Source organism: Flavobacterium sp. ov086 (assembly GCF_900187965.1).
Taxonomy (GTDB): Bacteria; Bacteroidota; Bacteroidia; order Flavobacteriales; family Flavobacteriaceae; genus Flavobacterium.
This window is the reverse complement of the sequence record NZ_FZNL01000025.1, coordinates 1-57,671: the sequence shown is the minus strand read 5'-3', so window position 1 is coordinate 57,671 and position 57,671 is coordinate 1. Positions and strand designations below refer to the sequence as shown.

Here is a 57,671-nt window from a genome sequence, read left to right as displayed (position 1 = left end):
GACCAATAAAGCCATTTCAACTTTATATTCCGTTGAATTAAATCCTGATGGAAGTGTTGGAAAACCAATGTTCTTTCACAAAGAAAATTTAAAAGTCAATTTCAATCAGTCGACTCCCGTTTTTACAAAAGACGGAAGAACAATGTACTTCACCAGAAATAATTCTGTGGATGGAAAAAGAAGGCAGAATGAAAATAAAATTACATTCTTAAAACTCTATAAAGCCACATTAATTGGTGAAGAATGGAAAGAAGTTCAAGAACTTCCTTTTAATAGTGATGAATACAGTGTTGCGCATCCGGTTTTGAGTGTTGATGAAAAAACATTGTATTTTGCATCAGATATGCCTGGAACGTTTGGGGCATCAGATATTTTTAAAGTAAGCATAGAGGCCGATGGGACTTTTGGTAAACCTGAAAATTTAGGCCCGGAAATCAATACAGAATCAAGAGAAACCTTCCCTTTTATTTCAGATGAAAATGAACTTTATTTTGCCAGCGACGGAAGACCCGGTTTAGGTGGGCTTGATATTTATGTTTCGAAAATAAATAAAGACGGTTCTTTTGATGAGGTTCAGAATATTGGAGAACCTATTAATAGTAAACAAGACGATTTTGCTCTTATAATTAACAGCAAAAACAGAAATGGTTTTTTCTCTTCAAACAGAGTAAACGGTCAAGGACTGGACGATGTTTATCGATTTACAGAAAACCGCAGATTAATTTGCGAACAACTGATATCAGGAACAATTACAGATCAGGAAACAAACGAAACACTTTCAAATGTAAGTTTAATTTTGTTTGACGAGGCAGGTAAATCTGCTGTTGAAACAAAATCTGATGCTAACGGAAATTATAGCTTTTCGAATGTAAAATGCGGAAAAAAATACTTTATCAAAACCTCAAAAGAAGAGTATTTGTTTAAAGAAGTTTCTTTGACCCTAAAAAAAGCAACAGGCTCCGTTTCTATGCCAATAGCTTTAGAAAAGAAACCAAAACCAATAACAGCAATTCCGGTGGTAATAAAAGCAAATAATTCTATTAAAGCAGTTAAGGTTTCGATTACCGTTGGAACCGATTTAGGGAAATTATTGCAAATCCCGATGAACTTTTTTGATTTAGGAAAAGCTACGATCAAAAAAACATCTGAGCCTCAATTGCAGAAATTAGTTAACATGTTAAAGCAATATCCTACAATAAAAGTAGATATACGTTCACATACAGACAGTCGTTCATCATCTGAAAGCAATCAGATTTTATCAAACAAAAGAGCAGAATCGACTAAAAATTGGCTGATACAAAAAGGAATTGATGCCAACCGATTAACAGCAAAAGGATACGGAGAAACACAATTAGTAAACAAATGTGCCGATGGCGTAAAATGCACCGAGAAGGAACATCAGCAAAACAGACGAAGCGAATTTATAATTGTAAGTCTGTAATTTGATAAATAAAAAAAAGACCTTTTCTAATCTGGAAAAGGTTTTTTTTATATGAAATTTTCATCCTAGCATTGTAAACCTATATTTTTAGCTGGACTCAAGTCCAGCCCTACAATATAAATCAAACCGATGGCTTTTTTGGGTTTACAAACGGCAAAATATTTTATAAAACTAAACTAGAATTACAACATCTATAAGAGTAATTACTCTTTATAAAGTTTCGAAGAAACAAATTATATTGTAGGGCTGGACTTTAGTCCAGTTTACTTCAATCATTATGCATTGTGGTTTAATTGTTTCCAACAAACATTTGGTTAATTTCGTCTAGTACATCAAATTCATTCGTAGGAATTAATTCAAGCACCATTTCTAAAATGAGCGCCACATTAATGGGTGAAGTTTTAATGGTATCCGAAGTTTTATGTGCGTTTTCATTTAGCGCTACAATGCATAATTTTAAGGTTTCGGTAATAATACAATCAAGTTCAGAATAATTTGATAGTTTAATTTGAGCGACATTAGTTTTTGATTTGCCATCAGATGATCTTATAGTACTGAAATATTGAGCGGATAATTTCTTTATGCGGTCTAAATTTTTAGTTTCATATGTTTCCATGATATATTTTTTTAATGTAAATAGTTATAGATTTAATTTTTTTTTAATTCTTCTGAAAGTGTTGTTTTAATTTTATGCAAGTTGCGTTTTATGATTTTTATTTTCAACATACGACAATATGTTAATTAATTATTTTCTTACATTTTTAGAAAAAACCAAAGATATTGAAACGTGAAAAAACATAGGTAGACATATATGTCGTGTTGATAACTTTTTTAGTTAGCAATCTTATCATTTTGAACGAGAGATCTCCGTAAGTAGCTCGACAAAGATTGGCTACTTTACGGAGTTTCCTCGTTCCTCGGAAATGACAAATAGTGATGAAGACAAATCGTTCTGTTGCAAGCTAAACGAAAAAGATTCTTATGAAAACCATTGCCCTAGCCCCGATAGAAGCGGAAATTCTTTTGCGTCCGCCGCCGCGGACATAAAAAGATTGAAGCGGATTGCTTCGCCAGTTCGCACTTTCAGGCTCGGGTTCGGGATTAGCTCCTTATTAAAATTATTCTTTTATATCTCCCTACGGGATATTATTTTTGGGTGTAATGATATTGTTTTCTACCAATCCATAGCTCCTAACAGAGTTTCTGCTATAACTTAATTTCTACAAAAAAACACTCCGTTAGGAGCATATGGTTGGTAGCACCCAAAATAATAACGACGTGTGATTTGTCCTGTAAGGACAATTGGATTCAAACAAATTGCAATGAATACAAATCGTTTCCAAGCCCGACAGGTTTTTAAAACCTATTGGGTTTGTTGCAGAAAGTAGAATAATTCTATGAAAAAGTTCCGGAGGAACGAAACATATTGTAGAGATGTCCCGATCCCGAAACGTCGGGACGGGATCAATCCATCATTCGCAATGTAACCGCAATCTTTGTCGAGTTTCTTACGGAGATCCCTCGTTCGGGATGACAAAATCAATGTGTTTTTCGCAAAAAAGCGCTAAAATTCGTTCATTTTTTTAAATAAAAATTTCTTTATAATGAATTTTAACGTATTATATTAAAAATGAATGCGTTAGGTTTTAAAAAATCGTTTTCGTTGTTTTTTATATTCATTTTTTTCTAACTTTATAGATCTAAAATTTTTCAGATATGACTGTAAATCAAATACTAAACGCAAAAGGGAAAAATGTTTACTCCGTACTTTCAACAACAACAGTTTATGAAGCGTTGAAAGTCATGGGAGAAAAAAACATTGGGGCAATTCTGGTTATCGACGGAACCGATTTAAAAGGAATATTGTCTGAGAGGGATTATGCCCGAAAAATTGTTTTGAAAGACAAGTCATCAAAAGAAACTTTTGTGCATGAAATCATGGAAACCAATGTTTTCTCGGTAAATCTTTCAAATAATATCGAAGACTGCATGGAGTTGATGAGTACCAAAAGAATCAGACATTTACCAGTTTTGGAAGATGAAATTGTGGTAGGAATAATTTCGATCAGCGACGTTGTAAAAGCGATTATAGAAATTCAAAAAGATACTATAAATCATTTAAACTCTTATATTTCACAGTAAAATAAATTCAAAAAACGAACTTTATTAAATAGTCCAAATTACAAAGGACTATTTTTTTTGGTTTAGCGAAAACGTTTTTTTAAGAAAAGAAAAATATAAAAAGACGCCATTTTAAACCAAGACTTATATCTTTGTAAGCTAGAATAAAAGCTAAATATAATGAACAAAGAGAGTAAAAGAAGAGAAGCGTTACTGTATCATTCAGAACCAACTCCAGGAAAAATTCAGGTAGTTCCAACAAAAAAATATGCAACCCAAAGAGACTTATCTTTGGCTTATTCGCCGGGTGTTGCTGAGCCATGTTTAGAAATTGCAGCAAACGTAGACGACGTTTATAAATACACGGCAAAAGGAAATCTGGTTGCCGTTATTTCAAACGGTACAGCAGTTTTAGGCCTTGGAGATATTGGCCCTGAAGCTTCTAAACCGGTTATGGAAGGAAAAGGTTTGTTGTTTAAGATTTTCTCAGATATTGACGTTTTTGATATTGAAATCGGAACTAAAGATATCGAAGAATTTATTCAGACCGTAAAAAACATTGCTCCAACTTTTGGAGGAATAAATCTTGAAGATATTAAAGCGCCTGAATCTTTTGAAATCGAAAGAAGACTGGTAGAAGAATTAGATATTCCGGTAATGCACGACGATCAGCATGGTACGGCAATTATCTCTTCGGCAGCTTTAATCAATGCACTTGAATTAGCAGGAAAAAAAGCAGAAGATGTAAAAGTAGTAGTTTCCGGAGCAGGTTCTGCAGCGATTGCTTGTACAGATTTATATGTTTTGTTAGGTGTTAAAGTTGAGAATATCAAAATGTATAATAGTAAAGGACTTTTAACAAAAGACAATCCTTCACTATCAGAATTGCAATTGAAATATGCTGTTGATGGACCTAAAATTGAATTAGCAGAAGCAGTAAAAGGAGCAGATGTTTTCATTGGACTGTCTTCGGGAGGTATTTTATCGGCCGAAATGTTGTTGACAATGAAAGACAATCCAATTGTTTTTGCGATGGCAAATCCAAATCCGGAAATCGATTATAATTTAGCTACAGAAACTCGTAAAGATGTTATTATGGCTACAGGACGTTCAGATTTTCCTAATCAGGTAAACAACGTATTAGGTTTTCCATATATTTTTAGAGGAGCACTAGATGTTAGAGCGACTAAAATTAATGAAGCTATGAAAATGGCTGCCGTAAAAGCCTTGGCTATCTTGGCCAAAGAACCAGTTCCTGAACAGGTAAATGTGGCATACGGTGCAACAAAACTAGGATTTGGTAACGATTATATTATTCCTAAACCATTTGATCCAAGATTGATTACTGTTGTAGCGCCAGCAGTTGCAAGAGCGGCTATGGAATCTGGTGTTGCAAAAAATCCTATTACAGACTGGGCAGCTTATGAAGATGCACTTCGTGAACGTATGGGTAATGATAATAAAATGGTTCGTTTGATGACAAACCGTGCTAAAATGGACCCTAAAAGAATTGTTTTTGCCGAAGCAGATCAGTTAAATGTATTAAAAGCAGCACAAATTGTTCACGAAGACGGAATTGGACACCCAATTTTATTAGGAAACAAAGAAGTGATTTTAGAGCTTAAAGCCGAGTTAGGTTTTGATGCTGAACTAGAAATCATTGACCCTAAAACAAATGAAGAAGAAGCAAGACGTAATAGATTTGCAACTTCATATTGGGAAACAAGAGAAAGAAGAGGCGTTTCGTTATTGGATGCTCAGAAATTCATGCGCGAAAGAAACTATTTCGCTGCAATGATGGTTAATGAAGGAGAAGCAGATGCTTTAGTTACTGGACATACTAGAAGTTATCCTACGGTTGTAAAACCAATGTTGCAATTGATTGAAAAAGCACATGGAGCTTCACTTGTTGCAACTGCAAACATGATGTTGACTTCGCGCGGACCTATGTTCTTGTCTGACACTGCAATCAATATTAATCCTTCAGCCGAAGATTTGATTAATATTGCTATTATGACAGCAAAAACAGCAAAAATGTTTGGTGTTGAACCTGTTATTGCAATGGTTTCGTATTCAAATTTTGGATCGTCAACAAGTCAAAGTGCTTCAAAAGTAAGAGAAGCAGTGGCTTATTTGCATAAAAACCATCCTGATATGATTGTTGATGGAGAAATTCAGGCAGATTTTGCTTTGAATCAGGAAATGCTTGCCGAGAAATTTCCTTTCTCTAAATTAGCAGGTAAGAAGGTAAATACATTAATTTTTCCTAACTTAGAGTCAGCAAATATAACTTATAAATTATTGAAAGAATTATATAAAGTAAATTCTATTGGTCCAATCATGATGGGAATGGGTAAACCGGTTCACATTTTTCAATTAGGAGCAAGCGTTGAAGAAATGGTAAATATGGCTGCGATTGCAGTTATTGATGCTCAGGAAAAAGAGAGTAAAAAAAATAAATTAGCTAAATAGTAGAAATAATAAGGGTCGAAGTAATATTGTCGTATTTTTATTGCATTTTTATTATATTTGACCCTATATAAATTATACTATGATAGCACATTTGCAAGGCAGGCTAGTCGAGAAAAACCCTACAGATGTCGTAATTGATTGTGGTGGTGTTGGATATCAGGTTCATATATCCTTACATACCTTCTCGTTAATTCCTAATGCAGAGAATATAAAATTGTATACGCATCTTCAAATCAAAGAAGATGCGCATACTTTATTTGGTTTTGCAGAGAAATCAGAGCGGGAAATTTTTAGAATGTTGTTGTCTGTTTCCGGTATTGGGGCAAATATTGCAAGAACAATGTTGTCTTCTATAGAACCCAGACAAATAATAAACGCTATTGCCTCTGGCGATGTGGGAATTATACAGTCTATTAAAGGAATTGGGAACAAAACTGCACAAAGAGTTATACTTGATTTAAAAGAAAAAGTGTTAAAGTTGTACGATTTAGATGAAGTTTCTGTAGTACAAAACAATACAAATAGAGATGAAGCGTTATCTGCATTGGAAGTTTTAGGATTTGTTAGAAAAACTTCTGAAAAAGTAGTCGAAAAGATCGTAAAAGAAGATCCGGAAGCTACTGTTGAAACAATCATCAAAAAAGCTTTAAAAAGCTTATAAACTCATTTTAAATAAAGGATTGATATGCGTAAAATTTGTATTTTTTTGCTGGTTTTATTTTGCGGTAATGTTTTGCGTGCGCAAGTAAATAAACCAATACAAGATACAACAAAGACGCAATTTTCTGTAGGTAAAGTAGAACTTGAAGATCCACCAAGTATACTTTCTGCTTATAAATATGATCCGGTTATGGATCGATATGTTTATACCAATTCGGTTGATGGTATTTCTATCAATTACCCAATTATTTTAACGCCTAAAGAATATGAAGATTTAGTTTTGAAAGAATCCAGAAGAGATTATTTCAAAAAGAAATTAGATGCTATTGATGGTAAAAAAGTGGGCAGCGAAGCTGATAAAAAGAATTTATTACCGAGGTATTATATCAATTCGAGTCTTTTCGAAAGCATTTTTGGAAGTAATACAATTGACGTAAAGCCTACAGGATCAGTTGAAATGGATTTGGGTATTAGATATACTAAGCAAGACAATCCTTCATTCTCACCTAGAAACAGATCAAGTTTTACTTTTGATTTTGATCAGAGAATCAGCATGAGTTTAATGGGGAAAGTAGGAACCAGATTAGACGTTAATGCCAATTATGATACGCAATCTACATTTGCATTTCAAAACTTATTTAAATTAGCGTATTCCCCTTCTGAAGATGATATTATTCAAAAAGTAGAGGTTGGTAACGTTAGTATGCCATTAAACAGCACGCTTATTCGTGGAGCTCAAAGTTTGTTTGGGGTCAAAACACAGCTGCAATTTGGTAAAACAACAGTAACCGGAGTTTTCTCAGAACAAAAGTCACAAACAAAGAGTATAGTTGCAGAAGGTGGCGGGACAGTTCAAAATTTTGATTTGTATGCTTTGGACTATGATAATGACAGACACTTCTTCCTGTCACAATATTTTAGAAATAAATATGATGCTTCTCTAGTAGGATATCCATTTATTGAAAGCCGTGTGCAGGTAACCAGAATTGAGGTTTGGGTAACCAATAAACAAAACAGAGTAAACACAACAGGGAATAATTTACGTAACGTTATTGCACTTCAGGATTTAGGAGAATCACAAGCAACTGGAATTCCTGATAATCAGGTTGTGGTTGTAACTCCAACAACCGGATTTTTCAACAATGGCCCTGATTCACCGGCAGAGAACGAGAATAATAAATATGATCCTGCAGCTATTGGTCAGCCGGGTTCGTTTTTAAATTCAAATATTAGAGAAATTGTTACGGCAAAATCAGGATTCAATAATGCAAACGTAAGTGAAGGTACAGATTACTCGGTATTAGAAAATGCCAGAAAATTAAATGCAAACGAGTTTACATTCAATCCGCAATTAGGATATATCTCTTTACAGCAACGTCTGGCAAATGATGAGATTTTGGCTGTTGCTTACGAGTATACTATGGGGGGCACAGTGTATCAGGTGGGAGAGTTTGGTAGTGATGGAGTTGATGGTACAATAGTTACTGGAAACAATACTCAAAATCAGGCTATTATTACCCAAAGTTTAATTCTAAAAATGCTTAAAAGCAGTTTGACAAACGTGCAAAATCCAGTTTGGAACCTGATGATGAAAAACGTTTATCAAATTCCTCAGGCTTATCAAATTAAGCAAGACGATTTTAGATTAAATATTCTTTATACAGATCCGTCTCCTATAAATTATATTACACCGGTACAAGGAAGTACTTTTCCTCTAAACCCAACACCGGGTAATAAGGTTGATCAGACACCATTATTAAATGTCTTTAATCTGGACCGATTAAATTATAATAACGATCCGCAAACGGGAGGAGATGGTTTCTTCGATTACATTCCGGGAGTGACAGTAGACGTTCAAAATGGCCGAATTATTTTTACTACAAAAGAGCCTTTTGGAGAGCTTTTGTTTAAAAAATTACAAAATTCAGGCACAGGAGAAAATTACAATGATCCAAGTACTTACAATGTCAATCAACAGAAATACGTGTTTAGAAACATGTATCGAAACACACAGTCCGGAGCACTACAAGACAGTGATAAAAATAAATTCTTATTAAGAGGAAAATATAAATCATCCGGAAGCAACGGGATTCCAATTGGAGCATTCAACGTACCGCAAGGTTCAGTTGTGGTAATGGCCGCAGGGAGAAGGTTGGTAGAAGGAATAGATTATAGTGTCGACTATCAATTAGGAAGAGTGCAAATTTTAGATCCTTCACTTCAGGCTTCAAATACACCAATTGAGGTTTCGTTGGAAAACAATTCAATTTTTGGGCAGCAAACCCGAAGATTTATGGGATTCAATATCGAGCATAAAATTTCGGATAATTTTGTTGTTGGAGGAACTTATCTAAAAATGACAGAAAGACCATTTACTCAAAAATCGAGTTATGGGCAGGAATCTGTAAATAATACTATTTTTGGTTTTAACGGAAACTATTCAACAGAAGTTCCTTTCTTCACCAGATTAGTAAACAAATTACCAAATATTGACACTGATATTCCGTCGAATCTTTCGATTCGTGGAGAGGTTGCTTTCTTAAGACCAGACGCTCCAAAAGCAAGTGATTTTGAAGGAGAAGCAACAATTTATGTAGACGATTTTGAAGGATCGCAATCTACAATAGACATGCGTTCAGCATATGCATGGAGCTTAGCTTCAACGCCATTTATTACCAACGATGGTGATGCAACTTTTAATGCTAATTTTGAAGATTTAAGATATGGTTATAAAAGAGCAAAATTAGCTTGGTATACCATTGATCCTATATTTTATACTTCAAAACCATCGGGTATTTCAAATGATGATTTATCATTAAATACAACCAGAAGAATTTATAGCCGTGAATTATATCCAAATACAGATATTGCTCAGGGACAAATTCAGGTTATCAATACACTCGATTTAAGTTATTATCCATCAGAAAGAGGTCCATATAATAACAATCCAAGTTTTAATTCAGATCCTGCATCTTCAAATTTTGGGGGAATTATGCGTGCTTTAAATTCTACAAATTTTGAGCAGGGAAATGTTGAATATATTCAGTTTTGGGTACTTGATCCATATGTGGGAAATGGAGAAGCGCCAACGAACAATACAGGAAAGATTTATTTCAATTTAGGGGAAGTTTCAGAAGACGTTTTAAAAGACGGAAGAAAACAATATGAAAACGGATTAGGCCCTGGTCAGATAATGGTAAATCCACAGCCAATTTGGGGAGATGTTCCGGCATCACAATCTTTAATTTACGCATTCGATACCAATGCAGATAATCGTAGAAATCAGGATGTTGGTTTAGACGGTTTGCCAGATTCAAGAGAAGGTTCGATTTATACAAATTATGCAGGTGATGAGGATCCTGCGGCAGATAACTATACTTATTATTTAAATACAACCGGTGGAGTTCTTGATCGGTATAAAAAATACAACGGAGTAGAGGGAAACTCGGCTGTAAGTATAGACGATCCTAATCGTGGCTCTACAACATTGCCGGATGTCGAGGATATTAATCGTGATAATACAATGAGTACTATAAACGCTTATTACGAATATAGTATCGACATTAAGCCTGGAATGCAGATAGGGCAAAACTTTATTACGGATATTCGTGAGCCGGGAGATGTTGGTCCTGTTGAATTGCCAAACGGAGGAACAACATCTGCAAGATGGATTCAGTTTAAGATTCCTGTTTCTCAGCCTCAACACACTATTGGTAATATTACAGACTTTAGATCTATTCGTTTTATGCGTATGTTTATGACTGGTTTTAGCAATCAGATGACTGTGCGTTTTGGAGCTTTAGACTTAGTTAGGGGAGAATGGAGAAGATATACAGGGACTTTGGATGCAAATGATACAGACCCAACTAATGACGGAACTGAATTTGATGTTTCTGCAGTAAATATTCAGGAAAACAGTACAAAATGTCCGGTAAACTATGTAGTTCCACCTGGAGTACAAAGAGAGCAATTGTACAATAATAATACAATCATCAATCAAAACGAGCAAGCGTTAGCATTAAGAGTTGGAGGATCAGGTTTGCAGCCTTTAGATTCAAGAGCTGTATTTAAAAATGTAAGCGTAGACATGCGTCAATACAAAAAACTGAAAATGTTTTTGCACGCGGAATCTTTACCAAGCGAGGCAACGTTGCAAGATGATGAATTGGTTGGATTTATTCGTTTTGGAAATGACTTTACACAAAACTTCTATCAGGTCGAAATTCCATTAAAAGTAACCAGAACAGGTGGCTCCTGTACCATAAGTCCTGATTTAGTTTGGATGGAAGAGAATAATATCGATCTGGCACTAGAATTATTGACAAGGATGAAAATTAAGGCCATGAGTCTTGATCCTAATTCTCCTAAAAGAGATATTAACGGTATTTATTATCCTGATAATGATCCGGATGCTCAAGGCGGGGATGGAGATAGCAGATTGACCCTGGGTATAAAGGGAAATCCTAACTTTGGTTTAGTTCGAAACTTAATGGTCGGAGTAAAAAGTAAGGCAGTCCATAAAGATCTTAAAGGGGAAGTATGGTTTAATGAGCTTCGTCTGGCCGATTTAGAGAATAAAGGCGGTATGGCAGCGATATTAAATATTGACACCAACATGGCTGATTTTGCTACCGTTTCTGCAACAGGTAAAAAGAGTACAATTGGTTTTGGATCTTTAGAGCAAGGAGCTAATGAACGAAGCCGTGAAGATATTCAGCAATATAATATTGTTACTAATCTAAATCTAGGTCAGTTATTGCCACGTAAATGGGGAATCAATTTACCGTTTAACTATGCAATTGGAGAAGAAGTAATTACACCTGAGTATGATCCTTTTAATCAGGATATAAAACTAGATCAGCTGATTAGAGAAACTACAGATCCTGCTCAAAAAGATAATATTAGAACTCGTGCTGTTGATTATACAAAACGAAGAAGTATTAATTTTATTGGAGTGAAAAAGGACAGAGCTCCTGAGCAAAAACCACACATTTATGATGTTGAGAATTTAACTTTCTCACAATCCTATAATGAGGTTAACCGTCATGATTATGAAGTAGAATCTTATCAGGACCAACAATCTAATACAGCTGTAAATTATGCTTATACTTTTCAGCCAAAAGAAGTTGTTCCGTTTAAAACAACCAAATTCATGAAAACAAGTGAATATTGGAAAGTTTTAAGTGATTTTAATTTTAATTATTTACCGTCTAATATCACATTTAATACTAATATTTTAAGACAAAGCAATCGTCAGCAGTTTAGAGATGTTGAAACACAAGGGATTCCAGTTTCCCCACTTTATAGAAGAAATTTTGCATTTAATTATCAATATGGGTTTGGTTTCAATTTGACAAAATCATTAAAATTAAATTATACGGCTGCATCAAATAATATTGTTAGAAATTTCTTGAATGATGATAATACGCCTAAACAGGATTTTAATATTTGGGATGATTATTTGGATATTGGAACGCCAAATCAGCACGTTCAGCAATTAGTACTGAATTATGAAATACCAATTAATAAAATACCCGTTTTTAGTTTTGTAAAAGCGAGTTATTCATATACTGCCGATTATAACTGGCAGCGCTCTTCGACAGCTTTTTCTGAGCATCAGGTAGAAAATGCAGATGGATCATTTACAACATATGATCTGGGGAATACGATTCAGAATGCAAATTCTAATACATTGACTACAACTTTTAATATGAATATGTTGTATAAGTATTTAGGTTTGACACCAGGAGCTAAAACTAAATCCGGAGCAAAAGCCAAGACAGCGGCACCACCAAAACCGGGAGAAAAAATTGTAAATACAGCAAAACCTGTTGTAAGCAACAGCCCGTTTTATGATGGTTTGATTGGAGTCTTGACCAGTGTGAAAAATATTCAGGTAAATTATACCAAAAATAGCGGAACTGTTTTACCGGGATATACACCAAGTGTAGGGTTTTTTGGAACCTCAAGACCTACATTAGGTTTTGTTTTTGGTAGTCAGGATGATGTACGTTACGAAGCAGCGAAAAACGGATGGTTGACTGATTATCAGGATTTCAACCAAAGTTTTACGCAGGTAACGAATAAACTTTTGAAGATAACAGCAAACATTGATTTATTACCAGATTTAAAAATTGATTTGGCAATGGATCGTGCTTATTCTGAAAATACATCTGAGCAATTTAGTGTGGATCCTACTGATAATAGATATATGCCTTTGTCGCCATATACTTACGGAATGTTTTCTATTTCGACAGTGTTGATAAAAACAGCTTTCTCTAAGAGTGATGAAACACAATCAGCAGCATTTGATGATTTTAGAAACAATCGTTTAATTATCGCAAACCGTTTGGCGGAGGATAGATATGGAGATGTAATTCCAAGATATGATGCCTCAACGCTTCCGCCAGAAGATAGTTCTCAACCAATCGAAAATTTGGCAAACCCTAATAATACTCAAAGAAAGCAAATAATGTCAAATGATGGATATCCAGTTGGATATGGTAAGAGTAATCAGGCTGTCTTACTGCCATCCTTTTTAGCGGCTTATACAGGAAGCGATGCATCGAATGTATCAACGGGAATATTTAGAAATTTCCCTATTCCAAACTGGAGTATTAAGTACAATGGTTTAATGCGTTATAAGTTTTTCAAAGATAAATTCAAGCGATTCTCATTGCAAAATAATTATAGAGCTTCTTATACCATAAATCAGTTTAGATCTAATTTTGATTATGCAGAAAATCCAAATGGTCAGGATATAAATACAAATTTCTTCAATAAGACTATTATGTCAAATGTCAATTTAGTAGAGCAGTTTAGTCCGCTTATCAGAGTTGATTTTGAGCTGAAGAGTTCTTTGCGTATTCTTACCGAAATTAAGAAAGACAGGGCATTGTCTATGAGTTTTGATAATAATTTATTGACAGAAGTAAAAGGAATTGAGTATGTTGTAGGAATGGGGTATCGTTTTAAAGATGTTATTTTCTCGTCAAGATTAGCAGACAGTCCAACCGGAATTATCAAAAGTGACATCAATATAAAAGCTGATTTTTCTTTTAGAAATAATCAAACATTGGTTCGTTATTTAGATTATGATAATAACCAATTGGCAGCAGGTCAGAATATTTGGTCTTTAAAAATGACGGCAGATTATGCGTTTAGTAAAAACCTTACAGCAATTTTCTATTATGATCATTCATTCTCTAAAGCAGTAATCTCAACATCATTCCCATTAACAAATATTAGATCAGGATTCACACTTAGGTATAATTTCGGAAATTAATTTTTAGTTTCTAAACCGGATTTCTTAGAAGATTATTACATTTGTGGCTTAATTACTAAATTATCAATTTTCAAACAACACAATTATGAGCATACCAGCAAATTTAAAGTACACAAAAGATCACGAATGGGTTAGCATCGAAGGAGATGTTGCAACTGTAGGAATTACTCATTTTGCACAAAAAGAGTTAGGGGATATCGTGTACGTTGAAGTAGAAACTTTAGATCAAACACTTGATAAAGATGAGGTTTTTGGAACAGTTGAAGCTGTAAAAACAGTTTCTGATTTGTTTTTACCTTTAACAGGAGAAATTATTGCTTTTAATGAAAGCTTAGAAAGTGCTCCTGAAACTGTAAATTCTGATCCTTATGGAGCTGGATGGATGATTAAAATAAAAATTGCTAATGCTTCAGAAGTAGAAGGTTTATTGTCTGCAGAAGCGTATACAGAATTAATCGGTGCCTAAACAATTACTATTAATCTGGGCAATAATTTGTTCAGGAATTATTGCTTATTTCTGTCTTGTAGATTCAAGTAAGATTCCTATAATTAATTTCCCCAGTATTGATAAAATCGTTCATTTTTGTTTTCATTTCGGATTTACAATTTCCTGGATCTTATTTTTCAAGAAAGAGCTTAAAGGAAGAGAGGCAGATGATTATAAAGCATATTTGATTTCGTTTATATTTTCGATTTTTTTTGGAATTACAATCGAAATTTTACAAAGCGTTCTTACAAAAACAAGAGCGTCAGATGTAACAGATGTTTTGGCAAATGCCCTTGGTGCTACAATAGCAGTTTTTACTGCGATAGCCTTCAAGAAGCAAATCGATAAAATATAAGAATATAACTACCCACTTCGGTGGGTTTTTTATTGTCTAAAAATCAGGCTTTACTAAGAGTTTTTTTTGAATTTAAAATGTATTTTTGTCCCGATTCAATTTAATTTCAAAATCATGAATGTTAAGCAATATTTGGATTCGACTTATTTAAAAACTGCTTCTCAAGCCAGACTTACAGAAGCGGAAAATAAAGTTGTGGTAGAAAATACAATTGCCGAAGCAATTCAGGAAGGTTTTAAGCTAATTATGATTCGGCCGGAGTTTGTTGCTTTAGCCAAAGAAATGATTTTGAAAGCTAATTCGACTTTGTTGGTTGGTACCGTTATTGATTTTCCCGAAGGTAAATCAAGTATAGAGATTAAAATCAAAGAAGCAAATGAAGCAATTGAAAACGGAGCAGACGATTTAGATTTTGTCTGTAATTATGAAGCTTTTAAAAGAGGTGAAATTGCTTTGCTGAAAGAAGAAATCTTAATTGGAACTCAAATAGGTTTAGCAAATAATAAAACAGTAAAATGGATTATTGAAGTTGCTGCATTAACAGATAAAGAAATTATTCAGCTTTCGGCGTTGATAAAAAATGTCGTAATGTCGAACTTTAAAGAAGAGAATTACTCCTCTATTTTTGTAAAATCATCAACAGGTTTTTTTAAAACTGAAGATGATGCTCCAAACGGAGCGACAATTCCAGCCATTATTATGATGTTAGAAAATGCATCGCCTTTGCAGGTAAAAGCTGCCGGAGGAGTCAGATCGTATGAAGATGCAATAGAAATGATTCGTTTAGGAGTTAAACGCATCGGAACTTCGGCTGCAAAAGCAATTGCAAATAGAGAAAATACCCCAAATCAATATTAAATGAAAACCAAAAATTACGTCAATAAGATTTCTTTATCTTTTGTTTTTACACTCTCTGTCTTATTTGCTTTTTCTCAAGAAAATAATAATTCATCTATTAAGCCTGGTTTTACAGCAGAGCAATTTCCTGTTTTTCCAAATTGTGAAAATTTAGAAGCAAAAAAACTGGAAAATTGCTTTTATAGAGAAGTTCAGGATTTTGTGTATCATAATTTTGAAGTGCCTGAAAAATTAAAACAAAATAATTATAAAGGAGAAGTAAAAGTGCTTTTTGAAGTCGATGCTAATGGTGAGTTCAAAATGATTTATGTAAATGCTGCAAATGAAGAATTATCAGAAGAGGCAAAACGTGTTTTTGGTAAATTTCCAAAAATAAAACCTTCGACCTATAATGGGAAACCAACTTATTCAAAATATACAATTTCAATTGATGTGCCGTTAAAAAGTGCAGATCAAATTGCTGCCGAAGCTTTGGCTGCAGCCGAAATTTTAAAACCTGTTGAAAAACCAATGACAGAATTGGATAGTATTGTGTATAAAAAATACAATAATCCTGAATTTGAAAGTCATTTAAATATACCATTTTCACATAGTTATTATGCGCAATTTGATAGCGCAATGAATCAGGTTGGAACTAATAATCACACTGCTTCTAAACCTTATACCTATGCTGAAGTTTCGAAATATTATAATTTAAAAGCAGTAAATGAATCGCTTCAAAAAAATGTTTCGACTTGGTTAGGAAGAAAATTTTGGAATGAAAATTTAGTACAAATTCAAGGTGAAGATTATTGGTTGGCATTAAATCCTATTCTTGATTTGCAAATGGGGAAAGCTTCAGATCTTGATGCTTCTTATACCTATGTAAATACCCGAGCCTTAAATTTTAGAGGAGGTTTAGGAAAACAGATTAATTTTACAACAACAGTTTTTGAAAGTCAGGGAAGATTTGCGGGATATTACAATGATTATGCGGAAACATTAAAACCTTCGGGTGGAAATCCGGCAATTATTCCGGGAATGGGAATTGCAAAACGATTTAAAAGTGATGCTTACGATTTTCCTTTGGCAGAAGCTAATATAACATATACTCCAAGTAAGATTTTTGATTTTCAATTAGGTTACGGACGTAATTTTATTGGAGACGGATATCGTTCTTTGCTTGAAAGCGACGGAGCAAGTCCGTATCCGTATTTTAAAATCAATACAACTTTCTGGAAAATAAAATATACGAACACTTATATGTGGCTTAAGGATGTTCGTCCGGATGTTACTTTGGAGAAAACATATGCAACGAAATTCATGGCGAACCATTATCTAAGCTGGAATGTTTCGAATAAATTAAATTTAGGATTTTTTGAATCTGTAGTTTGGACAGATACAAATAATAGAGGTTTTGATGTCAATTTTGTGAATCCAATTATTTTTTATCGTTCTGTTGAGTTTGCTTCGTCGTCTAAAAGTGGTAATGCGCTTTTAGGATTTACAGGTAAGTATAAATGGAATAATAATGTAAATTTATACGGTCAGTTTTTGCTTGATGAATTTTCAGTTGGAGATATGGCAAAAGGAGAGCAAAGCTGGAAGAATAAATTTGGTTACCAGTTAGGAGCAAAATATTTTAATGCTTTTAAAGTAAAAGATTTATTGTTGCAATTAGAGTACAATCATGTACGTCCATATGTATATTCGCATAGTGCAGTTATTACTAATTATGGTCATAATAATCAAAGTATTGGGCATCAATGGGGAGGTAATTTTGAAGAACTTGTTGCAATTGGACGTTATCACAAAGGACGTTATTATGCTGATGGGAAAATAACAATTGGAACGCGAGGTCTTGATTTTGATACCGCTGAAAATAATTATAACTATGGAGGTAATATCTATAAGAGTTACGATCTTAACCGCCCATATGATACAGGGGTAAAAGTAGGTCAGGGAAATAAAACAAGTGTTTTTATTGCAGACTTTCAAGGAGGATATGTAATAAACCCAATGACAAATCTAAAATTGTTTGGAAGTTTAATTTATAGAAATTTTGATCCAACGCAGGAAACAGCTACAACTTTTAAGCAAAATACGACTTGGTTTAGCATCGGATTGCGTTCTGATGTCTTTAACTGGTATTTTGATTACTAGTATTTTTAATAAGATTTTTCGAAATAATTGTGTTAAAGATTTGCAAGTCCTTATTTTGTAAAGGTTTTATTGAAAAAAATCTAATTTTATAGGTCAGGATTCTACAATCTAATTTGTACATTTGCACCACTCAAAAAAAACATACAAACAAATACCGTATTGAACGCTACTAAAAATACATTTTCAATAAAATCAATATTTAACGATTTCAAAGAGATAACAAAGGCTGGTTTAGCTATTAGTGTGTTGTTTTCTTCCATTGCTGGATATTTATTAGGTGTAAATGATGCACATCCTTTTAAATGGAGTGTTTTAATTGTTTTGATGATTGGAGGTTATTGCATGGTTGGAGCATCAAATGCTTTTAATCAGGTAATCGAAAAAGATATCGATTCATTAATGGATCGTACTAAGAATCGTCCCGTTCCTTCAGGGCGAATGTCTCCAAAAGTAGCTTTGTTTGTAGCAAGTTTGCTTACTGTAGTTGGTATTACATTGTTGTATACCATCAATGCAAAGTCAGCTATGTTTGCTGCGATTTCAATATTTTTATATACAAGTATTTATACACCTTTAAAAACAGTAACTTCGTTATCGGTTTTTGTAGGTGCATTTCCAGGTGCAATTCCGTTTATGTTAGGCTGGGTTGCGGCAACCGGAGAATTTGGTATTGAAGCAGGAACCTTATTTTTGATTCAGTTTTTCTGGCAATTTCCTCATTTTTGGGCAATTGGCTGGTTTTTATATGAAGATTATGAAAAAGCTGGAATCTTTATGCTTCCTACAGGGAAAAAAGATAAAGGAACGGCCTTGCAGATTATTTTATATACAGTTTGGCTTATTATAGCATCATTATTGCCGGTTTTAGGATATACGGGGCAATTGTTTATTTCGCCAATTGCTGCAGTTTTAGTCTTTTTATTAGGACTTTGGATGTTGTTTTACGCAGTGCGTTTGTATAAATTGCGAACAGCAAAAGCGGCAAGAACATTAATGCTGGTAAGTGTTTCGTATATATCACTACTGCAAATTATATATATAGTAGATAAATTTTTAAGATAGTTATGGAAATGACAATGACAAAAGGTGAGGAACAAGTAAGGAGCGCAAAATCAGCAAAACTGATTTTGTTATTCGCAATGGTAAGTATGACTATGATGTTTGCCGGACTTACAAGTGCATTTGTGGTAAGTAAATCAAGAGCTGACTGGTTGAAGAACTTTGAATTACCAACAGCATTTTTTTATAGTACAGCAGTAATCATAGCATGTAGTGTTACTTTTTATATGGCTAAAAAAGCAATTCAAAAAGATAACAGAAGCGCAACTACGGCATTGCTTTTAGGAACATTAGCCTTGGGGATTTTATTTGTGGTTTTGCAATTTGTAGGTTTTGGACAAATCGTAAAAAGCGGGTATTATTTTACTGGAGAAGGTAGCTCAATTACTACAACTTTTCTTTATGTAGTAACGGTAACACACTTGTTGCACTTGGCTGGAGGATTAATTTCACTTTTAATTATAATTTATAATCATTTTAAACAAAAATACAATTCGACTCAAACTCTTGGTATAGAACTAGGTGCGATGTATTGGCACTTTTTGGATTTATTATGGGTATATTTATTTTTATTTTTATATTTCTTTAAATAAGAAAAAAACGTAAATTTGGGAACTTTTTAACGAATATCTTTTATGGAAGCGACAGTTACTACTGCAAATAACGAAGAAAAAACTTGGGGAGGCGGCAATGAGCCATTAGGAGCAAGTTATGGTAAAATGATGATGTGGTTTTTTATCGTATCAGATGCCTTGACATTCTCTGGATTCCTGGCAGCCTATGGTTTTTCTAGATTTAAATTTATTGAAACCTGGCCTTTGGCTGATGAAGTGTTTACTCACTTCCCATTTATGCATGGTGTTTCGGCTCCAATGTATTATGTGGCCTTAATGACTTTTATTTTAATTTTCTCATCTGTAACAATGGTTTTGGCTGTTGACGCAGGTCACCAATTGAAAAAAACAAAAGTTGCAATCTACATGTTCTTAACTATTATTGGAGGTTTAATTTTCGTTGGTTCTCAGGCTTGGGAATGGAAAAACTTCATTAAAGGTGAATATGGAGCGGTTGAAACAGCAGGTGGAAGTTTATTGCAGTTTGTTGATAAAGATGGTAAAAGAGTTGCTCTTGAAGCGTTTGCTGTAAAATTACCAGAACAACCAGAAGAACTTACAAGGGCTAAAGGAAAATGGTTTATGGAAAGTGCTGAGACGGTACCAACATATTCTGTTGCTGAAGTTCAGGCAGGATTTAAAGCACATCCTGAATTATTGATAAGAACTGAACAGCTTACTGAGAAAAAGAAGAAAACAGTATTGACAAGAGCAGAATCTGAGTCTCGTTTAAGTACTGCAAAATATGTTGTAGAAGGAGCTAACTTAACTAGAAACGAATACGGAAGTAAATTATTTGCTGATTTCTTCTTCTTCATTACAGGATTCCACGGATTCCACGTATTTTCTGGAGTTATCATTAATATCATTATTTTCTTTAATGTGTTGTTAGGAACTTACGAAAAAAGAAGAAGCTACGAAATGGTAGAGAAAGTTGGTTTATACTGGCACTTTGTCGATTTAGTTTGGGTATTTGTATTTACAGTTTTCTACTTAGTTTAATTTTTAAGATTTATTATTATGTCACACGATCACGAATACGTATCAAATACAAAAAGAATCTGGGGTGTTTTTATATTACTATCTGCAGTAACGACAGTAGAAGTTATTCTTGGTATTTATAAGCCTGGAGTTTTAGAATTTAATCATTTTGTAGGTTTGAATTTGTTGAACTGGGTATTTTATATCCTGACAATATTCAAAGCATATTATATAGTATGGGCATTTATGCACATGGAAGGTGAAAAAAGCAGCCTTAGATGGTCTGTTGTATCACCAGTTATTTTCCTAGTTTTATATTTATTGTTTATTCTTTTGACAGAAGGACATTATATTTATGGGGTTTTTAAAGATTCTACTATTAAATGGAATTTTTAACATGATATTAATTCGAAAAGAGTCCCGATAACATCGGGATTTTTTTATTTTTGTACCTTAATAACTTCGGTAATAAAATGAAAAAAAATATAGTTCTCTTTGTACTTTTTGTTTTGCCAATTGTAGCCTATTTGTTTTTTGCTTCAGGTGTAAATAGTTTTACTAAACTTCCCACAATAACTCCTAAAATTGCCGATTTTGGTAATTGGAAATCTCTCAAAGGAGAAAAAGTAACTTTAAATAATAAAATCACGATTCTGGGTTTTTCAGGTACCGAAATTTTAAAAAACAGAGGGAATTTTTTCAACTTAAACGAAAAAATTTATCAGCGTTATAATGGCTTCAAAGATTTGCAATTTGTAGTGATTTGTCCGTTAGGAACAGAACAGGATGCACAGAAGATAGAAGAATCACTAGGAGCCTTTACAGATGTATCAGGATGGCATTTTATTTTTGCTTCGCCAGATGAGATTAAAACATTCTACGATCAGCTTCACTTAAAAGGTAAACTCGATAAAGATCTTGGAACTCCAAATGTTTATATCGTCGATAAAGAACGAAATTTAAGAGGAAGAAAAGACCAAAAGGAATATAAGGAAGGATACAATACTTTTCATCCTTCTGAGTTGAGTAACGAGATGTTAGATGATTTCAAAATCATTTTGTATGAATATCGTGCAGCTCTTAAAAAGAATCACAACGCAACAAAAGAACTTTAATCTTTATATCATGTTTAAAAATAAATCATATATCGGAATTTCGTTTATCATTTTAATTTTTGGAATTTATGCTGTGCCGAAAATCGTTGATAGAATAAAAAATGGCGAAGTGGTAAAAGGAAATCGTTTGGATAATGTAGGTTTGAAAACTTCAAAATCAGATGCTAAATTATTAACAATTGGTCTGGCTCCTAAATTTGAATTGACAAATCAGGATAATGCTAAAATTTCAAATGAATCTTACAAAGGAAAAGTATATGTTTTAGAGTTTTTCTTTACTACATGTCCATCAATTTGTCCAAAGATGAATTTAAGCATGTTAGAGATTGAGAAAACCTTTTTTGGTAATCCTAATTTCGGAATTGTTTCTATCACTATTGATCCCTCACACGATACGCCGCAGGTTTTAAAAGATCATGCTAAACTTTTGGGTGTGAAATCTTCAAATTGGAATTTCCTTACAGGAGATAAAGCAACGATTATGAACTTATCAAACAAAGGTTTTAATTTGTATGCAGGCGAAAATGAAAAAGTAAACGGAGGATTTGAACACTCAGGTTTATTTGCTTTAATTGATAAAGATGGAAATATTCGTTGTAGAAAAGATGATTTTGGAAATCCAATTTTATACTATGACGGACTTGATAAAAAAGGAGTAAGAGACATTCAGGAAGATATTAAAATATTATTAGCAGAATAAAAATGGAAGATCATTCATTAGAAAAAAAATATAACAAGTTTATTATTGCAGTTTCAATTGTAATTCCAACTTTAGTTGGAATATTATTCGCAGTTAAACTAAAAGATTTTGGAATTAATGTGGCGCCACTTTCTTTTTTACCTCCAATTTATGCTACAATAAACGGAATTTGTGCTATCGTTTTGATTTGGGCAGTAATTGCTATTAAAAATGGAAAACGCAAACTACACGAACGTTTAATGACTTCTGCAATTGTATTAGGAGTTGCTTTTTTGTTGATGTATGTAGCATATCATATGACCGCCGATTCTACTAAATTTGGTGATTTAAATCACGATGGAATCCTTGATTTTGCTGAAACGGCCAAAATTGGTTCATTACGTTACATTTATTTCTTTATTTTAATAACCCATATTTTATTGTCTATTGCAATTATTCCGCTAGTATTGATTACTTATGTAAGGGCTCTTGCGCAACGATTTGACAGACATAGAAAAATAGCTAAAATAACTTTCCCGCTTTGGTTATACGTTGCGGTTACAGGTGTTGTAGTTTACTTAATGATTGCTCCTTATTATGCTTAAAATGGAAAATAGAATAAAGAATAAAGAAAATGGAATAGCTGATAGAAGCAGGGTCATGAAATTTTTCTCAACGAAATGTTTCTATGTTCTTTTCTCTATTTTCTTTTCTCTAAGTATGAATGCTCAATGTGCAATGTGCCGTGCGGCGCTTGCTGGAGATTCGAATGTAAAAAAAGCTGAAGCAGTAAATAACGGAATCGTTTATTTGATGGTAATTCCCTATTTACTTGTTGCTATAATTGGTGTTCTGATCTATAGAATGTACCAGTCAAAAAAGAAAAAAGCAGAATAATTATTCTGCTTTTTTCTTTTTAGTTCAATATGTATTACTTCAATCCGTCAACAGAGACATTTACAGTTCCGTTTATTTTTATAAAAGCAATTATGGCTTGATTCGTTAATTGAATTTTGTCAAACTGAATATCTTCCATTTTTCCATTTACAAATACACCAGGAAGTGGAGAATAGTTTTTTAGATAAGCTGCGATGTTCTTTTTGCCATCTTCAAGGTTTGGCTGTATTGAATAACGGCAGCTTTCTTCCATTTTTCTTAAGATATAACCTTGTCCCAGCCAACTCGCAGTTCTCATTAATTTGCTTTTGGTATCTAAAACATAATCTAGTTTTTCGAAATAGATTTCTTTAGTTTTTGGATTATAGGACGGAAATCCGTCTAAATAAATGGTTCCGTTTATAGATCCTAAAATGTCAAGTGCAATCACCATTTTTCCGTCTTTGTGCCAAATTGCAACATTTTTAACCGTTATTTTTTTGCTTCCTGAACCAAATTCCTGACCGGCAAAATTCTTTGTCATTATTTTTGAAGCATCCATATAAGTTGAGATCGCAGCAATATTGGCAGAGATTTGATTCGGAATTTTTGCAACAGGTTTTAAAACTATTTTGCTTGCGCTGAATTTTGATTCCGGTTGTTTACCAACGATAGTTTCCATATTGCATTTCATTCCCATATCCAATAAAAACAAATCATTTTTGAGTTTTGCATTAGTAGAATAAATTTCGATAGGAACAATTCTTAACCAGGTTTCATAAGTATCACTCATTTGAAAAGGAGTACAGATTTTTTCTAAAGCTAATAAAACATTTGGCTTAAAATCCATTGACTTTTCTATGGCAGTATCTATACTTTTTTCGATTTTTGATTTAAAGATCGAAATGGCCGGATTTACCAAATAGGTAATTGGTAAACTTTTTCCAAAAACAAGCATTGTCGGGCTTTCGTTCCAATCAAGAGATTTGAATTCAGTTTTAGTATTTAATTTCCAATTGGTAAGTGCTACTTCGCTTGATAAAGTAATTACTCCATTTAAGTTAAATTCTCGTGTATCGTAAAGCTCAACTCCCAATTTTTTAGTTCCAATTCTATATTTTATCGTTGCTTTTAACGGTAAAATTGTTTTGATTTTTTTATCCGGATTTGCCGGATCATTCTGGATTTTTATCGGAGCCTGTTTCCAGATTTTCATTTCGATATCATCGTCTTCAATGTTATTGTCTTCATAAATTAATCCGTTCAATAAAGAATTAGTTTGGTTCTCAATATCGCTGAGTTTTACCGTTATTGGCAGGTTTATAAAAGAGGGATTTGCGTCATAAACCAAAGGTGTTGCATCATCTGGTTCGGGTTTTAATGTTTCTAATTTTTGAGATGTAGAACAGCTGACAAGTACGGCAAGTACTGTAGATAAAGAGAAAATTGAAAAAAACTTCATGATTAAGATTTTTTTGAGTGATGCAAAATTAAGAAAAGTATTAAATTATCTTAAAAAAGTGTAACATTTGATAACGAATACAGTCTTATCTAAATAACAAAACGGAATTATTAACGTTTTCTTATCATAATTTACTTAATAAAAATGTTATTATTGTTTTAAAATTTAACAATATCATGATCGAAATTAAAGATTTACACAAGTCCTATAAAATGGGAAGTTCAAGCTTACATGTGTTAAAAGGGATTAATTTTAATATTGCTGAAGGGGAATTAGTTGCGATTATGGGGTCTTCGGGATCTGGTAAATCTACACTTCTAAATATTTTGGGAATTCTCGATGAGGCCGATTCTGGTGAGTATATTTTAGATAAAACGCCTATTAAAAACTTAAACGAAACGATAGCATCAAAATATCGAAATAAGTTTTTGGGATTTGTATTTCAGTCATTCAATTTAATAAATTATAAAACTGCACTCGATAATGTTGCGATGCCATTGTACTATCAAGGTGTCAAAAGAAAGGAACGTTATGAGATTGCAATGAGATATTTGGAGAAAGTGGGCTTAGGTTCTCATTCTCATCATTTACCTAATGAACTTTCAGGAGGGCAAAAACAACGTGTTGCAATTGCAAGAGCATTGGCATCAAATCCTAAAGTTTTATTGGCCGATGAGCCAACGGGAGCTTTAGATACTAAAACTTCTTATGAGGTTATGGAACTTATTCAAGGGATTAATGACGAAGGAAAAACGATTCTGATCGTTACACACGAACCTGATATTGCCGCAATGTGCAAAAGAAATGTAGTCCTGAAAGACGGATTAATTATCGATGATAAAAAGGTAGAACAAGTTAGAGCTTCATCTTATGTTTAATATTGAGCGTTGGCAGGAAATCTTTGAGGCAATCTCAAAAAATCGGTTAAGAACTTTTCTTACCGGAGTTTCTGTGGCTTCAGGTATTTTTATTCTTGTGATCTTGCTGGGTGCAGGTAAAGGGCTTCAAAACGGAATTGAAAAACAGTTTGAACGTGATGCCGCTGGGCTTATTGAGGTTTGGTCTGGAACGACTACTAAAGAGTATAAAGGATTGAATCCCGGAAGACAGATTCAGTATAGAGATGCTGATTATAAACAATCTGTGCAAAAATTTGATGATAAATTAGATATAAGAGCGTCGAGTTATAATTATTGGGGAGCCCCATTTTCGTATGGAAAAGAATCCGGAAGTTATCAATATAGAGGTGTTACCCCTGAATATGATAAAGTTGAAAATCTAAAGATAGTTCAAGGCCGATATGTAAATGACAATGATATAGCCAATAACGAGAAAGTAGCTTGTATTGGAATGAAAGTTAAAACGGATCTTTTTAAAGATAAAGATCCTATGGGTAAAGAAATCATAATTAATGGGATCAATTTTAAAGTAGTTGGTGTTTTTACTGATCCCGGAGGTGAAAGAGAAGAAGCAAGGGCTTATTTACCTTTAACGACGGTGCAAAGAGCTTTTGGAAATGGAGATAAAATCAGCAATTTGTTTTTTACAATGAAAAAAACTAATGATTATGATGAAGCTCTGGCACAATCTGAAAAATTTACGCAAGATTTGAAGAACCTGTTAAAAAGCAGAAACATGGTTGCTCCTGATGATGATGGTGGTGTAGGGGTTTATAATTCAGTTAAGGATGCAAAGCAATTTTATGATTTAAACCTTTATATCCGATTATTCTTTTGGTGGGTTGGTATTTGTACCATTATTGCCGGAGTTGTTGGTGTAAGTAATATCATGCTGATCATTGTAAAAGAAAGAACTAAAGAAATTGGAATCAGAAAGGCTTTGGGGGCATCTCCGTTTTCAATTATTTCTATGATACTTCACGAATCCATTTTTATTACCACAATTGCTGGTTTTGTTGGATTGCTTGCAAGTTTATTATTATTAGAATTTGTAGGTCCGATGGTGCAGAGTGAATATTTTCAAAATCCTCAGGTAGATTTCAATGTGGCATTAACAACACTTGCTTTACTTGTATTTGCTGGCGCAATGGCGGGATTTTTTCCGGCGTACAGAGCGGCTAAAATTAAACCTATTGTAGCACTTAGAGACGAATAATTATGTTTAAAAAAGATAATTGGGATGAGATTTTACAGGCTTTAACAGCCAATGTTTTCAGGACGGTTCTTACTGCTTTTGGGGTATTCTGGGGTATATTTATTTTAGTAATATTACTTGCAGCAGGAAATGGTTTAGAAAATGGTGTAAAAAAAGGTTTTGACGGAATCGCTACAAATACGATGTTTATGTGGAGTCAAACGACTTCTAAAGCGTATAAAGGATTGCCTAAAACACGTCGATATGATTTTAGAAATAGTGATGTGGCAGCTTTAAGAGCAGCTTTGCCGGATTTGTTATATGTTTCGCCAAGAAATCAGTTAGGGGATTTTAACGGAACAAATAATGTAGTTCGTGGCACTAAAACTTCTTCCTTTACTATTTATGGTGATTATCCTGAACTGATCAAACAGCAGCCAATGGATATTATAAAAGGACGTTTTATAAACCAACAGGATATTAATGAAAGAAGAAAAATTGCTGTAATTGGAAAAGGGGTTATTAGTGAACTTTACGGAAAAGAAGAGGAAACTATTGGAACTTATATAAAAATTAACGGTGTTAATTTTATGGTGGTTGGAGTTTATAATTCTAAGCAACAAGGAGGAAATGCAGAGCAGGAACAAAAGAATATTTTTGTTCCGTTTACTACTTTTCAACAGGCCTTTAATTATGGTGATAAAGTGGGGTGGATGGCACTTACTGCAAAAGATGAAACTTCGATTACAGCTTTAAAACCGAAAATTTTAGAACTGATTAAATCACTACATTCTATTAACCCTGCAGATGATCGTGCGGTTGGAAATTTTGATTTATACGAACAATTTAACAAAGTGCAAAGTTTGTTCAGTATTTTAAAGATTATTGCATACTTTGTAGGAACATTAGTTTTAATTTCGGGAGTTATTGGTATTTCAAATATCATGCTTATCGTAGTTAAAGAGCGTACGAAAGAAATAGGGATTCGAAGAGCTTTGGGAGCAACTCCGGGAGCTATTCGAGGGCAAATTTTATCTGAATCTATATTTTTAACTATTATTTCGGGAATGTTGGGTATTGCCGTCGCAACCGGAATTATTGCTATTTTGAATATGGTATTGGCCTCTATGCCAGCGGATAGTAATACGATGTTTGCGAATCCAAGTGTTGACTTAGGGGTTGTATTTGTAGCCTTATTAATATTAGTAGGATCTGGTTTGCTGGCAGGATTTATTCCGGCTCAAACCGCAATTAATGTGAAGCCGGTAGATGCTTTACGATCAGAATAAATTATCAATCAAAAATAATCGATTAAACCAAAAACAAAATGAAAAAAGGAGTAACTGTAACCATTTTAATTTTTATTGCTTTAGTTTTTTTTGGCGCGCTGTACTATTTGTACGCTAAAAATCAAGAGTCGCCAATAGTATTTAAAACGGAAAAAGCAGAAATTAAAACGATCGTAAAAAATACAATCGCAACAGGTAATATTCAACCAGATGAAGAGGTACTAATCAAACCAAACATCTCTGGTATTATTGAAGAAGTGTATATCAAAGCTGGTCAAAAAATTAAGGCGGGAGATATGATTGCGAAAATTAGAGTTGTAGCAAACGTTTCAAATGTGAGTTCTACTCAAAATCAAGTGCAAACGGCTAAAATTGCTTTAGACAATCAGGAGAAAATCTATAAAAGACAAAAAACTTTGTTTGAAAAAGAGGTAATTTCTGCTAATGATTTTGATGCCGCTCAATTGGCTTACACACAAGCAAAACAAAACTATATTGCTGCAAGACAAAGTTTAGATATTGTAAAAACCGGTACAACAACATCATTAGGAAATTATGCTAATACTTTAATTCGTTCAACAGTAAACGGAATGGTTTTGGCGGTTCCTGTAAAAGTTGGAAATCAGGTTATCGAAAGTAATAACTTTAACGAAGGAACTACAATTGCCAGTGTTGCTGATGTTGGAAGAATGATCTTCATTGGGAAAATTGACGAATCTGAAGTTGGAAAAATAAAAGTTCAAATGCCAATTGAGATTACAGTTGGAGCAATTGAGAACAAAAAATTCGATGCCCGCCTAACTGATATTGCACCAAAAGGAGTAGTTGAAAATGGCGCAATTCAATTTGAAATTAAAGCTTCTTTAGAAAATAGAGATGCTACTTTTATCAGAGCGGGATTAAGTGCAAATGCATCAATTATATTAGAAAAAGCAGATAAAGTTATGGCAATCAAAGAATCTTTGGTCCAATTTGATAAAAAAACTCAAAAACCATACGTTGAAATCGAAACTGTTCCTCAAAAATTTGAGAGAAAAGATCTTGTACTAGGAGTGAGCGATGGAATTTATGTTCAGGTTAAAAGCGGTATCAAAAACACGGATAAAATTAAAATCTGGAATCAGGGTTTGATTAGTGAAGGTGAAAAAAAATAATCTGAAATTGTAAAGTTTTTTTGGTTTTAAAAAATGTTAAATTTGCGTAGTCATTTACTATGCTTTCATTCAAAATATATGAAAATAAATAAATATAATAGTCTCCTTTTTGCAGCGTTATTTGGTCTTGGATTTTCCGGCCATGCACAATCAAAACAATGGACTTTAGAGGAATGTGTGCGATACGCATTAGATAATAATATCACAATAAAATTATCAGAGTTAGATGTAAAAAGTGCTGATATTGATAAAAGAGGAGCTTTAGGAAGCTACCTTCCGTCAGTAAGCGGAAATGCTTCTCACTCCTGGAATATTGGTTTGAATGTTAACCCGGTTACGAATATTGCGACAACTCAAACGACGCAGTATTCTTCTGTAGGTGTTAGTGCCGGAGTAGATATTTACAAAGGTTTGCAAAACCAAAATACTTATCGAAGAACAAAGCTTGCGATTATAGCATCACAATATCAATTGTTGAAAATGCAGGAAGATATTTCGCTGAATGTTGCTAATGCATTTCTTCAGATTTTATCTTATAAAGAAGAATTAAAAATAAAAAAAGAGCAATTAACGATCGATGAAAAACGTTTGGCACGTTCTGAAGAAATGGTTAATGCAGGAACAATCCCAAGAGGAGATTTGTATGATCTGAAAGCTACTATTGCAACAGATCAGCAAAGTATTACTGTATCAGAAAATAATTTATTGATTTCAAAATTAAGTTTAGCACAGCTTTTACAATTAAAAGAATTTGCAGATTTTGATGTAGTCGATGATACAAATGCAAAAGACGAAAATAATATCATGGCACAAAGTCCAACCGATATTTATAATAAAGCTAAAGAAACAAGAACAGAATTAAAACTAGCACAAACAAATCTTGAAATTGCTCAAAAAAATGTAGCGATTGCAAAAGGAGCTTACCAGCCAACACTTCGAGGCTTTTATCAATTTAGTACAAGTGCGAGTTATAGTGACAGGCTTGTAGGAACAGATGGTAGCGGAAACCCAATTTATGCAGGACCAAATTCTGTTTTAGATCAGTTTAGCGATAATAAAGGGCATAACTTTGGTTTTCAATTAAATGTTCCAATTTTCAACGGTTTTTCAGTTAGAAATAATGTAGAGCGTAATAAAGTAAGTTTAGAGAAATCTAAAATAGATTTAGAACAAAAAAGTTTAGATTTGCAACGTAATGTTTATACTGCTTTTACAAATGCAAAAGGAGCTCTAAATACTTACGAGTCATCAACGGTAACATTAGAAGCAAGACAACAAGCTTATAATTATGCCAAAGAAAAGTATGATGTAGGTTTAATGAATTCTTTTGATTTTACTCAGGCTCAAACATTGTTGACCAATGCACAATCAGATGTTATCAGAACAAAATACGATTACATATTTAAAATAAAGATACTTGAATTCTATTTCGGAATTCCAATTGTCCCAATTATCGCAAAATAATTTATTATGTCAAAAAAAACAGTTTATTTCTTAGTAGGTGGCGCTATAGTAGTCATTGCAATCTTGGTTGGTCTTTCGAAATCGGGAGTTATAGGAAATAAGGATGAAGGTAAAGAAGTTGAAATTTCAAAAGTAATGGCATCTACAATTGTCGAAACAGTTTCGGCAACGGGTAAAATCCAGCCGGAAATTGAAGTGAAACTTTCTTCAATGGTTTCGGGTGAGATTATTGCATTAAATGTAAAAGAAGGTCAGGTTGTAAAAAAAGGAGATTTATTGGTAAAAATAAATCCTGATTTATATACTTCAGGACTAGAAAGATCTGTTGCAAATTTATCAGGTACAAAAGCTGGTTTAACGCAATCTGAAGCTAGTTATAGAGAAGCTAAAGCCAGTTATGAGCGTAACAAAACTTTATATGATAAAGGTGTAATTTCAAAATCTGATTGGGATAAATCGGTTTCTACTTATGAAGTGGCAAAAGCTACTAAACAAAGTTCTTATTACAATGTTCAAAGTGCATCAGCGTCTGTAACAGAAGCTAAAGATAATCTTGGACGTACTTTAATTTATGCTCCGGCAGACGGAACAATTTCAGTATTAAATGTTGAGTTAGGTGAGCGTGTTTTAGGAACACAACAAATGGCAGGAACAGAGCTTTTGAGAGTGGCAAACCTAAACAACATGGAAGTTGAAGTTGATGTAAACGAAAATGATATTGTTAAAGTAAAAATAGGCGATGAAGCAAATGTTGAAGTAGACGCTTATCTTAAAAAGAAATTTAAAGGTACAGTAACCAGTATTTCCAATTCGGCAAGTACAACTTTGACCTCAGATCAGGTGACTAATTTCAAAGTTAAAGTTCGTATCTTAAAAGAGTCATATCAGGATTTATTAGAAGGTCAGCCAAGTACATATTCGCCTTTTAGACCAGGAATGACAGCTACAGTTGATATTATTACAAGAACTAAGAACAATGTTTTGGCAGTGCCAATTAGTTCTGTTGTAGTAAAAGCAGATACAGCTGCTGTAAAAGATATTAAAGTAGAAGATCCAAGCGAAGACAAAAAAGCAGCTCCAAAAAGCGATAAGAAATTTGAGTGCGTTTTTGTGAAAGTTGGAGATAAAGCAAAAATAAGAATCATTAAAACCGGAATCCAGGACGATACTAATATCGAAGTAATGTCAGGACTAAAATCTGGTGATGTTGTGATTACCGGACCTTATACAACGGTTTCTAAAGATTTGAACTCTGGTGATAAAGTGAAGCTTAAAAAAGCAGATATGCCTAAGAAATAATTTGGATTATGATTTCATTATGTGATAGTCCTCCGGATGGTTTCTTTCAAATTATAGAAATTGGATTAATTACTTTATCAATATTTCTTTTTTATGTTCATTATAAAGCATATAAAAGCCAATATTATAATGAAGAATATGTCTATTTTTCCACTGGTAGAAAGTTTTTAATTTACATAGGTTTTTTGGCAATAAGTTTATGTATTACTCCTGTAGTGATTTTAATATCTTTTTTCATTTATGCAGGATTGTTCAAATAAATAATTAATTTTTAAAAATAAACACATTGTCTTTTATTCTCAATATCGAAACGGCTACGAAAAACTGTTCAGTCTCTATTGCAAAAAATGGAGAAACCATTTTATGTAAAGAAATTGCCGAAGAAGGTTATTCGCATGCCGAAAAACTGCATGTTTTTATTGAAGAAATAATAGAAGCAGCCGGAATAACTGTTCAGGATTTAACTGCAATTGCAGTAAGTCAGGGACCTGGTTCTTATACGGGATTAAGAATAGGAGTTTCGGCAGCAAAAGGATTGTGTTTTGCCTTAAATATTCCGCTGATTGCAGTTGATACATTACAAACATTAGCTTCTCAGGCAAAAGTGTCTGATGGAAAAATAATTCCAATGTTAGATGCCAGAAGAATGGAAGTTTATAGCGAAGTTTTTAATGCTAAATTAGAAGTAGAGAGAGGTATTGAAGCAGAAGTTATTACAGAAGATTCTTTTGCCACATATACAGATGTGCTTTATTTTGTGGGAGATTGTGCAGACAAGTGTAAACCAGTTTTAACGAAAGACAATTTTGTTTTTTTAGAAGAAATAAAATATCCATCAGCCTCGGCAATGAGTAAAATCAGTTATGATAAATATCAAATAAGCGACACTGTAGATGTCGCTTATTTTGAACCTTATTATTTAAAAGATTTTATGATGACATTGCCATCTAAAAAACAATAAAACTATATTATTTTTGAAGTGTAAAAGGTTGGATTTTGATTCCGGCCTCATCAAGTGCAGCTTTGCAATTCTCTAAAGTTTCAGAGAAAACAGCTCCATAATTTACATTTTTAGCCCACGGGCGAACCGCAAATTCTACAGAACTGGCTGTTAAGTTTTTTACAAAAACCTCCGGAGCCGGTTTTTTAAGAACCTTAGGATTTGAGTTTAAAACATTCAAAAGAACTTCCTTCGCTTTTTTGATGTCAGAATCATACGAAACGGCAAAAGTCAAATCGGCTCTTCTTTCTCCCTGCATCGAATAATTAATAATTGTACCGTTTGATAAAGCTCCATTTGGTACAAAAACAGTTTGATTATTGGCAGTAAGCATTTTGGTTACAAAAATCTGAATTTCTACAACCGTTGCAATTACACCTTGTGATTCAATAGTATCACCAACTTTAAATGGTTTGAACACAATAATTAACATTCCTCCCGCAAAGTTGGAAAGCGAACCTTGTAATGATAAACCAACAGCAAGTCCCATTGCTCCTAAAATGGCAACAAAAGACGAAGTTTCAATACCAAGTTTTGAAATAAAGGTAACAAACAATAAAATTCGAAGTGCCCATATTAATATATCCGAAAGGAATTTTGTTAATGTGGGATCTAAATTTCTTTGAATCATTATTTTCGTAATAATTCTATTGATTAATCTGATGGCATATATACCAACAAATAAAATTAGAAACGCCGAAATTAATTTAGGCGCATAGTCAACTAATACGTCAATTAATTTTGTGGCGTAGTTACTAAGTTGTTCAGGACTCATCATGTTTATTGAATAAAAAAAACCTTCTCAAAAAGAGAAGGTATATTAGTGGTGCAAATATAAAGATATTTCTTTTATAAGAAAAATAAGTATCTATTCCTTGTCTGCAGTTTCGTCAATAATTTTATCAGTTGCGTCTTCAGCTTTTTCACTTGCATCGACTACAGTTTCAGAAGCAATTGTTTTGGTATCGTTAGTAAGATCACTGGCTTTTTCTTTTACGGTGTCAATTACATCACCTATAGAATCTGACGCTTTTTCTACATATTCACTAACAATATCTTTTGCCTGATGTGCGTATTCTGCAGCACTGTCAAGTATTGGTTCCGAAGCTTCTTTGGCTTTTGCGATTGTTTCTTCGGCAAAAGCTTCTGCTTTTTCTACATAAGGTGCAGCAGCTTCTTTAGCTTGTTCAATAGTACTTTCTGCCTGATTGGCTAAATCTGTAGCGGTTTCTTTGGCTGAGCCAAATAAATTCTTGAAAAATGATGATACTCCCATGGGTTGAATTTTGATTTGTTAATAATACAATATTAAATCTTTTTTACAAGAATTGTAGTGTTATGGTTAAAATAATTTATTGATAATAAATGAGATATAAAAAAAGCGTCTGCTATTGGCAGACGCTTTACATTTTTGTAAAGAATGTAATATTACGCGTTCAAAGCTTCAACTTTAATACCTTCATCATTCAACATGCTTTTTAGCATATTTTCGATTCCGCTTTTTAAAGTAAAAGTAGATGATGGACAACCGCTGCAAGCACCTTGCAAAATTACTTTTACCGTTTTGTCCTCTTCATTATAAGAGTCAAAAGCAATATTTCCACCATCAGCCGCAACCGCAGGTTTTACATATTCTTCCAGGATATTGATAATTTGTTGAGAAGTTACATCCAGTTTATCAAATGCTTCGTCTTTTGTGATGTCGTTTTTAGTCGCAACTTCAATTAAAGTTTCGTCTAAAACTGTTCCTCCGTTTTCGATAAATTGTTTGATGAAAGATCTTACTTCCAATGTGATTTCATCCCAATTATTAATGTCATATTTTGTTACCGAAATATAATTTTCATCAATAAAAACCTCTTTCACGTAAGGGAATTTGAATAATTCTTTTGCCAGAGGAGAAGAAGCAGTCTGATCGATATTTTTATATTCAACCGCATTTCTGGTTAACATTCTGCTCACTACAAATTTTAATGCAGCAGGATTTGGAGTTGTTTCTCCATAAACCGTAATAGGTTGTTTTTTTGTATTAGTTTCGTCAACTTTTATAATCACGCCACCTTTTTCAACAAATGCTTCAATTTGCTCTGCAACAGCGTCTTTAACATCATCCCATTCTACAATACTGTATCTTTCGATCGCGATAAAGTTTCCTGAAATATAAACTGTTTTTACAAATGGCAAATAGAATAATTGTTGTGCTAATGGCGATGCTTGTGCCTCATCAATATTTTTGAATTCAAAACTTTGATTTTGGGTAATGAAATCTTCAAATTCGAACTTTAAGATCGTTGGATTTTGAGTTTCTTTTATGGTGATTTTTGTCATGATTTGTAATTTTTTACAAATTTAGTAAAGTTATTTTCTACTAATACCTATATTTGATTTTTTAATAAAATAATTAAGACTCTTTTCAAATAAATCGTATTAAATTATGAGAGTCAAAAATATAAGTAAACAAAAATGCCTTTATGGAATTTAGAATCAAGGTTTTATTCATTTTTTTAGTCACATCATTTTATTCTTATTCACAAGAGGGGATTCCGGTTTATTCGGATTATTTATCAGACAATTATTATTTAATTCATCCGTCAATGGCGGGAGCTGCAAACTGTACAAAAATAAGATTGACAGCCAGAAAACAATGGTTTGGTCAGGAAGATGCGCCGTCGCTTCAAACTTTAAGCATGAACGGAAGAATTGGAGAAAGATCAGGAGCCGGTATTATCCTGTTTAATGATAAAAACGGGTACCATTCTCAAAAAGGAATAAAAGTTACTTATGCGCATCATATTATGTTCTCGAGAGATGAAATAGATTTAAATCAACTTTCGTTTGGTATAAATGCGGGTTTGATTCAAAATCAATTGGACGAAACTAAATTTGGAGGAACTTTTGATCCAATTGTTTACGGGCAAATTCAAAAAGATTCTTATTTTAATATGGATGTTGGAGCATCATATAATTATTTAGATTTTTATGCGCATGCAACTGTTCAGGGTTTATTAGAAACCAGAAGAGACTTATATACAGATTATGAAAGCGATAATTTGAGAAAATATTTGCTTAGTGCCGGATATGTTTTTGGGAAAAGAGAAAATATTACCTGGGAACCGTCTATTTTGTTTCAATTATTTGATAAAACAAAACAGAAGTCTATCGATTTAAATATGAAGGCGTATAAGAGTATGGATTTCGGAAGTTTATGGGCTGCATTGTCTTACAGAAGAAGTTTTGATGGCGCACAATATAATAGCGGAAGCGGGGTTTCGGCCCAAAAACTACAATATTTTACGCCTATTATAGGAGTGAATTTCAATAATTTCATGTTTGCTTATACTTATTCTCAGGTTGTAGGTGATGTGAAATTTGATACAGGTGCTTATCACCAGATTACTTTGGGAATTAATTTGTTCTGTAAAAGAGAACGTTACGACTGTAATTGCCCTGCTATTAATTAAAACAATGTTATGTTAATTAAATCTGTAAACGGAAAAAAACCTCAAATTCCTGAGGATTGTTATGTTGCCGAAAATGCTACGATTATTGGCGATGTTACTTTTGGAGATTCTTGTAGCGTTTGGTTTAACGCTGTAATTCGTGGCGATGTTCACTTTATCAAAATAGGAAATAAAGTTAATATTCAGGACGGAGCAATTATTCATTGTACGTATCAAAAACACCCTACAATTATAGGGAATAATGTTTCAATAGGGCACAATGCAATTGTTCATGGCTGTACGGTTCATGATAATGTTTTGATAGGGATGGGAGCTATTGTAATGGACAATTGTGTGATAGAAAGTAACTCTATTATCGCTGCCGGAGCAGTTTTGACTCAAAATACTGTTGTAACTTCCGGAAGTATTTATGCGGGTGTTCCTGCCAAAAAGGTAAAAGATATCGACCAATCTGATTTTGCAGGCGAAATTGAACGTATTTCAAACAATTATGTAATGTATTCTGGCTGGCTTAAAGACGAAGAATAGATTCTAAATAATAAAAAGCGAAAATTCCAAATTCCAATAAGTGTAATGCAATAGGAATTTTTAAAACTATAAATTGATTCTTTCAAAGAAAGCATTTTTATAACTTTCGCTAATAGGAATTCGTTTGTCACTAATCAAAACTTTATTTTTCTGTATCGATTTTACGTGTTTTATATTAATGATATAAGATCTGTGAATCCTTGAAAAACCTTTGCTCGAAAGCAAGTTTTCCAACTTTATCAAGCTAATTAAGGTTAAGGTAAATTTATTGTCTGTAGTATAAATTTTCACATAATCTTTTAGACCTTCAATGAATAAGATATCTGAAAAATTCATTTTTACGTTTTCATATTCCGCTCTTACAAACATAAAATCCTGTTCTAATTCAGGTGCAGTTGTATTTTCGGAAATAGCCTGAATAGTTGTTGAAGGATTTAAAACTTGTTGCGCTCTTACAACAGATTTTAAAAAACGATGAAACGGAATTGGTTTTACCAAATAATCTACAGCACCTAGGTTAAATCCTTCAACAGCATAATCAGAATAAGCTGTTGTAAATATGATTAGCGGTTTTTTTTCGATTGTGTTTAAAAAATCAATACCAGAGAAATGCGGCATCTGAATGTCCAGAAAAATCAAATCAACATTGTTTTGATTGATAAAAGAAACAGCATCAATCGCATTATTAAAAGTGTTAATCAGTTCAAGTGAATCTACTTTTCGAACAAAATCCTCTAATAATTCAACTGCTAACGGCTCATCGTCTATAATTACACATTTCATTTGTTGGAGATTAGATTTTTAAAAATTCTTTTTTGGGTGTTCAAAAGTAGTTTTAAACCAATGAATTAAGTTTTAAAATTTTCATAAAAAAACAAATTCATTTTCAAACTACCCGTTTACTGTAATAGTCTTGCTTAAGGTATAACCATCAGTTAGATTACCTGTTAATGTTGCCAATTCGTTGGCTAAACTATCTGAAAAAACATTGTCTTTTGTGTTAGAAGTATCAGCCTGACCGTGGGCAGCATAATTGGTACTCGAATACACTTCGGTAGATATATTTTCAGGAAAAGCAATTTGTGTTACTAATAACGATGTACCGTTGCTGGTCATTATTTCGACATGCACGTGTGGAGCTCTGCCTTGATACCAACCCGGGAAAATAGAAATAAAGGAAACTTCTCCTTTGGAATTTGTCGTTTGTCTGCCTCTTAAAAAATGAACCGAAGTATAATCAGTTTGCTGCATTGAAGTTCCTCCATATTCAGAGTAATTTCCATCTTTATCACAATGCCAGACATCTACTAAAACACCTTGTAAAGGAGAGCAATTATTGTTTTTATTTTGGATCGTCAGATTAATAAGTAAAGCAACGCCAATTCGATCAGATTTTATGTTTTCTAATACCAGTTGGCTTGGTGTTTTAATAGGGAATGGGCCTTTCGTTTCAGCGGGAGAAACAGTACAGCTTCCGTCGGTAGACGAATTTGTGACTGAATCGTCATTGTCACTTTTAGAACATGATTCTAATATTTTAGAGGCTGTTGCCAAAGATGCAATTCCTAATATACTATTTCTAATGAATTTTTTTCTATCCATGATTTGTTGTGTTTAATTGATTGTATTTTGAATTTCATCTAACTTTAAATTCAAATGCACACGATAAAAATCGCTGTCTTGTGTGATTGTTAGTTCGTGAGCATCCGGATAAAGCAGATCCAGTCTATTTTGAATGTTTACTAATCCAATTCCTGAATTTTCAGGATCTTTTAGATAGTTTTCAATTGTGTTTTCGATCCAGAAATCAAGACTGTTTTCCAAAATAAAAATCTTAATTTTTACGTGAGCAGCACCTTTATAATCTGTACCGTATTTGAAAGCATTTTCAACAAATGAAATAAGCAATAATGGCTCAATAAATTTGTTTTTTGTGTCTCCATGAACATTGATAACAATGTCTTCAATATTATTAAGTCTGAGCTTTTGTAAGTCGATATAATTTTGAATATAGTTGATTTCTTTTTCCAAAGCCACCGTTTTATTATCTGTTTCATAAAGCATATAACGCATTAGTTCAGATAACGTGACGATGGCATCGGGGACCAAATCAGATTTCTTGTGAGCCAAAGAATAAATACTATTTAATGAATTGAATAAAAAATGCGGATTGGTTTGTTTGCGCAAATAAATCAACTCAGTATTTGTTCGATGTGTCTCGGCAATAAGTTTGTTTTGTTGGTTGTTATAAAATTCTGTCAGCGTTCTGATGGCCGCACTAATAGTAATAATTAAAATATAGAAAAGTGATGGACCGATTTTAAAAAAAAGAGGTTGTCTCATTTCCAGTCTTAGATGTTTGGCTGGCCGAAAAGTATTGGGGTCAATTGGGATTGTTCTTGAAGGTATGATATTCTGAGTTCTTAAATGTCTGAACTCAGGGATAAAATAATTGATTCTGATAATCATAAAAACAGAAATCAGAATAAGAACAAAAGTAAAATAGAGCCAATATTTTTTTTGCAAAAGCAATGCTGGTACCAAGTAAAAATAGTTCAGATAAAATAAAATAATTCCGGTAAGCCATTGTACATAAAAGTCATTATTGATCCTGAATGGACTTTCGTAAAACTGAATCAAGGAAGTCAGAATAAAGAAAACCCATATCATACAATGGAATAAAATTTTATTGGAACTCGTATTTTTAATGGTATCTATTTTCATTTATAATTTTATTTTTAATAAAATTAAATCATTTTTCGTTACCGTTGGCGATATCCGCTCATTGAGTTTCTCAACGACTAAATGAGCTACTTTTAAGGCATCATCTTCCGTGGAAAAACTTTTAGAATCACTTATTACCGGAATTATGGATTGCTTGATTATGATTTTACTTTTATAAGCAATCGAATATCCCCAGCCAGATTTTGTTTTGAAAGATTCGGTTTTAAAAGTTTCATTTTTTGTACACGCAACGAATTGCGAAACAAGCAAAAGAAACAATAAATTCTTCTGGATTTTAGCCCAGAAGAATTTTAATTTTGTATTAATTATCATCGTCATTTTGTGCATCTAAAGGTTTGAACTCCCAGGCATCATCAAAGTAAGTTGAACCTATTCTTCCCAACATATAAAACCCTCGATTGTTTATCGCAAATCCTATGGCATCTGCTCTTGTGGCACCTTCCATTGGAGTTCTCTCTACCCATAAATCAGTAGATGGATTGTATTCCCAGACGGTTTTAATGCTTTCACCACCAACAACATATCCAAGCCCGTTCATAGAAAAACTAGATGCATTTGCACGTACAATTGCATAATCGTCGTTGTAAGTAGGATCATCATCAGTATCTTTATCAATGTCACGTTTTCTCGTCCAAACATCAGTTGAAGGATCAAATTCCCAGAAATCCTCCTGATAAACACCATTGTTTATACCAGTCACCAAATACGCTTTAGTATCAATTACAAAAACAGTAGCATTACGTCTTTTGTTTCCGCTAAATCCATTTACAAGGGTCCATGAATTTGCCTGATCATCATATTGATAGAAATCCTTCAGATAATTTCCGTCGTAACCAGTTCCAAAATAAGCTTTTCCGCTCACCTGAAAACCTACTGCGCCATAACGTCCGGTTCCTCCAAAATCTGTTTTTTGAGTCCAGCTATTACCCGTTGGATCATATTGATAGAAATCTTTCAATTTATTAGTTCCGTCATAACCAAGACCAACATATCCTTTTCCGTTAAGTGTAAAACTTGAAGCAGAGCTTCTGCCAACTCCGGTAAAATCAGCTTTTTGTTCCCAATAATCTCCGTTAGAGTTGTAAGCCCATAAATCTTTTAAATATACATCTCCAGTATAACCAGTTGCGATATAAGCAAAATCTCCTATGACAAAACTAGTCGCGCTAGATCGTGCAGGTCCATCAAAGGCAGATTTTTTAATCCAGTTTCCTACCAAATCATCATCGTCATCATCATGACTACAGCCTATAAAAAAGAGGCTCGAAAACAGTGCCGCGAATAATATTCCTTTTTTTAAATTATTCATAGTGTATTAAATTTATTTATTGTTTGTATTTGATCCCAATCCCCAGAATATATCCATTGCCGGTATTGAAATCATAGATTCTGTGATTATCATTATCCTGCAGGTTATATTTTTTGTTAAAGTCATAACCGGCTTTAAAATTTAGAAACCAGTTTTTGGTTACATTTCTTTCGTATTCAAATGCCGAAGTCATTTGTGATAAACTCGCTTTGTTAGCATTCTCATAGAAATTGTTTGGAGTATCTAAATGATAAAATGTTCCATTAAAGCTATTCGTCAGGCTGAATTTATTTCGAATATTGTTTGAATATGAAATGTTTGAATCTGGAAATCCAAGCAACATATTACTATGATCGTTCATTTGATAATTTACAGATAAAGTTGGAATGAATTTGGGATAACCAAAAATGGCTGATCTTGCCACTCCAATTTTAAGAGTTGTCTTTGAATTGAATTGTTGACTGATATCAAAACTTCCAAAAAGCGAAAAATCAGAAGCATCTAAGTTTTGCTGAAAATTTGCAGAAGGAGTAATTGCCAGTTCCAATTTTGTTGCATTTGAGATTTCATGTTTAATTTCAAACTTGTTTTCGATCTTATTAAATTGATCAAGATCTTCGGTGTTTTTAAAACTGATTACATCATAATTCACTTTCAGACTCGAGTATTCTAATGTATTTGTTATTTGATTTTTGGCATTTAATTCTTTGCTGAACTTGATTCCAATACTACTTTCATTAAAATCAATTTTATCCGTTGGTTCCGTTTTCAAATTCATATTTACCGAAAAATTTTCCTGTGCATTCATATTGAAAAATGAAATTGAAAAAATCACCCAAATTAAAAACCTTGCTTTCATTACTTAATTATTGATTCAAAAGTAGGTGGGTAATGGTTTTAAAAAAAAGAAGATATATGTATGGTACTTTTTGATAGACTAAACACCCCTTTTTAAGGCCGAATGAAGGATTTGATGGTAAATATGTATTGTAGATGTTTTTTTGCTATTTATAGGCTAAAAACGCGTGACGGTATATGTTATAGTGTTGTGCAGAAGAGTCCATTTTATATTTGTTCAAAAAATTGATTATGCACAAGTTTATATTGATGTTCTTTTTTGCGTTATCGCTAATTTCATGTGGTACTGATACAGATGCGGGTGAGTTTGTTGTTGGCTCTGATTATTTGGCATTGAATAATAAAGTTATTCTGGTAGATACTATGACGGTCGAGATGTCTACAATAAATTTGGATTCGCTTATAACTTCTGGCCAAAGCCGAATTTTGATCGGCAATTACGATGATCCTCTCTTTGGAAAAGTAAAGTCTGATAGTTATTTTCAATTATCAACTACGACATATGCTTTAAATAATAGCGGTTCAGATACAGAAGCAGTGAAATTTGTTTTTGATTCGATCTCTATGATTCTAAAATACGATAACTATTATTTTGGAGACACTACAAAAGTGCAGACATTTGATATTCATCGTTTGATCCAGAAGGTAAAACCCAATACAGAAGACAATAATTTCTATAACAATTCGGCATTGAGTTATAGCCCGGAAAGTCTTGGAACAATTTCGTATAAGCCGCGTCCAATAGAAAAAGATTCTATTAATATTAAAATGAGCAGTGCTTTTGGCGAAGAACTTTTTCAGAAATTAAAGAAAAGAGAAGTCACAGATTTTGACACTTTCACAGAATATTTAAAAGGATTTGTCTTGGTGCCATCGGCTTCTAATTCTTCGAGTGTAATAGGTTTTAGTGCAAACACGAGTAAAGTCAGGTTGTATTATTCAAAATATCAGGCAGATACCGAAGAAACACCTTATATTGTTGACTTTACAATACTTGACAAATCAAAGCAGTTTAATGCTATTTCATCTGATAAATCAGGAACTTTGCTTCAGAATTTATCGGTTCCAACAAGTAAGCTGACAAGTTCTTTAACCGAAAATCAGGGTTTTATTCAATCCGGAACAGGAGTTTCCTGCAGAATCGATTTTCCTAATATCAAAGAATTTAAACGTATCTCAGCGAGCGGTGCAATTGTTGCCGCCGAATTACTTTTAAAACCAGTCAATAATTCGTATTCGGATAAATATCCTTTATCTGATTCTCTAAGTGTTTATGTAGCCGATAATTTAAATAGGGTTAGTGGTCCTTTGCTGAATTCTCAAAGTAAAACAGTGTACGGGATTTTAAACAAAAAAACCGATGAGTTTAATGAAAACATTGGTTATACAATTCCTATTGGTGGATTTCTGCAAAAAGAAATGCTCAAACAATCTGATTCTAAATCTTCCCTAATCCTTACTTTACCCGTACTTTCTAAAGCCGTTAACAGGGTTGTCTTAGGCGATCAAAAACATTTGAACAATAAAATTCAATTGAAAATTTATTACATCTCTTATTAAATGAAAAAGAAAATAGTTTATTTAAGTTGCGCCATTTTATTGTCGTTGACTTCATTTGCTCAAAGTATTTCGAGTTCTCCTTATTCATTGTATGGAGTTGGAAGTTTATACGATTCTGATTTTGGCTCACTTCCCTCAATTGGATCTTCTGGTATGGCATTGCCTTCTGACACTTTTATAAACAACTTAAATCCTGCATCATTAGGTTATTTACCTCAAAGTCACTTTATGTTTGATATTGGAGGAAAAGCTATTGCAACTACTTATCAAAGCGGTTCAAGAAGCGAAAAACGAAATAATTTCCAATTTTCACATATTGCTTTCGCATTTCCGGTGACTAAAAATTCGGGATTTAGTCTTGCTTTGCGTCCTTATTCAAGTTCAGCATTTAAGATTTCTAATTTAAAATTACCAATTACAGACAGTCAGGAATTCTACTATTTAACTGCAGCAGGTTCTGGCGGATTAAATAATTTTGATTTTTCATATGGATATCGATTTGGGAAAAAGTTATCTCTGGGAGTTTCAGCCGCTGTTTTATTTGGAAATACAACCGATGACAGAAGTTTTCTGATTGCGAATTCAATTACAACAATGAGTAAAAAGACAAACTATAATGGTTTGCGAGCCACGTTTGGTGCTCAATATAAAATCGATTCCACTTTGACAATTGCTACAACTTTTAAACTGCCAACTCAAATCAACGCATCAAAAGTACAATCTGTTCAAACGATTACAAATGATGTCGCAACAAGTATAGAATCAGATGTCGCAAGTGATGTTGATGATTATTATATGCCATTAGAAATGGGAGTGGGGATTAGCAAACGCTTTAAAAATAATTTAAACCTGACTCTTGACTATGAAAAGAGTTTATGGAACAATACCAATCAATCTGAATTATATGGAGATTTTGTTAATCAGGACAGATTTGCTCTTGGTTTTTCTTATCGTGCCAAGAAAAATGTCAGGAGATATTGGGATACAGTTCAATATTCAACAGGGGTAAATTTTGATACCGGTTATCTTGAAATCGACGGAAAAAGAATTAATAATGCGGCAATCTCATTTGGAATTTCGCTGCCAATCGAAAATACATTTTCAGCTGTAAATATTTCCTATTCCTATGGACAAAAAGGAAGAATCTCAGATAATCTTATTAAAGAAAACTATCATAAGTTATCCTTGAATTTATCTCTGGACGGAATATGGTTCGTTAAGCGAAAAATTGAATAGAGGTTTAAAAATCTTTTTCGATTACCGGATATTTATAATTTAAAATTGATTTTAAAACTGCAGGATTTGAGTTGACATAAAATGTAGGTTCATTGCTATTTTGAGCATCTGTAAAACCTACTTTTTCACGTAAGACATTTTGAGTTTGTCTTGCAACTGCTTCCCCCGAATCTATAATTTGAATATGCTCCGGCAGAATCTTTTTTATCTGTGGAATCAAATACGGATAATGGCTACAACCTAATACCAGATAGTCAATATTCGCATCAATCATTGGTTGTAAATATGATTCTAATAATTGAGTCATCTCTGGAGAATTTAGATTTCCGTCTTCAATAAGCTGTACAAGGCCGTGACCAACTTGCTCAATTATTGTAGTATGCTGAAACATCTCAGCTGTTTTATTAAACAGCTCACTATTCAATGTTCCTTTAGTAGCAAGAATACCAATTACTTGTGTTTTTGAGTTAGTGGCTGCTGGTTTTATTGCAGGTTCAATTCCTATAAATGGAACATCATAGTCAGCACGAAGTTCTCGAATTGCATTTGTTGTAGCAGTATTACAGGCAACAACGATAATTTTACAATTTTGTTCTAGTAGAAAATCAACATTTTTTTTGCTCAACGTAACAATCTCTTCTTTGGTTCTTTGACCATAAGGAGCATTTTTACTATCGGCTAAGTAAATTGTTTTTTCGTTTGGAAGTAGATTATGAATGGCGCTCCAGATGGAAGTTCCTCCAATACCAGAATCAAAAACGCCTATAGGATTGTTGTTCGTCATATTACAAAGTTACATATTTCTAGGTTTTTCTACAATCAGGACTTCAAATAATTAAGCTAATAAAATATAAAAAAAGTGCATAATTGTGAAAGTAAAAAAAATGGCTCAAACTTAAAAAGTTGAGCCATTTTTTATAATGAGATTTATTTCTTAGAATCCTAAGTCTTTTTTAACATCAGCAGTAATGTTTGGACCATCAGCTAATAATAAAGTAGAACCGTCAAGAACATATTGGAAACCTTTAGCTTTTCCAACTTTTTGGATAGAAGCTCTTACTTTTTCCATTAATGGTTTTACGATATCAGTTTCTTTTTGTTGTAGTTCTTTTTGTGCATTGTCTCTATAGTCAACAATTCTTTTTTGCATGTCTTGAACTTCTTTAGAACGATCTCCATTTATAGCATCAGTTACTGTTGCAGCTTCAGCCTCGTACTTTTTAATTTTTACTTGATATTCGTCAACCATTTTTTTGTATTCTGCATCATATGTACCGCTTAATTTTTGTAATTGGTTTTGAGCATCTAGCATTGCAGGCATTTTCGACATAATCTCGCTAACATCAACATGAGCTACCTTAGCTTGTGCGTTAATTGTGTTACTTGCTCCTAAAACTAAAATGGCAGCAATTAGTAAAGTTTTGAATTGTTTCATCATTTTTAAAATATTAATTAATTATTGGTCGTATTTGCTTTCTGTGTTTCGGCTTCTTTTGCTTTTTTAGCCGCTTCTCTTTCCTGTATGATTTTTTGTCTTCTTTCCTCTAATTCTTTTTTGCGCTGTTCATAAAGTTTTTGTCTTTCTTCTGCTTTATTAACTGCTGGTGTCGCCGGTGTTGTTTCAGTTCCAGCTGCTGCCGGTGTTACAGTTTTTCCTGTTGCATCTGTTGTTTTAGGAGCGTCAGTTGTTTTTGCTGTTTCAGAAACCGTGCCATTTTTTTTGGCCTCTCTCTCGGCTTGTATTGCTTTTCTTCTGTCGTCGTATTCTTTTTTCTTAGCCTCCTGCTCTAATCGTCTGTCTTCGATTAGTTTATCTCTGGCAGCTTTCTTTTCGTCCAATGCCTTTTGTCTGTCTTGCAATGCAGGATTTTCATCGATGGCATTTTCTTTGCTTTCTTTAGCTTCCTGGTCTTTTAATTGTTTTTTAGTCAACTGCTCACGCTTGTCGGTTCTGTTTAAAATACGTAAAACCTGATCACTAATGTCAAATCGTTTGTTGCTAAAAAGCATTGTTAAATCTGATGATTTGTCAAATACAAAGTCATAATTTTTAGCTTCAGCTATATCTTGAACAGCTGTAAAAACCTGATCTTGTATAGGCTTTGCCAACGCCTTTTTTTGGTGAATTAAACTTCCGTCAGCACCAAATTGTTTTTGTTGGTAATCCAACATTTCGTCTTCAAGAAATTTGATTTCAGTTTCTCTTTCATCAATTAGCTCTTTAGTAAGTAAAGCTTTTTCGGCTTTGAGACTTTCTTTAAGAGTATTAATGTTTAGCTTTTTGGTTTCTATTTCTTGTTTCCATTTTTGAGCTTTTAACTCTAATTGGGCTTTCGCTTCTTTATAATCAGAAACGTTTTCCAAAATGTATTCCATATCGATGTAGCCAATCCTAGTCGTTTTTCCTTGTGCCTGACTTGTATTAGCTACAATCAAAGCTAAAAATATAAATAAAAACTGTTTTCTCATAACATTACTTTATTTGGAAATTTTTAACCAAAATTTATTTTATCTAGAACTGTTGCCCTATGATAAAGTGCGGTTCCCAACCGTTAGGTTTATTAGATGGCGTTCCTGGTGCAGCATCAAATCCGTATCCAAAATCAATACCTAATAATCCAAATGCCGGCATAAATACACGTAAACCAGCACCTGCTGAACGGTATAAATCGAATGGGTTATATGCTTTAAACGTTGGATATGATGACCCAGCTTCTAAAAACGTTAATACATAAATAGATGCTGACGATTTCAATGTAATCGGATAACGTAATTCCATAGAGAATTTGTTATAAATTGTTGCTCCAATTTGATCTCCGTTAGCATTTACAGGAGTTAAAGAGCTGTTTTTGTACCCTCTTAATCCTATTGTTTCTCTACCATCCATTGAGTATTGCGCCATTCCGTCTCCTCCTAAATAAAAACGTTCAAACGGTACAACTCCTCTTGCCTGATCATAGGCTCCTAAGAAACCAAACTCAGTCAATGTTCTTAAAACTAATTTACCATACACTTTAGTATACCAATCAGCTTTAAATTTAATTTTATAATATTCTAACCAATTATATCTTTTCTGATCGACTTTACCCTGGTCTGTATCTGCACTAGCATAATCAGATCCAACACTTACTGTTCCAGTAGTTCCTGCTTTGATATAATCACCATTGTTTAATGGTTTTCCATCAGCACCAAAACCTGAATCTCCGGTCCATCTCTCTTTATACTCTTTCTGATTTGCCAAATCGCCATAATCAATACCATTAAATAATGAGTATGGAGGAGTAATCTTTGCAGAAACACTAAACTCAGATCCGTACGTTGGGAATATTGGGTTAACCCCTTTATTACTTCTGGAAAGTCCTATTGTGTATGCTAAGTTTCTTGACGCACCATTACCAAAGGTAAACAAACCTGTGTTATAATTATTCAAATCATAATGTTGGTAACTTACAGATTGTGATAATACAAAATAATCATCCGGCACTGTTAGTCTTTTTGCTAAACCAACTTGAAGGGTAAAAATATTAAAACTTTTGCTTTTATCAACACTTCTGGTAACATAATTATTAAGAAATTGTTTACTATATGAAATAGATGAACTAAACTGTACTGGTTTTTTTCCTCCAAACCATGGTTCTGAGAATGATAAACTATACGTTTGGAAATAAGTACTTCCTTGTAAGCGTAGTGCTACTTTTTGGCCATCTCCCATTGGTAAAGGCTTGTAGGCATCTTTGTCAAAAAGTTTTCTGGCAGAGAAGTTGTTAAATGATAAACCTAACGTACCAATGAAACCTCCACCACCGTAACCTCCTTGAAGCTCAACCTGACTGGATCCTTTTTCTACAACATTGTATTCGATATCAACAGTTCCTGCTCCGGCATCTACGTTTTTGAACTTTGGTTCAATTGCCTCAGGATCAAAGAATCCTAATTGTCCAATTTCACGAATTGTTCTAACTAATTGTTCTTTACTGTATTTTTCTCCTGGCTTAGTTCTAAGCTCACGGTAAATAACGTGGTCATTTGTTTTGTCGTTACCAACTACCGAAATTTTATTGAAATAAGCAATAGGACCTTCGGTAACTCTAATTTCAAAATCGATAGTATCATTTACTGTTTTTACCTCTACCGCATTGATGTTCGAAAACAAATAACCATTGTTTTGGTATAAGTTTGTTATATCTTCAGCATCAGGTTTTGATTTATCAGCAATTCTTTTTTCAAGTAAAACACCATTATAGGTTTCTCCTTTTTTGATTCCTAAATAGCGGCTTAACAATTGATCTGTATAAACGGTATTTCCTAAAAACTTAATGTTTCCAAAGTAATATTTATTTCCTTCTTCCAGATTAATTTTTATTGCAAGCATATTTTTTTCCTTGTTGTAAACAACAGAATCATATATGATACGAGCATCTCTAAATCCTTTTTCTTTATATGCAGAAATAACCTTTTCTAAGTCGGTTTTGTATTTTTCAGGAATAAATTTTGAAGCTTTTAAAATGCGAAGTACATTTTTTTGCTTTGTATCTTTCATTGCGCTTCTTAACTGTGAGTCTGTAAGTTGCTTATTTCCAATGAAGTCGATGCTGCTTATTTTTACTTTATCACCTTTGTCTACCCGTACGAGCATGTTTACCTGGTGCCCGTTTATAGTATCCGGAGTAGTGGTGATGGTAACTTTGGTATTATAGAAACCGTCTTTTTTGTATTTGTTTTCTATATAGTTTTTAGTGGTAGTAATTAAATTTTCGTTGACAATTTTACTCTTCGTTAAGTTATTGTCTTTAATTAATCCTTCGACCTTACTTTTCTTAATACCAACAAATTTGACTTCGTTTAATTTAGGTAGTTCGACAATATTTAAATCTAGATAAATACTATCATTTTCTACCTTATTAATATAGAAGGCGATTTCGTCGAAAAGACCAAGTTTACCTAATTTTTTAATTGCGCCACTGATTTCTTCACCAGGGACGGTTATTTCCTGCCCTTTTTGAAGACCGGAAAAGGTAACTACAGTTTGTTCATTGAAGCTTATTTTACCAACAACAGAAACTTTAGCAAGAATATATTTTTTCCCTTGATCAAAAGGAACTCTATCTTGTGCTTTTATTTGTGAAAAACTACCCAAAAGAAGAAGGGTAAGGGCTATTTGTACTCTTTTTTGTAACACTAAAAAATTATTTAATTTGTTCACTGGTTTTTCCAAATCTACGTTCTCTTTTTTGATAACTAATAATAGCCTCATATAAATCTTGATCTTTAAAGTCTGGCCACAAGACATTAGTAAAATATAATTCTGCATAGGCTATCTGCCACAGCAAAAAATTACTTATTCTATGTTCTCCACTTGTTCGTATTAATAAATCTACATCAGGTAAATTTTGCGTGTAAAGATGCTCATTTATAATTGAATCGTCAATAGTGTCTATTGAAATTATATTATTTTTAACTTTATCACTGATGATTCTAACGGCATTTACCAATTCTTCTCGTGATCCGTAACTTAAAGCCAATGTTAGCGTGAGACGTGTATTGTTTTTGGTTTTATCGATTACATCAAGAAGCTCTTTTTGGGCAGATTTTGGTAATTTTTCAAGATTACCAATTGCATTTAGTCTGATGTTGTTTTCTTGTAGAGTAACTAGCTCTTTTTTTAGAGAATTGATTAATATTTTCATTAATGCTTCAACCTCAAGTTTTGGGCGATTCCAATTTTCTGTAGAAAAAGCATAAAGGGTAAGATACTCAATACCAAGTTTGGCGCAAGTAGTAATTGTTTTTTTTACAGATTTAGTCCCATTTTCATGGCCAAAAGCTCTTAAAAAGCCTTGTTGTTTGGCCCAACGACCATTTCCGTCCATGATAATGGCCAAATGTTTGGGTAAATTTGTGTGATCTATAGAGTCTATTAAATTCATTGTATTATTCTGCGCAATAGCAAGGTTTTTGTCCAAAGGTATAAGTTAAAGTTATACCTGAGAAGACATACCAGTCATTATTATTTAAATTCCCGAATTTTTTTATATTCGTGTTGCTTGTATTAGGATTACTTCCATCAATATCATCTGTAAAAGTGTAGCGAGCTCCAACTTCAGCGCCTAAAACCCAATGCGTTGCGATATTCGATTTTACACCTAATATTATAGGTATCGCAAATGAACCCGATCTTTGTGATGTAGTTAAATTTGGATTGGATGCTTGTCGGTATATTTCATCAAACCTAAAATAACTTAATCCTGAGTATATATAAGGAGTAACTTTTGGATGATAATCGTGTAAATTAAAATCAAAAAAATTAAATTCTAAACCGGCGGATAATTCTTGTACTGTGTTTTCAAAACTGTAACCTCTCTTATTTCGTCCCGTTTCTTTTGAATCGTAATCGTTTCCGCTAACAGATGACTGTGTGTACGAAAAACGATAAGAATGGCGTGGACTCTTGTTCCATTTATACAAAACACCAAAAGCTAGTTTTTCCGGTGCAATATAGGTTGTACTTCCTACGTCACCAACAAAGTTGCTTCCACCAAGAAAAACACCAATCTCATTGATTTGAGCATTTAGTGTGATAAAGGGGAAAAAACATAACAATAAATTAAAAATTTTCTTCATTTAATTCAAAATTGCGTGCAAATATAATAATTATCGATACGAATCAACGTTGCTTTAGTTAAATGTGCTTTTTTTTCAATTTACAATATGAATTTCAGACATTTAATGAGGATTCAATACATGCAGAACGAGAAAAAGTGGTATTATCGTATAGGTGAGTGTCAGAAAAAGACTTAGTTTCTTTTGTCTTCTCCCCAGAGTAGCTTATTTCTTAATGTTTTCAAGAAAGTTTCACCTGGTATTTCGACCATTTTTATTTTAAAGTCAGTTTTCGTGATGGTAAGAATGGATTCGTTTTTTACAGAAGCTATTCTGGAGTCCAGAGAAACTAAATATTGATCTTCTCGTCCGGAAACACGCAGTTTTACTACTGTATCATCCGGAATAACAAGTGGTCTTGCTGTTAAATTATGAGGAGCGATAGGTGTTATCACTAAGCTTTTAACATCCGGAGTTAATAATGGACCGCCGCAACTCAATGAATATCCGGTAGAACCGGTAGGAGTTGAGATAATTAAACCGTCTGCCCAGTAAGAATTTAAATATTCATCGTTTAAGTAAGTTTCTACTGTAATCATCGATGTAGTATCTTTTCGGCTCACCGTAACCTCATTCATGGCAAAATTCAAATCTTCAATCGCTTCGTTTTTTGGATCACAAGTAAGGCTTAATAAAGTTCTTTCGGAGGTAGTGTAATTCTTATCAATGACAAATTGTAAAAAGCTATCTATGTTTTCTTTTTGAACTGTAGCCAAGAACCCTAATCTTCCGGCATTGATTCCTAAAATAGGAACGCCAGAATCACGAACTAATGTTGCTGCTCTTAAAATGGTTCCGTCACCACCAATACTAATTAGCATTTCAAAACTATTATCTAAAGATGTACTAGCCGAAAAAGTTTCATATTCATTGTCAATGAGTTGTTTTTCGTAAAGCATTTTTAAAAAGTTTTCTTCAATTACCATTTCTACATTATTGGAATTGAAGAATAGAAAAATGTCCTTAATAATAGGTTCGGTACTGTTTTGATAATACTGTCCGTATATGGCTACTTTCATCTGATGTTTAATCGATTTTTTGTTTAATTGTTTAATCGTTAATTTTCTTCGTTAAAACGATTAAACAATTAACCGATTCAACAAGCAATACTATATATTAAGATACTTATCTAAGTAATCTGAACGTTCTTTTAAGCTATTAATATAGGCGTCTTCCTGATGTTCTGAGACGATTTCGTAATTATAGCGTCTAAAAGTCTGGATGATTTCATTCATTGGACCAACGCCAATTTTTATCGTGATTTGAACATTTTCCAAATCAGCTTCAGATATAAAACAGCCTAAAATTTTACCGTTATTACTCTCTACAATCTGAGTTACCTGACCCATAGAATAATCTAAAAGACCTTTTTGGACAATAATTATTCCGCCTTGTTCTTTTAAAAATGGAGTCTCCTGAAAAAATTTCATGATATCTTCCATTTCATAATAACCTATATAGGCATTGTTTTCGTCAAGAACGGGAATTACGTTGGTGTGATTTTTTGCAAAAACTTCTAAAACATCCAGCCAAAGCATTGATTTTCTGGCAAAGAAACGTTCTAAAGTATATTTGTAATCAATAGCTTTTTTATCCGTGTCAAAAGTTTCGACATCGTCAGAAGCGATACTTCCAATGAAAATTCCGTTTTCCAAAACCGGAAAATGCGAAAAATTCAAATCCGCAAAAAAGTCCTGAACAGAGGCTATCGTTTCCTGACTATCAATCGCTCTGAAATCATTGGTGATATAATTAGTAATTTCTGTCATAAATCAATTGAAGATATTTGATGCAAAATAATCAAAAAATAGCAAAAACTGCTACGTTTTACTTTGTATTTTTGTCGTAACAAATATAGTGTTACTAGAATTAATTATCTATTTATATGACAAAGTTAAGTGTAAATATCAATAAAATTGCAACCTTAAGGAATGCACGTGGCGGAAATGTTCCTGATTTATTAAAAGTTGCCACAGATATTCAGAATTTCGGAGCTCAGGGAATCACAATTCACCCACGTCCGGACGAGCGTCACATCCGTTATCAGGATGCGCGTGATCTAAAAGCAATCGTTCATACCGAATATAATATTGAAGGAAATCCTCAACATAATTTTATCGATTTAGTATTAGAATGCAAACCAACGCAAGTAACTTTAGTTCCCGACGCAATTGGAGCAATAACATCTTCTGCGGGTTGGGATACTATTAAAAATGAGTCGTATTTAATAGAAGTTGTTCAGGAGTTTAAGCGCAACGGAATCAGAACTTCGATTTTTGTTGATCCGGTTTTGGAAATTATCGAAGGAGCCAAAAAAACGGGAACTGATCGTATTGAATTATATACCGAAGCTTTTGCACATCAATACAGTCTTGGAAATAAAAACGGAATCGATCCTTATGTCGAAGCTGCAAAATTGGCAAACGAATTAGGTTTAGGAATCAATGCAGGTCATGATTTAAGTCTGGATAATGTTCAGTTTTTCAATCAAAATATACCGGGTTTGTTGGAAGTTTCTATTGGACATGCTTTAATTTCAGAAGCGCTTTATCTAGGTTTAGATAATGTGGTGAATATGTATTTGAATAAATTGAAATAATATGGGTTTTAAATTTGTGACGTAATGCGTCACAATTTGATTTTGAAGATTTTTTTCTATTAAATAAATTGAAATAAAAAGAGTAGGGCATGACCCGCAGTCCCGAAACCTCGGGAGCGGGTCGGGCTATTCGTTTTGATCTTCTGTTTAGAAAAAAAACAGAAGGATTTCCACTATTATCCCTCATGCGGCTTCTCGGTTTCGATACACTTTTTAATGCACGAGATTTAACTAAAAAAAATAAAATATTTACTTCACAGAATTGATTTATAATTGATTATTTTCGCATTTTTCTTATTAAAACCAAGTGCCGAAAACTATAATTCTCTTCTTTTTATTCTGTTTTTCCAATGTATTTGCGCAATCTAAAGGCAATATTATTGGAAACATAAAATCTTCCGAAAACGAAAATCTTGTTGGTACAAGTATTTCTTTCAATAGAAATAACCAGCATTACTACGCAATCTCAGATTCTATTGGTAATTTTTTACAAAATATTCCGTTGGGAAAAATCGAAATTGCGATTGACCAATTGGGTTATCTTAATAAAACGATTCATTTTAATTTTACAAAAGACACCGTAATTTCGATTGTATTAGAAAAAGATATTTCACTTTTAAAGGAAGTAGTAATAGCCAATGACAAAAAAAGAGGAATCACGAGTTTATCCGGTGGTAAATTATCCTTCAATTTAAAAGAGTTATCCGGAGTTCCAACCGTTTTAGGAACCACAGATATTATAAAACTTTTACAGTTAACGCCCGGAGTTCAGAATTCTGGTGATGCAAATGGATATTTATATGTAAGAGGCGGAGATCCCGGACACAACGCGATTTTATACAACGGAACACCTATATATGGAATGTCGCATTTATTGGGAATTTTTCCTTTCTACAACACAGATCATATTAAGGAGGTAGAATTTGATAAATCCAGTTCGAATGCTAAATATGGCGGACGTTTGAGTTCTACAACACTTTTGCTTCCAAATAAAACAATACCTTCTGAATTTGGAATACAAGGAAATGTTGGGATCTTGGCGTCACAATTAAGTGTGGCAATTCCTGTGACAAAAAAATCCGGCTTTTATATCTCAGGCAGAAAAACATATATTGACGAAATCGTTGCACCATTATTGCGTTCAGGTTCCAAGAATAATGACGTTCAGGATATGAAATATGGTTTTTCAGATGGAAATATTAGCTTTTTGTCTCAGATTTCAAAGAAGAATTTATTTTCTATCGATGCTTTTATTAGCGGAGACGAACTGAAAATCAATGATGGAAATCTGGCGCTGAAAACCAATTTAAAATGGAGTAATTTTACAGTTTCTCCAACTTTGGTTACCACATTTTCGCCTAAAGTAAGTATGTCAAATTCGGTTTATTTTACACAATATTCTAATAATCTGGATATGGAACAAGCAACAATTCAGTTTGGAGTTTCTTCTTATGTAAAAGATTTTGGCTTTACAAATTCAGTGCGTTATTCTGTTAAAAACATTCCTTTTGAATCGGGTTTGCAATATGTTTATCATGATTTACAACCTCAAAAGGTCAATGTCGAAAATCTGACATCCAATAATAATGCATCTCAAAATAGTACAATTAATGCCAATGAAGCGGCTGTTTTTACAACCGCAAAGCCAAAGATATTTGAGAATCTAATTGCCGAATTAGGACTCAGAATCAACTATTATACTTCAGGATCTAAGGATTCATATTTGCATTTTCAGCCAAGAGTGATCTTGAATTATTATCCAAGTGACAAATATTCTTTTTATGCTTCTTATAATAAACAATATCAATATTTAAGTTTAATAACGACTTCGAGTGTTGGAATTCCGACTGATTTTTGGATCGCCAGTTCAGATGGAATAAAACCACAATCTTCAGACGAATTCTCTATTGGTTCCAATCAGAATATTTCGAGAAACTTTAGTTCTTCTTTTGGAGGATTTTATCGCTCAATGAAAGATTTACTTGAATATCCATATGGAATTACGCAGTTTAATGAAACGACCACACTAAAGAATGATTTGTTGGTTGGAAAAGGAAAAGCATACGGATTCGAAATGATGTTGAAAAAAAGCAACGGAAGATTTACAGGCTGGTTAAGTTATACGTTAAGTTGGTCTGATCGAAATTTCGACGAATTGAATAACGGAAATACTTATTTTGCAAAATATGACCGCCGTCATAATCTTTCGTTAGTGGGAATGTATGATTTAAATTCAAAATGGAATTTTGGCGTTACACAGATATTTAGTTCCGGAAACCGATTTACAATGCCAACTTCCTGGTATTTTATTAATAATAATCCAGTCAAAGAATATTCAGGATATAACAACGCACAAATGCCGAATTATATCAGAACGGATCTTTCGGTAAATTACTTTTTCGTGAAAACGAATAAAAAAGAAAGCGCTTTGAATTTTTCTATTTATAATACATTCAATATTGATAATCCAATTTATGTCGTGCTGGATGTTCAGGTAAATAAAGATAAAAATAGTGTGGTTGTAAAACAAGAAGAGAAAGTTTTGTATCGAATATTACCTTCAATAAGCTGGAGATTTAAATTTTAAAAGATGAAAAAATATATACTATTTCTTTTTGCACTACTATTAACAAGTTGTTCCAAAGATGATTTTATCGAGCAAAATATTGAATCTAAAGTTGTAGTCGAAGGTTGGATAGAAGAAGGCGATTACGCTCAGGTTTTGCTTTCGAGCAGTATTCCGGTTACAGATGTTATTGATTCTACAAATGTTTTGAATCACGTAATCAGATCGGCAAAAATCACTATTTCTGACGGGCAGACATCAGAAGTTTTAAGAGTTAAAAATGACAAAAACAGAGTTCCTCCATTTGTGTATTTTGGGTCAACCTTAAAAGCAGAAGCAGGAAAAGAATATTCGCTTAAAATTGAATATTTAAATAGAATTGTAACAGCAATAACCAAAGTTCCAAAATCAGTCCCGCTTAAAAGTGCCGAATATATAAAGAAGAATGCGACGGATACAACAGGATATATTTTTGTAAAATTTGATGATCCTGTAAACGAGAAAAACTACTATCAAATTGCGACAAAAATCGATGGTGAAGAACCTATTTTTGTTCCTTCGTTTTATGGTAATTTAGATGATAAAAACTTTAGCACATCACAAGTTTCGGTACAAATTAACAGAGGGGTTTTACTTTTTCCCAAAACAAAGTTTACGCCCTATTTTGCTGATGGAGATTTGATTTATGTAAAATTAAGAACGCAGGATAAAGATGCTTTAGATTTCTGGAACAGTTGGCAAAACGAAATTGTAAACAGTAAAAACCCAATTTATCCGGCAAATGCAAGTTTGAAATCTAATATAAAAGGAGGAATTGGTATTTGGGCAGGATATGGAAAAAGTATTTTAGTTGTAAAAACACCTCCAAAAAAATAAAGCCGATTTGAATGATTGAACATGCCCCAAAAAGTTAGACACTATTTGGGGCATTTTTTATGGAAAGAAAAGTAAAGTATGACTATGCATTTAAGTTAGAATGTGTAGAATTGGTTTTAAAGAAGCATTATTCAGATGGATATGTTTCAAAATTAAAACAGACTCCAAGATGGAATATTCGTAAGTGGGTCAGTTTTTATAAGGCATATGGTAAAATTGGTTTATTGCCACGAATGAATCAAAGCTATTCAGCCGAATTTAAGCTAAAAGTGCTCAATATCATAGAAAAGGAATCCCTTAGCTTGATGCAGGCTGGTATAAGATTTAATATTCCCGATATTTCCATAGTTTTAAAATGGAAAAAAG

The 57,671-nt window shown here is 33.2% G+C and carries 50 protein-coding genes and 1 pseudogene (1 of these 51 running past the window's edge); 32 read left to right on the top strand and 19 right to left on the bottom strand.

Translation table 11 applies throughout. The features are described 5' to 3' along the window. Positions 1–1,441, top strand: the 3' portion of a protein-coding gene (locus tag CHB81_RS22175; protein WP_089354026.1) for an OmpA family protein. Its footprint begins 563 nt before the window's first position; the window shows 1,441 of its 2,004 coding nt (coding positions 564–2,004); its start codon lies beyond the left edge, outside the window; its stop codon occupies positions 1,439–1,441. Between the two features lie 289 nt (positions 1,442–1,730). Here CHB81_RS22175 and CHB81_RS22170 read toward each other — a convergent pair whose 3' ends face one another. Beyond that, positions 1,731–2,057 (bottom strand): hypothetical protein, encoded by a 327-nt coding sequence (locus CHB81_RS22170; protein ID WP_089354025.1) that lies wholly within the window; start codon positions 2,055–2,057, stop codon positions 1,731–1,733. A 1,100-nt stretch (positions 2,058–3,157) separates the two neighbouring features. Here CHB81_RS22170 and CHB81_RS22165 point away from each other — a divergent pair. From CHB81_RS22165 to CHB81_RS22090, 16 genes are all read left to right on the top strand, one after another. Continuing rightward, entirely contained in the window at positions 3,158–3,583 is a 426-nt protein-coding gene (locus CHB81_RS22165) for a CBS domain-containing protein (protein WP_089354024.1), read from the top strand. Between the two features lie 159 nt (positions 3,584–3,742). Next, positions 3,743–6,034 carry an NADP-dependent malic enzyme gene (locus tag CHB81_RS22160; protein WP_089354023.1) on the top strand — a complete coding sequence of 764 codons (2,292 nt, stop codon included), beginning with the start codon at positions 3,743–3,745 and terminating at the stop codon, positions 6,032–6,034. Between the two features lie 79 nt (positions 6,035–6,113). Beyond that, positions 6,114–6,695 (top strand): Holliday junction branch migration protein RuvA, encoded by a 582-nt coding sequence (ruvA, locus tag CHB81_RS22155; RefSeq protein ID WP_089354022.1) that lies wholly within the window; start codon positions 6,114–6,116, stop codon positions 6,693–6,695. Between the two features lie 24 nt (positions 6,696–6,719). Then, on the top strand, positions 6,720–13,979 hold the full coding sequence (sprA, locus tag CHB81_RS22150; protein ID WP_089354021.1) for a cell surface protein SprA: 7,260 nt from the start codon (positions 6,720–6,722) through the stop codon (positions 13,977–13,979). Positions 13,980–14,064: 85 nt separating this feature from the next. Beyond that, a complete protein-coding gene (gene gcvH, locus CHB81_RS22145; RefSeq protein ID WP_089354020.1) occupies positions 14,065–14,445 on the top strand; it encodes a glycine cleavage system protein GcvH in 381 nt (126 codons plus the stop codon). Then, positions 14,438–14,821: a VanZ family protein gene (locus CHB81_RS22140; protein WP_089354019.1), complete on the top strand. Its 384-nt coding sequence runs from the start codon at positions 14,438–14,440 to the stop codon at positions 14,819–14,821. Before gcvH ends, CHB81_RS22140 begins: the two co-directional genes overlap by 8 nt. Positions 14,822–14,935: 114 nt before the next feature. Continuing rightward, entirely contained in the window at positions 14,936–15,679 is a 744-nt protein-coding gene (gene deoC / locus CHB81_RS22135) for a deoxyribose-phosphate aldolase (RefSeq protein WP_089354018.1), read from the top strand. Further along, positions 15,680–17,821, top strand: coding sequence for an energy transducer TonB (locus CHB81_RS22130; RefSeq protein WP_089354017.1), 2,142 nt, complete (start codon positions 15,680–15,682; stop codon positions 17,819–17,821). A gap of 159 nt (positions 17,822–17,980) precedes the next feature. Continuing rightward, positions 17,981–18,883, top strand: coding sequence for a heme o synthase (gene cyoE / locus CHB81_RS22125; protein WP_089354016.1), 903 nt, complete (start codon positions 17,981–17,983; stop codon positions 18,881–18,883). A gap of 2 nt (positions 18,884–18,885) precedes the next feature. Next, a complete protein-coding gene (locus tag CHB81_RS22120) occupies positions 18,886–19,473 on the top strand; it encodes a cytochrome c oxidase subunit 3 (protein ID WP_089354015.1) in 588 nt (195 codons plus the stop codon). Positions 19,474–19,515: 42 nt separating this feature from the next. Next, the gene (locus CHB81_RS22115; RefSeq protein ID WP_089354014.1) at positions 19,516–20,496 is read left to right on the top strand and encodes a cytochrome c oxidase subunit 3; all 981 of its coding nucleotides are present in this window, start codon (positions 19,516–19,518) and stop codon (positions 20,494–20,496) included. An 18-nt stretch (positions 20,497–20,514) separates the two neighbouring features. Next, on the top strand, positions 20,515–20,871 hold the full coding sequence (locus CHB81_RS22110; RefSeq protein WP_089354013.1) for a cytochrome C oxidase subunit IV family protein: 357 nt from the start codon (positions 20,515–20,517) through the stop codon (positions 20,869–20,871). A 77-nt stretch (positions 20,872–20,948) separates the two neighbouring features. Further along, entirely contained in the window at positions 20,949–21,590 is a 642-nt protein-coding gene (locus CHB81_RS22105; RefSeq protein WP_089354012.1) for a hypothetical protein, read from the top strand. Positions 21,591–21,600: 10 nt separating this feature from the next. Then, a complete protein-coding gene (locus tag CHB81_RS22100; protein ID WP_089354011.1) occupies positions 21,601–22,290 on the top strand; it encodes an SCO family protein in 690 nt (229 codons plus the stop codon). A gap of 2 nt (positions 22,291–22,292) precedes the next feature. Beyond that, on the top strand, positions 22,293–22,874 hold the full coding sequence (locus CHB81_RS22095; protein WP_089354010.1) for a DUF420 domain-containing protein: 582 nt from the start codon (positions 22,293–22,295) through the stop codon (positions 22,872–22,874). Next, positions 22,867–23,166: a hypothetical protein gene (locus tag CHB81_RS22090; RefSeq protein ID WP_089354009.1), complete on the top strand. Its 300-nt coding sequence runs from the start codon at positions 22,867–22,869 to the stop codon at positions 23,164–23,166. The genes CHB81_RS22095 and CHB81_RS22090 overlap by 8 nt, the downstream gene beginning before the upstream one ends. 34 nt (positions 23,167–23,200) lie before the next feature. Here the strand turns inward: CHB81_RS22090 and CHB81_RS22085 are convergent, their stop codons facing one another. Next, the gene (locus tag CHB81_RS22085; RefSeq protein WP_089354008.1) at positions 23,201–24,607 is read right to left on the bottom strand and encodes a DUF4403 family protein; all 1,407 of its coding nucleotides are present in this window, start codon (positions 24,605–24,607) and stop codon (positions 23,201–23,203) included. A gap of 176 nt (positions 24,608–24,783) precedes the next feature. On the opposite strand from CHB81_RS22085, the gene CHB81_RS22080 reads away from it, so the two are divergent. The 7 genes from CHB81_RS22080 (at position 24,784) to tsaB (ending at position 32,868) form a co-directional block, all read left to right on the top strand. Beyond that, positions 24,784–25,485, top strand: a complete 702-nt coding sequence (locus CHB81_RS22080) for an ABC transporter ATP-binding protein (protein ID WP_089354007.1) — start codon at positions 24,784–24,786, stop codon at positions 25,483–25,485. Beyond that, entirely contained in the window at positions 25,478–26,722 is a 1,245-nt protein-coding gene (locus CHB81_RS22075) for an ABC transporter permease (protein WP_089354006.1), read from the top strand. Before CHB81_RS22080 ends, CHB81_RS22075 begins: the two co-directional genes overlap by 8 nt. A gap of 2 nt (positions 26,723–26,724) precedes the next feature. After that, positions 26,725–27,990 (top strand): ABC transporter permease, encoded by a 1,266-nt coding sequence (locus CHB81_RS22070; protein ID WP_089354005.1) that lies wholly within the window; start codon positions 26,725–26,727, stop codon positions 27,988–27,990. A 38-nt stretch (positions 27,991–28,028) separates the two neighbouring features. Then, positions 28,029–29,144: an efflux RND transporter periplasmic adaptor subunit gene (locus CHB81_RS22065; protein ID WP_089354004.1), complete on the top strand. Its 1,116-nt coding sequence runs from the start codon at positions 28,029–28,031 to the stop codon at positions 29,142–29,144. 78 nt (positions 29,145–29,222) lie between these two features. Further along, complete coding sequence (locus tag CHB81_RS22060) at positions 29,223–30,608, top strand: TolC family protein (protein ID WP_089354003.1); 1,386 nt, start codon at positions 29,223–29,225, stop codon at positions 30,606–30,608. A gap of 6 nt (positions 30,609–30,614) precedes the next feature. Further along, positions 30,615–31,907 carry an efflux RND transporter periplasmic adaptor subunit gene (locus CHB81_RS22055; RefSeq protein ID WP_089354002.1) on the top strand — a complete coding sequence of 431 codons (1,293 nt, stop codon included), beginning with the start codon at positions 30,615–30,617 and terminating at the stop codon, positions 31,905–31,907. A gap of 286 nt (positions 31,908–32,193) precedes the next feature. Continuing rightward, a complete protein-coding gene (gene tsaB / locus CHB81_RS22045) occupies positions 32,194–32,868 on the top strand; it encodes a tRNA (adenosine(37)-N6)-threonylcarbamoyltransferase complex dimerization subunit type 1 TsaB (RefSeq protein ID WP_089354000.1) in 675 nt (224 codons plus the stop codon). A gap of 7 nt (positions 32,869–32,875) precedes the next feature. Here the strand turns inward: tsaB and CHB81_RS22040 are convergent, their stop codons facing one another. From CHB81_RS22040 to CHB81_RS22030, 3 genes are all read right to left on the bottom strand, one after another. Next, complete coding sequence (locus tag CHB81_RS22040) at positions 32,876–33,685, bottom strand: mechanosensitive ion channel family protein (protein WP_089353999.1); 810 nt, start codon at positions 33,683–33,685, stop codon at positions 32,876–32,878. Positions 33,686–33,775: 90 nt separating this feature from the next. Beyond that, positions 33,776–34,183: a hypothetical protein gene (locus tag CHB81_RS22035; protein ID WP_089353998.1), complete on the bottom strand. Its 408-nt coding sequence runs from the start codon at positions 34,181–34,183 to the stop codon at positions 33,776–33,778. Positions 34,184–34,335: 152 nt separating this feature from the next. Further along, a complete protein-coding gene (locus CHB81_RS22030) occupies positions 34,336–35,235 on the bottom strand; it encodes a NifU family protein (protein ID WP_089353997.1) in 900 nt (299 codons plus the stop codon). Positions 35,236–35,378: 143 nt separating this feature from the next. Here CHB81_RS22030 and CHB81_RS22025 point away from each other — a divergent pair, with 143 nt between their 5' ends. Together CHB81_RS22025 and CHB81_RS22020 are read left to right on the top strand one after the other, a co-directional pair. Beyond that, complete coding sequence (locus CHB81_RS22025) at positions 35,379–36,368, top strand: type IX secretion system membrane protein PorP/SprF (protein ID WP_089353996.1); 990 nt, start codon at positions 35,379–35,381, stop codon at positions 36,366–36,368. Positions 36,369–36,377: 9 nt separating this feature from the next. Continuing rightward, on the top strand, positions 36,378–36,896 hold the full coding sequence (locus CHB81_RS22020; RefSeq protein WP_089353995.1) for a gamma carbonic anhydrase family protein: 519 nt from the start codon (positions 36,378–36,380) through the stop codon (positions 36,894–36,896). 66 nt (positions 36,897–36,962) lie between these two features. Here CHB81_RS22020 and CHB81_RS22015 read toward each other — a convergent pair whose 3' ends face one another. The 6 genes from CHB81_RS22015 to CHB81_RS21990 all read right to left on the bottom strand — a co-directional run bounded on the left by CHB81_RS22015 (position 36,963) and on the right by CHB81_RS21990 (position 41,809). Next, on the bottom strand, positions 36,963–37,679 hold the full coding sequence (locus CHB81_RS22015; protein WP_089353994.1) for a LytTR family DNA-binding domain-containing protein: 717 nt from the start codon (positions 37,677–37,679) through the stop codon (positions 36,963–36,965). Positions 37,680–37,787: 108 nt separating this feature from the next. After that, positions 37,788–38,498 carry an intradiol ring-cleavage dioxygenase gene (locus CHB81_RS22010; RefSeq protein WP_089353993.1) on the bottom strand — a complete coding sequence of 237 codons (711 nt, stop codon included), beginning with the start codon at positions 38,496–38,498 and terminating at the stop codon, positions 37,788–37,790. Between the two features lie 12 nt (positions 38,499–38,510). After that, the gene (locus CHB81_RS22005; RefSeq protein WP_089353992.1) at positions 38,511–39,620 is read right to left on the bottom strand and encodes a sensor histidine kinase; all 1,110 of its coding nucleotides are present in this window, start codon (positions 39,618–39,620) and stop codon (positions 38,511–38,513) included. After that, positions 39,621–39,953 (bottom strand): DUF4907 domain-containing protein, encoded by a 333-nt coding sequence (locus tag CHB81_RS22000; RefSeq protein ID WP_089354040.1) that lies wholly within the window; start codon positions 39,951–39,953, stop codon positions 39,621–39,623. After that, positions 39,943–40,950: a kelch repeat-containing protein gene (locus tag CHB81_RS21995; protein WP_089353991.1), complete on the bottom strand. Its 1,008-nt coding sequence runs from the start codon at positions 40,948–40,950 to the stop codon at positions 39,943–39,945. Before CHB81_RS21995 ends, CHB81_RS22000 begins: the two co-directional genes overlap by 11 nt. 16 nt (positions 40,951–40,966) lie before the next feature. Beyond that, the gene (locus CHB81_RS21990; RefSeq protein WP_089353990.1) at positions 40,967–41,809 is read right to left on the bottom strand and encodes a DUF6268 family outer membrane beta-barrel protein; all 843 of its coding nucleotides are present in this window, start codon (positions 41,807–41,809) and stop codon (positions 40,967–40,969) included. A 230-nt stretch (positions 41,810–42,039) separates the two neighbouring features. Between CHB81_RS21990 and CHB81_RS21985 the strand changes: the two genes are divergently transcribed. Further along, positions 42,040–43,368 (top strand): DUF4270 family protein, encoded by a 1,329-nt coding sequence (locus tag CHB81_RS21985; protein ID WP_089353989.1) that lies wholly within the window; start codon positions 42,040–42,042, stop codon positions 43,366–43,368. Next, a complete protein-coding gene (locus CHB81_RS21980) occupies positions 43,369–44,604 on the top strand; it encodes an aromatic hydrocarbon degradation protein (RefSeq protein WP_089353988.1) in 1,236 nt (411 codons plus the stop codon). Positions 44,605–44,608: 4 nt separating this feature from the next. Here the strand turns inward: CHB81_RS21980 and murI are convergent, their stop codons facing one another. The 8 genes from murI to CHB81_RS21940 form a co-directional block, all read right to left on the bottom strand. After that, the gene (gene murI / locus CHB81_RS21975; RefSeq protein WP_089353987.1) at positions 44,609–45,388 is read right to left on the bottom strand and encodes a glutamate racemase; all 780 of its coding nucleotides are present in this window, start codon (positions 45,386–45,388) and stop codon (positions 44,609–44,611) included. Positions 45,389–45,538: 150 nt separating this feature from the next. Then, complete coding sequence (locus tag CHB81_RS21970) at positions 45,539–46,039, bottom strand: OmpH family outer membrane protein (protein ID WP_089353986.1); 501 nt, start codon at positions 46,037–46,039, stop codon at positions 45,539–45,541. Positions 46,040–46,056: 17 nt separating this feature from the next. Further along, positions 46,057–47,073 (bottom strand): OmpH family outer membrane protein, encoded by a 1,017-nt coding sequence (locus CHB81_RS21965; protein ID WP_089353985.1) that lies wholly within the window; start codon positions 47,071–47,073, stop codon positions 46,057–46,059. A 43-nt stretch (positions 47,074–47,116) separates the two neighbouring features. After that, a complete protein-coding gene (locus CHB81_RS21960) occupies positions 47,117–49,858 on the bottom strand; it encodes an outer membrane protein assembly factor (protein WP_089353984.1) in 2,742 nt (913 codons plus the stop codon). Continuing rightward, positions 49,791–50,531, bottom strand: a complete 741-nt coding sequence (locus CHB81_RS21955) for an isoprenyl transferase (RefSeq protein WP_089353983.1) — start codon at positions 50,529–50,531, stop codon at positions 49,791–49,793. The genes CHB81_RS21960 and CHB81_RS21955 overlap by 68 nt, the downstream gene beginning before the upstream one ends. Before the next feature lie 4 nt (positions 50,532–50,535). Further along, complete coding sequence (locus CHB81_RS21950) at positions 50,536–51,225, bottom strand: DUF6089 family protein (protein ID WP_089353982.1); 690 nt, start codon at positions 51,223–51,225, stop codon at positions 50,536–50,538. Between the two features lie 173 nt (positions 51,226–51,398). Further along, complete coding sequence (locus CHB81_RS21945; RefSeq protein WP_089353981.1) at positions 51,399–52,283, bottom strand: NAD kinase; 885 nt, start codon at positions 52,281–52,283, stop codon at positions 51,399–51,401. A gap of 90 nt (positions 52,284–52,373) precedes the next feature. After that, entirely contained in the window at positions 52,374–53,033 is a 660-nt protein-coding gene (locus CHB81_RS21940; protein ID WP_089353980.1) for a CBS domain-containing protein, read from the bottom strand. A 116-nt stretch (positions 53,034–53,149) separates the two neighbouring features. Here CHB81_RS21940 and CHB81_RS21935 point away from each other — a divergent pair, with 116 nt between their 5' ends. From CHB81_RS21935 to CHB81_RS21920, 4 genes and pseudogenes are all read left to right on the top strand, one after another. Then, a complete protein-coding gene (locus CHB81_RS21935) occupies positions 53,150–53,863 on the top strand; it encodes a pyridoxine 5'-phosphate synthase (RefSeq protein ID WP_089353979.1) in 714 nt (237 codons plus the stop codon). A gap of 307 nt (positions 53,864–54,170) precedes the next feature. Beyond that, on the top strand, positions 54,171–56,450 hold the full coding sequence (locus CHB81_RS21930) for a TonB-dependent siderophore receptor (protein WP_089353978.1): 2,280 nt from the start codon (positions 54,171–54,173) through the stop codon (positions 56,448–56,450). Between the two features lie 3 nt (positions 56,451–56,453). Further along, the gene (locus CHB81_RS21925; RefSeq protein WP_089353977.1) at positions 56,454–57,305 is read left to right on the top strand and encodes a DUF4249 domain-containing protein; all 852 of its coding nucleotides are present in this window, start codon (positions 56,454–56,456) and stop codon (positions 57,303–57,305) included. A gap of 59 nt (positions 57,306–57,364) precedes the next feature. Next, positions 57,365–57,671, top strand: a pseudogene (locus tag CHB81_RS21920) (hypothetical protein); the annotation flags it as partial.

Bases quoted from the DNA above. Each gene is read 5' to 3' on its own strand.
- CHB81_RS22055 (WP_089354002.1), top strand. From the start codon at position 30,615: ATGTCAAAAAAAACAGTTTATTTCTTAGTAGGTGGCGCTATAGTAGTC.
- CHB81_RS22065 (WP_089354004.1), top strand. From the start codon at position 28,029: ATGAAAAAAGGAGTAACTGTAACCATTTTAATTTTTATTGCTTTAGTT.
- CHB81_RS21985 (WP_089353989.1), top strand. From the start codon at position 42,040: ATGCACAAGTTTATATTGATGTTCTTTTTTGCGTTATCGCTAATTTCA.
- murI (WP_089353987.1), bottom strand. From the start codon at position 45,388: ATGACGAACAACAATCCTATAGGCGTTTTTGATTCTGGTATTGGAGGA.
- CHB81_RS21995 (WP_089353991.1), bottom strand. From the start codon at position 40,950: ATGAATAATTTAAAAAAAGGAATATTATTCGCGGCACTGTTTTCGAGC.
- CHB81_RS21945 (WP_089353981.1), bottom strand. From the start codon at position 52,283: ATGAAAGTAGCCATATACGGACAGTATTATCAAAACAGTACCGAACCT.
- CHB81_RS22070 (WP_089354005.1), top strand. From the start codon at position 26,725: ATGTTTAAAAAAGATAATTGGGATGAGATTTTACAGGCTTTAACAGCC.
- CHB81_RS22165 (WP_089354024.1), top strand. From the start codon at position 3,158: ATGACTGTAAATCAAATACTAAACGCAAAAGGGAAAAATGTTTACTCC.
- CHB81_RS22115 (WP_089354014.1), top strand. From the start codon at position 19,516: ATGGAAGCGACAGTTACTACTGCAAATAACGAAGAAAAAACTTGGGGA.
- CHB81_RS21950 (WP_089353982.1), bottom strand. From the start codon at position 51,225: ATGAAGAAAATTTTTAATTTATTGTTATGTTTTTTCCCCTTTATCACA.
- CHB81_RS21980 (WP_089353988.1), top strand. From the start codon at position 43,369: ATGAAAAAGAAAATAGTTTATTTAAGTTGCGCCATTTTATTGTCGTTG.
- CHB81_RS22075 (WP_089354006.1), top strand. From the start codon at position 25,478: ATGTTTAATATTGAGCGTTGGCAGGAAATCTTTGAGGCAATCTCAAAA.
- CHB81_RS21970 (WP_089353986.1), bottom strand. From the start codon at position 46,039: ATGAAACAATTCAAAACTTTACTAATTGCTGCCATTTTAGTTTTAGGA.
- sprA (WP_089354021.1), top strand. From the start codon at position 6,720: ATGCGTAAAATTTGTATTTTTTTGCTGGTTTTATTTTGCGGTAATGTT.
- CHB81_RS21925 (WP_089353977.1), top strand. From the start codon at position 56,454: ATGAAAAAATATATACTATTTCTTTTTGCACTACTATTAACAAGTTGT.
- CHB81_RS21960 (WP_089353984.1), bottom strand. From the start codon at position 49,858: ATGAGGCTATTATTAGTTATCAAAAAAGAGAACGTAGATTTGGAAAAA.
- CHB81_RS22060 (WP_089354003.1), top strand. From the start codon at position 29,223: ATGAAAATAAATAAATATAATAGTCTCCTTTTTGCAGCGTTATTTGGT.
- CHB81_RS22170 (WP_089354025.1), bottom strand. From the start codon at position 2,057: ATGGAAACATATGAAACTAAAAATTTAGACCGCATAAAGAAATTATCC.
- CHB81_RS22015 (WP_089353994.1), bottom strand. From the start codon at position 37,679: ATGAAATGTGTAATTATAGACGATGAGCCGTTAGCAGTTGAATTATTA.
- CHB81_RS21955 (WP_089353983.1), bottom strand. From the start codon at position 50,531: ATGAATTTAATAGACTCTATAGATCACACAAATTTACCCAAACATTTG.
- CHB81_RS22000 (WP_089354040.1), bottom strand. From the start codon at position 39,953: ATGATAATTAATACAAAATTAAAATTCTTCTGGGCTAAAATCCAGAAG.
- CHB81_RS22100 (WP_089354011.1), top strand. From the start codon at position 21,601: ATGTTTAAAAATAAATCATATATCGGAATTTCGTTTATCATTTTAATT.
- CHB81_RS22160 (WP_089354023.1), top strand. From the start codon at position 3,743: ATGAACAAAGAGAGTAAAAGAAGAGAAGCGTTACTGTATCATTCAGAA.
- CHB81_RS22020 (WP_089353995.1), top strand. From the start codon at position 36,378: ATGTTAATTAAATCTGTAAACGGAAAAAAACCTCAAATTCCTGAGGAT.
- gcvH (WP_089354020.1), top strand. From the start codon at position 14,065: ATGAGCATACCAGCAAATTTAAAGTACACAAAAGATCACGAATGGGTT.
- CHB81_RS22120 (WP_089354015.1), top strand. From the start codon at position 18,886: ATGGAAATGACAATGACAAAAGGTGAGGAACAAGTAAGGAGCGCAAAA.
- CHB81_RS22010 (WP_089353993.1), bottom strand. From the start codon at position 38,498: ATGGATAGAAAAAAATTCATTAGAAATAGTATATTAGGAATTGCATCT.
- CHB81_RS21940 (WP_089353980.1), bottom strand. From the start codon at position 53,033: ATGACAGAAATTACTAATTATATCACCAATGATTTCAGAGCGATTGAT.
- CHB81_RS22095 (WP_089354010.1), top strand. From the start codon at position 22,293: ATGGAAGATCATTCATTAGAAAAAAAATATAACAAGTTTATTATTGCA.
- CHB81_RS22040 (WP_089353999.1), bottom strand. From the start codon at position 33,685: ATGATGAGTCCTGAACAACTTAGTAACTACGCCACAAAATTAATTGAC.
- CHB81_RS22035 (WP_089353998.1), bottom strand. From the start codon at position 34,183: ATGGGAGTATCATCATTTTTCAAGAATTTATTTGGCTCAGCCAAAGAA.
- CHB81_RS22090 (WP_089354009.1), top strand. From the start codon at position 22,867: ATGCTTAAAATGGAAAATAGAATAAAGAATAAAGAAAATGGAATAGCT.
- CHB81_RS21935 (WP_089353979.1), top strand. From the start codon at position 53,150: ATGACAAAGTTAAGTGTAAATATCAATAAAATTGCAACCTTAAGGAAT.
- CHB81_RS22130 (WP_089354017.1), top strand. From the start codon at position 15,680: ATGAAAACCAAAAATTACGTCAATAAGATTTCTTTATCTTTTGTTTTT.
- CHB81_RS22080 (WP_089354007.1), top strand. From the start codon at position 24,784: ATGATCGAAATTAAAGATTTACACAAGTCCTATAAAATGGGAAGTTCA.
- CHB81_RS22025 (WP_089353996.1), top strand. From the start codon at position 35,379: ATGGAATTTAGAATCAAGGTTTTATTCATTTTTTTAGTCACATCATTT.
- CHB81_RS21965 (WP_089353985.1), bottom strand. From the start codon at position 47,073: ATGAGAAAACAGTTTTTATTTATATTTTTAGCTTTGATTGTAGCTAAT.
- ruvA (WP_089354022.1), top strand. From the start codon at position 6,114: ATGATAGCACATTTGCAAGGCAGGCTAGTCGAGAAAAACCCTACAGAT.
- CHB81_RS22105 (WP_089354012.1), top strand. From the start codon at position 20,949: ATGAAAAAAAATATAGTTCTCTTTGTACTTTTTGTTTTGCCAATTGTA.
- CHB81_RS22110 (WP_089354013.1), top strand. From the start codon at position 20,515: ATGTCACACGATCACGAATACGTATCAAATACAAAAAGAATCTGGGGT.
- CHB81_RS22030 (WP_089353997.1), bottom strand. From the start codon at position 35,235: ATGACAAAAATCACCATAAAAGAAACTCAAAATCCAACGATCTTAAAG.
- CHB81_RS22005 (WP_089353992.1), bottom strand. From the start codon at position 39,620: ATGAAAATAGATACCATTAAAAATACGAGTTCCAATAAAATTTTATTC.
- CHB81_RS21990 (WP_089353990.1), bottom strand. From the start codon at position 41,809: ATGAAAGCAAGGTTTTTAATTTGGGTGATTTTTTCAATTTCATTTTTC.
- CHB81_RS22085 (WP_089354008.1), bottom strand. From the start codon at position 24,607: ATGAAGTTTTTTTCAATTTTCTCTTTATCTACAGTACTTGCCGTACTT.
- deoC (WP_089354018.1), top strand. From the start codon at position 14,936: ATGAATGTTAAGCAATATTTGGATTCGACTTATTTAAAAACTGCTTCT.